General features: G+C 35.8%; 55 protein-coding genes, 1 tRNA gene, 2 pseudogenes and 1 CRISPR repeat array. Of the genes and pseudogenes, 38 read left to right on the top strand and 20 right to left on the bottom strand.

Translation table 11 applies throughout. From position 1 onward, the window contains the following. Positions 1–4,633: direct repeats of the CRISPR family, unit length 24 nt; unit sequence TTAAAGATTAGAAAACACGATATT. A 169-nt stretch (positions 4,634–4,802) separates the two neighbouring features. Continuing rightward, a complete protein-coding gene (gene cas2, locus BOW55_RS07570) occupies positions 4,803–5,132 on the bottom strand; it encodes a CRISPR-associated endonuclease Cas2 (RefSeq protein WP_129023618.1) in 330 nt (109 codons plus the stop codon). Continuing rightward, positions 5,108–6,022, bottom strand: a complete 915-nt coding sequence (cas1, locus tag BOW55_RS07575) for a type II CRISPR-associated endonuclease Cas1 (RefSeq protein ID WP_129023619.1) — start codon at positions 6,020–6,022, stop codon at positions 5,108–5,110. The genes cas2 and cas1 overlap by 25 nt, the downstream gene beginning before the upstream one ends. Before the next feature lie 423 nt (positions 6,023–6,445). On the opposite strand from cas1, the gene BOW55_RS07580 reads away from it, so the two are divergent. The 4 genes from BOW55_RS07580 (at position 6,446) to BOW55_RS07595 (ending at position 10,204) form a co-directional block, all read left to right on the top strand. Further along, a complete protein-coding gene (locus BOW55_RS07580; RefSeq protein WP_129023620.1) occupies positions 6,446–6,868 on the top strand; it encodes a single-stranded DNA-binding protein in 423 nt (140 codons plus the stop codon). Positions 6,869–6,898: 30 nt separating this feature from the next. After that, entirely contained in the window at positions 6,899–7,960 is a 1,062-nt protein-coding gene (locus BOW55_RS07585; protein WP_129023621.1) for a DUF932 domain-containing protein, read from the top strand. A 351-nt stretch (positions 7,961–8,311) separates the two neighbouring features. Next, complete coding sequence (locus BOW55_RS07590) at positions 8,312–9,823, top strand: MauE/DoxX family redox-associated membrane protein (protein ID WP_129023622.1); 1,512 nt, start codon at positions 8,312–8,314, stop codon at positions 9,821–9,823. Positions 9,824–9,931: 108 nt separating this feature from the next. After that, a complete protein-coding gene (locus tag BOW55_RS07595; protein ID WP_129023623.1) occupies positions 9,932–10,204 on the top strand; it encodes a DUF6520 family protein in 273 nt (90 codons plus the stop codon). A 62-nt stretch (positions 10,205–10,266) separates the two neighbouring features. Here the strand turns inward: BOW55_RS07595 and BOW55_RS07600 are convergent, their stop codons facing one another. The 3 genes from BOW55_RS07600 to BOW55_RS07610 are packed head-to-tail and all read right to left on the bottom strand — an operon-like array spanning position 10,267 to position 17,362. Further along, positions 10,267–12,903 carry a S9 family peptidase gene (locus BOW55_RS07600; protein WP_129023624.1) on the bottom strand — a complete coding sequence of 879 codons (2,637 nt, stop codon included), beginning with the start codon at positions 12,901–12,903 and terminating at the stop codon, positions 10,267–10,269. Positions 12,904–12,924: 21 nt separating this feature from the next. Continuing rightward, positions 12,925–14,328, bottom strand: a complete 1,404-nt coding sequence (locus BOW55_RS07605) for a RagB/SusD family nutrient uptake outer membrane protein (protein ID WP_129023625.1) — start codon at positions 14,326–14,328, stop codon at positions 12,925–12,927. A gap of 10 nt (positions 14,329–14,338) precedes the next feature. Beyond that, positions 14,339–17,362 carry a SusC/RagA family TonB-linked outer membrane protein gene (locus BOW55_RS07610; protein WP_129023626.1) on the bottom strand — a complete coding sequence of 1,008 codons (3,024 nt, stop codon included), beginning with the start codon at positions 17,360–17,362 and terminating at the stop codon, positions 14,339–14,341. A 500-nt stretch (positions 17,363–17,862) separates the two neighbouring features. On the opposite strand from BOW55_RS07610, the gene BOW55_RS07615 reads away from it, so the two are divergent. Further along, a complete protein-coding gene (locus BOW55_RS07615) occupies positions 17,863–18,255 on the top strand; it encodes a helix-turn-helix domain-containing protein (protein WP_206733594.1) in 393 nt (130 codons plus the stop codon). A gap of 62 nt (positions 18,256–18,317) precedes the next feature. On the opposite strand, the gene BOW55_RS07620 is transcribed toward BOW55_RS07615, so the two are convergent. Both BOW55_RS07620 and BOW55_RS07625 read right to left on the bottom strand, forming a co-directional pair. Beyond that, positions 18,318–18,494, bottom strand: coding sequence for a histone H1 (locus tag BOW55_RS07620; protein WP_129023627.1), 177 nt, complete (start codon positions 18,492–18,494; stop codon positions 18,318–18,320). A gap of 72 nt (positions 18,495–18,566) precedes the next feature. Then, positions 18,567–20,264: a helix-turn-helix domain-containing protein gene (locus tag BOW55_RS07625; protein WP_129023628.1), complete on the bottom strand. Its 1,698-nt coding sequence runs from the start codon at positions 20,262–20,264 to the stop codon at positions 18,567–18,569. A gap of 327 nt (positions 20,265–20,591) precedes the next feature. Here BOW55_RS07625 and BOW55_RS07630 point away from each other — a divergent pair, with 327 nt between their 5' ends. The 22 genes from BOW55_RS07630 to BOW55_RS07730 all read left to right on the top strand — a co-directional run bounded on the left by BOW55_RS07630 (position 20,592) and on the right by BOW55_RS07730 (position 36,476). Then, a complete protein-coding gene (locus tag BOW55_RS07630; protein WP_129023629.1) occupies positions 20,592–21,284 on the top strand; it encodes a hypothetical protein in 693 nt (230 codons plus the stop codon). Between the two features lie 22 nt (positions 21,285–21,306). Then, positions 21,307–22,173 (top strand): AraC family transcriptional regulator, encoded by an 867-nt coding sequence (locus BOW55_RS07635; RefSeq protein WP_129023630.1) that lies wholly within the window; start codon positions 21,307–21,309, stop codon positions 22,171–22,173. Between the two features lie 58 nt (positions 22,174–22,231). After that, positions 22,232–23,416 (top strand): hypothetical protein, encoded by a 1,185-nt coding sequence (locus BOW55_RS07640; RefSeq protein WP_129023631.1) that lies wholly within the window; start codon positions 22,232–22,234, stop codon positions 23,414–23,416. Positions 23,417–23,536: 120 nt separating this feature from the next. Next, the gene (locus BOW55_RS07645) at positions 23,537–23,734 is read left to right on the top strand and encodes a YqaE/Pmp3 family membrane protein (RefSeq protein WP_129023677.1); all 198 of its coding nucleotides are present in this window, start codon (positions 23,537–23,539) and stop codon (positions 23,732–23,734) included. Between the two features lie 222 nt (positions 23,735–23,956). Further along, a complete protein-coding gene (locus BOW55_RS07650) occupies positions 23,957–24,400 on the top strand; it encodes a hypothetical protein (RefSeq protein ID WP_129023632.1) in 444 nt (147 codons plus the stop codon). 130 nt (positions 24,401–24,530) lie between these two features. Then, the gene (locus BOW55_RS07655; RefSeq protein ID WP_129023633.1) at positions 24,531–24,869 is read left to right on the top strand and encodes a DUF4134 domain-containing protein; all 339 of its coding nucleotides are present in this window, start codon (positions 24,531–24,533) and stop codon (positions 24,867–24,869) included. Beyond that, positions 24,869–25,183, top strand: a complete 315-nt coding sequence (locus BOW55_RS07660; protein ID WP_129023634.1) for a DUF4133 domain-containing protein — start codon at positions 24,869–24,871, stop codon at positions 25,181–25,183. Before BOW55_RS07655 ends, BOW55_RS07660 begins: the two co-directional genes overlap by 1 nt. A 33-nt stretch (positions 25,184–25,216) precedes the next feature. Then, complete coding sequence (locus BOW55_RS07665) at positions 25,217–27,685, top strand: TraG family conjugative transposon ATPase (protein WP_129023635.1); 2,469 nt, start codon at positions 25,217–25,219, stop codon at positions 27,683–27,685. A gap of 13 nt (positions 27,686–27,698) precedes the next feature. Further along, positions 27,699–28,382: a conjugal transfer protein TraI gene (locus tag BOW55_RS07670; RefSeq protein WP_129023636.1), complete on the top strand. Its 684-nt coding sequence runs from the start codon at positions 27,699–27,701 to the stop codon at positions 28,380–28,382. 15 nt (positions 28,383–28,397) lie between these two features. Then, on the top strand, positions 28,398–29,012 hold the full coding sequence (locus BOW55_RS07675) for a hypothetical protein (protein ID WP_129023637.1): 615 nt from the start codon (positions 28,398–28,400) through the stop codon (positions 29,010–29,012). 11 nt (positions 29,013–29,023) lie between these two features. Then, entirely contained in the window at positions 29,024–29,659 is a 636-nt protein-coding gene (locus tag BOW55_RS07680; RefSeq protein WP_129023638.1) for a TerB family tellurite resistance protein, read from the top strand. 10 nt (positions 29,660–29,669) lie between these two features. Next, on the top strand, positions 29,670–30,866 hold the full coding sequence (gene traJ, locus BOW55_RS07685; RefSeq protein ID WP_371414512.1) for a conjugative transposon protein TraJ: 1,197 nt from the start codon (positions 29,670–29,672) through the stop codon (positions 30,864–30,866). Positions 30,867–30,894: 28 nt separating this feature from the next. Beyond that, positions 30,895–31,503: a conjugative transposon protein TraK gene (gene traK, locus BOW55_RS07690; protein WP_241686507.1), complete on the top strand. Its 609-nt coding sequence runs from the start codon at positions 30,895–30,897 to the stop codon at positions 31,501–31,503. Between the two features lie 6 nt (positions 31,504–31,509). Then, positions 31,510–31,767, top strand: a complete 258-nt coding sequence (locus BOW55_RS07695) for a hypothetical protein (RefSeq protein ID WP_129023641.1) — start codon at positions 31,510–31,512, stop codon at positions 31,765–31,767. A 4-nt stretch (positions 31,768–31,771) separates the two neighbouring features. Beyond that, positions 31,772–32,539 carry a hypothetical protein gene (locus BOW55_RS21285; protein ID WP_241686508.1) on the top strand — a complete coding sequence of 256 codons (768 nt, stop codon included), beginning with the start codon at positions 31,772–31,774 and terminating at the stop codon, positions 32,537–32,539. Then, complete coding sequence (gene traM / locus BOW55_RS21290; protein ID WP_241686513.1) at positions 32,506–33,060, top strand: conjugative transposon protein TraM; 555 nt, start codon at positions 32,506–32,508, stop codon at positions 33,058–33,060. The genes BOW55_RS21285 and traM overlap by 34 nt, the downstream gene beginning before the upstream one ends. 15 nt (positions 33,061–33,075) lie before the next feature. Next, entirely contained in the window at positions 33,076–33,924 is an 849-nt protein-coding gene (gene traN / locus BOW55_RS07705) for a conjugative transposon protein TraN (RefSeq protein WP_129023642.1), read from the top strand. 28 nt (positions 33,925–33,952) lie between these two features. Beyond that, positions 33,953–34,747: a hypothetical protein gene (locus tag BOW55_RS07710; RefSeq protein ID WP_129023643.1), complete on the top strand. Its 795-nt coding sequence runs from the start codon at positions 33,953–33,955 to the stop codon at positions 34,745–34,747. A gap of 13 nt (positions 34,748–34,760) precedes the next feature. Continuing rightward, positions 34,761–35,072 carry a hypothetical protein gene (locus tag BOW55_RS07715; protein WP_129023644.1) on the top strand — a complete coding sequence of 104 codons (312 nt, stop codon included), beginning with the start codon at positions 34,761–34,763 and terminating at the stop codon, positions 35,070–35,072. Between the two features lie 302 nt (positions 35,073–35,374). Next, positions 35,375–35,761: a hypothetical protein gene (locus BOW55_RS07720; protein WP_129023645.1), complete on the top strand. Its 387-nt coding sequence runs from the start codon at positions 35,375–35,377 to the stop codon at positions 35,759–35,761. 135 nt (positions 35,762–35,896) lie between these two features. Continuing rightward, on the top strand, positions 35,897–36,172 hold the full coding sequence (locus BOW55_RS07725; RefSeq protein ID WP_129023646.1) for a DNA-binding protein: 276 nt from the start codon (positions 35,897–35,899) through the stop codon (positions 36,170–36,172). After that, positions 36,159–36,476, top strand: coding sequence for a hypothetical protein (locus BOW55_RS07730; RefSeq protein WP_241686509.1), 318 nt, complete (start codon positions 36,159–36,161; stop codon positions 36,474–36,476). Before BOW55_RS07725 ends, BOW55_RS07730 begins: the two co-directional genes overlap by 14 nt. A gap of 42 nt (positions 36,477–36,518) precedes the next feature. Here the strand turns inward: BOW55_RS07730 and BOW55_RS07735 are convergent, their stop codons facing one another. The 6 genes and pseudogenes from BOW55_RS07735 to BOW55_RS07760 form a co-directional block, all read right to left on the bottom strand. Further along, positions 36,519–37,826, bottom strand: a complete 1,308-nt coding sequence (locus BOW55_RS07735) for a site-specific integrase (protein ID WP_129023647.1) — start codon at positions 37,824–37,826, stop codon at positions 36,519–36,521. 291 nt (positions 37,827–38,117) lie between these two features. Further along, positions 38,118–38,198: transfer RNA gene (locus tag BOW55_RS07740), tRNA-Tyr, on the bottom strand. 486 nt (positions 38,199–38,684) lie between these two features. Next, positions 38,685–39,071 (bottom strand): annotated as a pseudogene (locus BOW55_RS07745) (peroxiredoxin family protein); the annotation flags it as partial. 18 nt (positions 39,072–39,089) lie between these two features. After that, the gene (locus BOW55_RS07750) at positions 39,090–39,851 is read right to left on the bottom strand and encodes a DUF4369 domain-containing protein (protein ID WP_089059890.1); all 762 of its coding nucleotides are present in this window, start codon (positions 39,849–39,851) and stop codon (positions 39,090–39,092) included. 258 nt (positions 39,852–40,109) lie between these two features. After that, positions 40,110–40,550, bottom strand: a complete 441-nt coding sequence (locus BOW55_RS07755; RefSeq protein ID WP_089054020.1) for a KTSC domain-containing protein — start codon at positions 40,548–40,550, stop codon at positions 40,110–40,112. 323 nt (positions 40,551–40,873) lie between these two features. After that, complete coding sequence (locus BOW55_RS07760; protein WP_089054021.1) at positions 40,874–41,125, bottom strand: hypothetical protein; 252 nt, start codon at positions 41,123–41,125, stop codon at positions 40,874–40,876. 86 nt (positions 41,126–41,211) lie between these two features. Between BOW55_RS07760 and BOW55_RS07765 the strand changes: the two genes are divergently transcribed. The 11 genes from BOW55_RS07765 to BOW55_RS07810 all read left to right on the top strand — a co-directional run bounded on the left by BOW55_RS07765 (position 41,212) and on the right by BOW55_RS07810 (position 51,352). After that, the gene (locus tag BOW55_RS07765; protein WP_129023648.1) at positions 41,212–41,754 is read left to right on the top strand and encodes a hypothetical protein; all 543 of its coding nucleotides are present in this window, start codon (positions 41,212–41,214) and stop codon (positions 41,752–41,754) included. Next, entirely contained in the window at positions 41,754–41,903 is a 150-nt protein-coding gene (locus BOW55_RS20790; RefSeq protein WP_164975013.1) for a hypothetical protein, read from the top strand. Before BOW55_RS07765 ends, BOW55_RS20790 begins: the two co-directional genes overlap by 1 nt. A 79-nt stretch (positions 41,904–41,982) precedes the next feature. Beyond that, positions 41,983–42,219: a hypothetical protein gene (locus tag BOW55_RS07770; RefSeq protein ID WP_089054024.1), complete on the top strand. Its 237-nt coding sequence runs from the start codon at positions 41,983–41,985 to the stop codon at positions 42,217–42,219. Continuing rightward, entirely contained in the window at positions 42,212–42,586 is a 375-nt protein-coding gene (locus tag BOW55_RS07775) for a YchJ family protein (RefSeq protein ID WP_129023649.1), read from the top strand. The genes BOW55_RS07770 and BOW55_RS07775 overlap by 8 nt, the downstream gene beginning before the upstream one ends. Before the next feature lie 106 nt (positions 42,587–42,692). Next, positions 42,693–43,811, top strand: coding sequence for a VWA domain-containing protein (locus BOW55_RS07780; RefSeq protein WP_129023650.1), 1,119 nt, complete (start codon positions 42,693–42,695; stop codon positions 43,809–43,811). A gap of 257 nt (positions 43,812–44,068) precedes the next feature. Continuing rightward, on the top strand, positions 44,069–45,532 hold the full coding sequence (locus tag BOW55_RS07785) for an AAA family ATPase (RefSeq protein WP_129023651.1): 1,464 nt from the start codon (positions 44,069–44,071) through the stop codon (positions 45,530–45,532). Positions 45,533–45,639: 107 nt separating this feature from the next. Continuing rightward, positions 45,640–46,077: a MarR family winged helix-turn-helix transcriptional regulator gene (locus tag BOW55_RS07790; RefSeq protein WP_129023652.1), complete on the top strand. Its 438-nt coding sequence runs from the start codon at positions 45,640–45,642 to the stop codon at positions 46,075–46,077. 5 nt (positions 46,078–46,082) lie between these two features. Beyond that, positions 46,083–47,402, top strand: coding sequence for a serine hydrolase (locus BOW55_RS07795; protein ID WP_129023653.1), 1,320 nt, complete (start codon positions 46,083–46,085; stop codon positions 47,400–47,402). Positions 47,403–47,432: 30 nt separating this feature from the next. Continuing rightward, the gene (locus BOW55_RS07800; RefSeq protein WP_129023654.1) at positions 47,433–48,284 is read left to right on the top strand and encodes a DMT family transporter; all 852 of its coding nucleotides are present in this window, start codon (positions 47,433–47,435) and stop codon (positions 48,282–48,284) included. Between the two features lie 446 nt (positions 48,285–48,730). After that, entirely contained in the window at positions 48,731–50,017 is a 1,287-nt protein-coding gene (locus tag BOW55_RS07805) for a Glu/Leu/Phe/Val dehydrogenase (RefSeq protein WP_241686510.1), read from the top strand. Between the two features lie 111 nt (positions 50,018–50,128). Then, positions 50,129–51,352: a sterol desaturase family protein gene (locus tag BOW55_RS07810; protein WP_129023655.1), complete on the top strand. Its 1,224-nt coding sequence runs from the start codon at positions 50,129–50,131 to the stop codon at positions 51,350–51,352. Between the two features lie 254 nt (positions 51,353–51,606). Here BOW55_RS07810 and BOW55_RS07815 read toward each other — a convergent pair whose 3' ends face one another. The 7 genes and pseudogenes from BOW55_RS07815 to BOW55_RS07845 all read right to left on the bottom strand — a co-directional run bounded on the left by BOW55_RS07815 (position 51,607) and on the right by BOW55_RS07845 (position 57,614). Continuing rightward, on the bottom strand, positions 51,607–52,518 hold the full coding sequence (locus BOW55_RS07815) for a hypothetical protein (protein ID WP_129023656.1): 912 nt from the start codon (positions 52,516–52,518) through the stop codon (positions 51,607–51,609). 278 nt (positions 52,519–52,796) lie between these two features. Next, a pseudogene (locus tag BOW55_RS07820) lies at positions 52,797–53,230 on the bottom strand (DUF6526 family protein). Between the two features lie 269 nt (positions 53,231–53,499). Beyond that, on the bottom strand, positions 53,500–53,982 hold the full coding sequence (locus BOW55_RS07825) for a DNA-deoxyinosine glycosylase (protein ID WP_129023657.1): 483 nt from the start codon (positions 53,980–53,982) through the stop codon (positions 53,500–53,502). Positions 53,983–54,050: 68 nt separating this feature from the next. Then, positions 54,051–55,250 (bottom strand): FAD-binding oxidoreductase, encoded by a 1,200-nt coding sequence (locus BOW55_RS07830; protein WP_129023658.1) that lies wholly within the window; start codon positions 55,248–55,250, stop codon positions 54,051–54,053. Positions 55,251–55,290: 40 nt separating this feature from the next. Beyond that, positions 55,291–56,058, bottom strand: a complete 768-nt coding sequence (locus tag BOW55_RS07835) for an MlaD family protein (RefSeq protein WP_129023659.1) — start codon at positions 56,056–56,058, stop codon at positions 55,291–55,293. 16 nt (positions 56,059–56,074) lie between these two features. Continuing rightward, the gene (locus tag BOW55_RS07840) at positions 56,075–56,854 is read right to left on the bottom strand and encodes an ABC transporter ATP-binding protein (protein WP_129023660.1); all 780 of its coding nucleotides are present in this window, start codon (positions 56,852–56,854) and stop codon (positions 56,075–56,077) included. A gap of 1 nt (position 56,855) precedes the next feature. Then, positions 56,856–57,614, bottom strand: a complete 759-nt coding sequence (locus BOW55_RS07845) for an ABC transporter permease (protein WP_129023661.1) — start codon at positions 57,612–57,614, stop codon at positions 56,856–56,858. Between the last annotated feature and the right edge of the window lie 57 nt (positions 57,615–57,671).

A 57,671-nucleotide genomic window follows, 5' to 3' on the forward strand; every position in this document is an offset into this window, starting at 1 on the left:
TTAAAGATTAGAAAACACGATATTACAATGGAGAAGTAAACTTTTTGGTTTTAGGTTGTGGTTTGATTAAAAGATTAGAAAAACACGATATTAATACTGATAGTGCAGTAGTGCCAGTATAAGTTGTGGTTTGATTAAAGATTAGAAAACACGATATTAGAAAAGATAAGAAGACTGGAAGCGGTTAGGTTGTGGTTTGATTAAAGATTAGAAAACACGATATTAATGGCGTTGTTTTGGGTTCCAGTCAAACAGTTGTGGTTTGATTAAAGATTAGAAAACACGATATTCAGAAACCCACGAAATAGGAGGGACTGACGGTTGTGGTTTGATTAAAGATTAGAAAACACGATATTAGGTTTTAACAGACGAAAGAATAAAAACAGTTGTGGTTTGATTAAAGATTAGAAAACACGATATTCTTTGGATTAAAATAACGATTTGACAGTTGTGGTTTGATTAAAGATTAGAAAACACGATATTGTAGGCGCAGACATTCCGAAATCCAGACCAGTTGTGGTTTGATTAAAGATTAGAAAACACGATATTCAGCCTACGTAAATTCCACAAAGCCAGTAGGTTGTGGTTTGATTAAAGATTAGAAAACACGATATTTGACAATTATCAGGATTGAACATTAAACCTGTTGTGGTTTGATTAAAGATTAGAAAACACGATATTAGATAAATCAGAATTTGAAGGACTTGATGTGTTGTGGTTTGATTAAAGATTAGAAAACACGATATTAATTTGGTTTATCATAATCAAGAACAATAGTTGTGGTTTGATTAAAGATTAGAAAACACGATATTGCTTTTTAATATATTCCGAGCCGTTAAACTGTTGTGGTTTGATTAAAGATTAGAAAACACGATATTCTTGGATTCTGAACACCGTCCTTTACGCCTGTTGTGGTTTGATTAAAGATTAGAAAACACGATATTACAATGGAGAAGTAAACTTTTTGGTTCTAGGTTGTGGTTTGATTAAAGATTAGAAAACACGATATTGAGACTGCGAGACAGAATACAACGGGATAAGTTGTGGTTTGATTAAAGATTAGAAAACACGATATTCTATTCTAAATTCTTTTGCATCCATAATCTGTTGTGGTTTGATTAAAGATTAGAAAACACGATATTCAGGCGTATTTCCTATAGTATTCTCCAATAGTTGTGGTTTGATTAAAGATTAGAAAACACGATATTTAATCAATCCATTAGCTTTTACAATAGTTGTTGTGGTTTGATTAAAGATTAGAAAACACGATATTAAGAAATCAAAACCGAGTTAATTGATAATTGTTGTGGTTTGATTAAAGATTAGAAAACACGATATTAGTTCCGATATTAACACCTGAACGATTAGCGTTGTGGTTTGATTAAAGATTAGAAAACACGATATTGTTCTTCTCTATTCATGACATTTCAGGATTGTTGTGGTTTGATTAAAGATTAGAAAACACGATATTGTCACTAAAAGACATCGAAACTTCGCCCGGTTGTGGTTTGATTAAAGATTAGAAAACACGATATTACAATCCCGTAAAACCACGAGTGAGACCCAGTTGTGGTTTGATTAAAGATTAGAAAACACGATATTAATGAAATTGACATATTTCCAGAGCTTAGGTTGTGGTTTGATTAAAGATTAGAAAACACGATATTGGCTTTAGCTTAAATGTAAACGATGTAAACGTTGTGGTTTGATTAAAGATTAGAAAACACGATATTCGGTACTGCTCAGACATACACGCATAATTAGTTGTGGTTTGATTAAAGATTAGAAAACACGATATTATCGCCCCGCCAAAACCTTCAAAATGTTCTGTTGTGGTTTGATTAAAGATTAGAAAACACGATATTCAACCGCCGAAGTTTCATAACTTACATTCAGTTGTGGTTTGATTAAAGATTAGAAAACACGATATTACAATGGCATTTCATGGGCAATTGTACAGCGTTGTGGTTTGATTAAAGATTAGAAAACACGATATTTTGTTTGCAAGCGTGCTAACGTGGCAACAGGTTGTGGTTTGATTAAAGATTAGAAAACACGATATTTTTACACCCGCCATTTTCACCAAGTAGATAGTTGTGGTTTGATTAAAGATTAGAAAACACGATATTGGAAGCTGTAGGAGCGTTGAATATAACAGGGTTGTGGTTTGATTAAAGATTAGAAAACACGATATTATTCTACAAATGAAAAAGAAGTTACTCAGGGTTGTGGTTTGATTAAAGATTAGAAAACACGATATTTCGACTGTTCGTATTTTGAAATCATTTCTTGTTGTGGTTTGATTAAAGATTAGAAAACACGATATTATGAAAAGTAATTTAAAATAATTAAAATGAGTTGTGGTTTGATTAAAGATTAGAAAACACGATATTCAGCCTTTCTTTCTCCCACTTCAACGGTTAGTTGTGGTTTGATTAAAGATTAGAAAACACGATATTTGTTTTATTAAAGATGTTCTCTACATCATAGTTGTGGTTTGATTAAAGATTAGAAAACACGATATTTTACCGTACTGATTGGATATACCTTTTGCCGTTGTGGTTTGATTAAAGATTAGAAAACACGATATTCTTACGATGAAACAGACAGAGAGCTACCAAGTTGTGGTTTGATTAAAGATTAGAAAACACGATATTGTATTCACACAGCGTTGCTTTTACTGCATAGTTGTGGTTTGATTAAAGATTAGAAAACACGATATTTAAGGTTATTTAAATGCTCTGGACTTAAAGGTTGTGGTTTGATTAAAGATTAGAAAACACGATATTTTGATTTTACCAAATACCCTGCCTCAACTAGTTGTGGTTTGATTAAAGATTAGAAAACACGATATTATATAAGGAATAATAATACATCTAATAATAGTTGTGGTTTGATTAAAGATTAGAAAACACGATATTCTACCAAAACCATCAATTAATCCTGCGACTGTTGTGGTTTGATTAAAGATTAGAAAACACGATATTAATTTAGCAATCGCCAAAAAGCTTTGGGCTGTTGTGGTTTGATTAAAGATTAGAAAACACGATATTAACTGGGGCGTAAACAGCATTTAGAACTTAGTTGTGGTTTGATTAAAGATTAGAAAACACGATATTGTGTAGGCTTGTTGTTTTTCCTCTGCACTGTTGTGGTTTGATTAAAGATTAGAAAACACGATATTTTATTAATTTTACTTCATCATCAGTAGCTGGTTGTGGTTTGATTAAAGATTAGAAAACACGATATTCGATTACATAATGCCGTTAATTCCCCATAGTTGTGGTTTGATTAAAGATTAGAAAACACGATATTTTTAGTCGACAGCACTTTAAGCGCTGCCGTGTTGTGGTTTGATTAAAGATTAGAAAACACGATATTCGTGGTTTCCGTAACTGATATAAATACAGTGTTGTGGTTTGATTAAAGATTAGAAAACACGATATTCTTCTTGCGCTACTAAGTGCCCGCGGGCGTGTTGTGGTTTGATTAAAGATTAGAAAACACGATATTTGTAGGAAATGGCAGTACAACTAATTAACAGTTGTGGTTTGATTAAAGATTAGAAAACACGATATTATGGATCATCATTATCAATGTATCAGGGTGGTTGTGGTTTGATTAAAGATTAGAAAACACGATATTTTAAGCTTGGTGATTTTATCTTAAGCTCCTGTTGTGGTTTGATTAAAGATTAGAAAACACGATATTACTCTACCCCTAGAGTCAAACGAGTGAGGGGTTGTGGTTTGATTAAAGATTAGAAAACACGATATTCGTTTTTCCCAATTAGTTTACGAGAGAGCTGTTGTGGTTTGATTAAAGATTAGAAAACACGATATTATTTAATAGACAGTTAAACGACGACTTTGGGTTGTGGTTTGATTAAAGATTAGAAAACACGATATTAATTATAATTGTCGACATTCAAGAAGAAGTGTTGTGGTTTGATTAAAGATTAGAAAACACGATATTGGAGTTGCAATTATATATCCACAATCACGCGTTGTGGTTTGATTAAAGATTAGAAAACACGATATTTATTCAGTTGTCCCTTCATAAGGCTTATCAGTTGTGGTTTGATTAAAGATTAGAAAACACGATATTTTAAGCATGAAACAATTGCGGGGGTTCCTGGTTGTGGTTTGATTAAAGATTAGAAAACACGATATTTCTGTCCTACAAGCTCGTCACGGTGTACTAGTTGTGGTTTGATTAAAGATTAGAAAACACGATATTAAATCAATCCCTTTAAGGTTGTGTCAAATAGTTGTGGTTTGATTAAAGATTAGAAAACACGATATTGCTTTTTCCAGAAACCTCGACCGCAATCTGTTGTGGTTTGATTAAAGATTAGAAAACACGATATTAAGCAACTGAGTAATGAAAATCTAAATGAGTTGTGGTTTGATTAAAGATTAGAAAACACGATATTTGCAATTGCATCAACCCATTGCGCACCATTGTTGTGGTTTGATTAAAGATTAGAAAACACGATATTCTACATGGACGCGCACAACAGGCCAAACACGTTGTGGTTTGATTAAAGATTAGAAAACACGATATTAGATTAATCCAAAAAGCAACAACATGACCGGTTGTGGTTTGATTAAAGATTAGAAAACACGATATTAGTTGGCTTGTTTCCTTCTGATATATAGAGTTTTAGATGTAGATATCGTTCAGAAAAATGCCTCTTTTATAGTCTGATAACCCATAATTGAGGCATTTTTTCTATTGTAGGGTTTATTTGATAAGGTCTTGAACGTTGAAACTTTGCTAATAATTACAAAAGATCAGTTTTAGAATAATTCTAGTTGTGTAGGCTGAGGTGCTGATGGTAAGGCTGCTTTTCCCCAAAAATTTAAGATATTACCAAATTGCTTATCCGTTATTCGAAGTACACTTACTTTTCCTAATGGCGGAAGTAGTTTGTGGATTTTTTTTTCATGAACATCAGCGCTTTCGCTGCTTGCGCAGTGGCGTACATAAACAGAATATTGCATCATTGAAAAGCCATCTTTCAATAGATTGTTTCTAAATCCAGATGCATTCCGTCTGTCTTTTTTTGTTTCCGTCGGCAGATCAAAAAAAACAAACAGCCACATTATTCTGTATCCGTTAAGCTCCATAAGAGAGGATATTTTATTTTTTTTCTCTGTCCTGTAAAACACTGCTGAAGCGAGCTGGCGGTTTTCTGCAATGCAATCATCAAAGGACTTTTTTCATCTTTAAAGTAAACTGTCCTAGTTAGTATTTGTAATAATTCCGCCTTAATAGCTGTGTTTAGCTCTTGCTCTTTGAAATTTTGCATAATTTCAAAGACTTTTTCATCCACAATGGGACGAAATGGTTCCATGATATCATCAGCAAGTGCAAAAGCATTGTATTTACTTTTATGATGAATTCCCAATGTATTTAGTAAGCCACTTCCAGAAAGAGCTCTCGCGGTTGCAGCTCTTAAAATTGCATATCCATAATTCAGGAAATTATTAGGATAATTTCCATAACGTTCTCTTTTAATTCCATCAAATTCTAAATTAGGTTGTGGAAAATATTTCCAATATTGCTGTGCAGCTGCTCCCTCCATATTAGATGAATCTCCGCTTAATACCTTGCCAGCTAAAAAGGAAAAACTGTTTTTTGAACCAGTTATTCTTTCCAGTAGTATCCCTTGGTTTTTTATTTTTTCCACTATGGTCTGCTGCCATAATTGTTTTTTTAAGGGGACTGAAGCTTCTATCTGATTTTTGAATATTTCCTGCTGGATGTGATGACTGTTGAGGTTCAGAAACATTCCATTGGGAAGATGGTTTTGGGAACAGATAATAATTGAGGTATTATTTTCAACAAGTAAGTTCATAGCCGGCATGCTGAGATAAATTTCGTTGTGATCCAAAACCAGAAAGCCGATATCTTCAATAGGTATTGAGCTTTCTTTTAGTTCAGATTTCAATACCAGCTGATTGCTTTTTGTTGTTATGGAAATTTTATTTTCAATTAGTACAGTTCGTTTTATCATGATTACAATTTGATGTTAGTGATGAAGATTGGCATAGTCATGTAAATTTCGAACATAAAATACAGCAGCCGTTACGGTTTTCCATAAAATAGGAATTAGATAAGCTGTTTTCATTCGAAACGGCTAAAAAGGGCAGCTAAGATAGCGCCAGCTGTCTGCTGCATGCGCATAACAGACTCCGTTTCACTTCGTCTGCCCTTTGGGACTTATAGCACTCCGCATCCTTTAGCTTGCGCTTGGTTCTTGCTTTCTTTTTTCCGTTTTTCTTTTGAAAACATTTTTGTTAAAGGGCGGAGCGGGAGTTAAGGAAAGCAGTTAGATCAATAGTTACAGATTAAGTATCTCATTAGTAATTTAAGTGAGTATTCAGTACGGTTGATTATTGATTGATAAATCATTTATTCATTTTTTAATTTTAAAGTTATGGAAATTACAGGAAGAGTTACAGCAGATGCGGTAGTGCGCAGAGCAGGAGAAAAGGAAGTTTTGAGTTTCAGTATAGCGGTTAGTGACCGTTATAAGAGCGCAGGAAGTTCAGAGTATAAAGAGGTGATCACTTTTATTAATTGTTCCTATTGGATTGCTGTGAAAGCAGGACAGTGGATTAAAAAAGGGGCGGTGGTGCTTTTAAGCGGAAGACTGGGTATGCATGTGTATATCAACAGTGAAGGGAATCCGATAGGAAGCATTGATTTTCATGTTAATGCGATAAATATTTTGGCTTTCGCAAAAAGAAGCGGAGATAAGGCAGAGGAACGAGAAAGTGTCGAGATTACGAAGAAGGGAAACGGCAGAACTGCCGTTAAAAAGGATAATGACAAGGCGGGGGATGAAGTGCCTTTTTAGTTGAGTGTTTAATTTTAAAAATAAGAAATCATGGCACATCATATTTATTTTAATGAAGAGACTCAGCAGCACAGCTTTTTCAGTGTGAAAGAAAAACCATGGCATAATCTCGGGCAGATAGTAGAAGAATACCCGACAAGCGCTGAGGCAATTGCGCATGCTGGATTGGATTTTGAGGTGGAAAAAAGAAGGCTTTTTACGTCCTCTTCACCCATTGTAACACAGGATTTTATTACTGCAGACAGGCTTGATATTCCAGAGTACTGCAGTACTGTGCGAACCGATAATGATGCAGTATTGGGTGTGGTGGGTAAAGATTATCATATCGTACAGAATAGGGATGCTTTTTCTTTTTTCGACAGCATCGTTGGTGGAGATGGCATAATGTATGAGACGGCTGGTGCTTTGGGGAAGGGCGAGAAAATCTTTATCACGGCAAAACTCCCTGACTATATCCGAGTGGGAAAGGATGACCTCACGGAAAAATACCTTTTCCTTACCACTTCGCATGACGGAAGCGGGAGCATAACGGCAGCCTTTACGCCGATACGAATTGTATGCGCTAATACACTTAATGCAGCCATGCAGTCTAAAACCAATACAGTGCGAATTCGCCACACTTCAAATGCTAAAGACCGTCTTGCGCAAGCACATAAAGTGATGGGGATTTCAGATACCTTGTCCAGCAGTCTGGAAGCCGTTTTTAATTATTTGAGTAAAACCAGCATATCAGATAAAGAGGTTAAAAACCTAATCCAGCATGCTATGGCTCCAAGCTCAGAAGTGCTCAAAAAACTTCAGGAGGGAAGAAACGAGGAATTATCCGCCTGTTTTAATAATATGGTCGATAATGCTTTTGAATATGCCATGGCACATCCTACACAGCAGACAGCCACAACTAAAGGAACAGTCTTTGGCGCTTACAACGCTGTAACGGGATATTTTCAGAATGTGAGAAAGTACAAAAATGAGGAAGCAAAACTTTCTTCTATCCTGATGGGAGGAACGGCACAGCTTCGTGGTCAGGCAGCATTTAATTTATGTCTTGATTTTGCGGTTAAAGGCTTTAGTTCCTATAAAGTGCAGAATTGAGTTTGTTTAAATTGGAATACAGGCTGTAAAAGCGGCCTGTATTCTTATGCCGGCGGCGCTGCAAATCTCGCGATTTACAGCGCTTTTATTCTGAAGATATGCTAAGTTGAGGTCAGTTTGAAGCCGATTCTATATTCAATTTTATTTGAAGGGAATGAAAATCAGGACTTACAAAACAAAAATTCTTTTAAAAAATCTTTGCGAGGAAAAAGGAGGTGTTTTTAAAAATTTTGGCTCCGTTTTTATAATCCCTTGTTTATGGTCTGTTTATACTTTTGAAGTAATCATTTTATAGAAATTATTTTCTAATCTGAATGTTTGTGTAAAAGTTTTAACCAAAGAGAATAAGACATGAAATTAAACTCAAATACTAAGGCCGCCATTTTTGAAACCGCATGTTTGCTCTATATTTTTCTACTGGTTTATGCCGCTATGAATAAAGCGCTTGATTTTGAAAAATTCAAAGTAGAGATGGGGCAGTCACCGTTATTAAGTGCTTTTGCTGGCTGGATGTCTTGGCTGGTGCTGATAATAGAGTTTGCAATAGTCTTTTTTCTTTTATTTTCCAAGACGCGAGTTAAAGCGCTTTATGCAGGATTTTGCCTAATGTCCATGTTTACCGCGTATATTTTTATAATGCTGAATTTTAGTTCTTTTCTTCCCTGTTCCTGCGGTGGAATATTAGAAAATATGAGCTGGAAGCAGCATTTCTTATTCAATGTCTTCTTTGTACTGCTTGGAGCATGGACGCTCTGGCTGCATAAAGGCAATAATAATTCTATAAATAGAAAGGCTGGCTTTTCTTATGTCATCGGCTTATTTTTGAGTGTCCTTGTCAGCACAGTTCTAGTGGTGGTTTTATTTTTCAGCTCAGAGGAAATAATGCAGCATCAGAATCCTTTTATACGCCGTTATCCCCATCATCCGGCAACTCTTATCGATACACTGGATTTAAAATACAATTCATATTATTTTGCTGGTTCAGGCAATGGCAATGTTTATCTCGGTAATCTGACAGTCCCTCTATATCTATTATCTATTGACAGTCTCATGCATCAGCAGAAAATAAGAATAACGCTGGATAAAAGCAGTTTTTCTTTCAAAGAGATTAAAATAAATGTAAATCCTCCATTTTTTTACTTGGCTGATGGCAGAACGCCTGCTATTTTTAAAGGCAGGGTAGATAATTGGAGGGCTGAACTGCAGCAGACACGACCGCCTTACTTTACAAATGCGATTCCAATAGACAGTTCAGCTGTAACATTTAATGGAATAAGCAGTAAAACGGGTGACAATACGCTGGGGATATTCCGTTTCGGGAGCCATTCAAAGGTATATATGTCGCCTGAGCTTCTACAAAAACAGGTTGATGGAGTGTTTGATACTGAAGGCATGCTTCATTACAGCGAGGAAATGAAAAGGATAGTATATCTCTATGCCTACAGAAATCAGTACATTGTTGCAGATCAGAGCGGCAGGTTAGACTATAGAGGCAATACTATTGATACTATTTCAAAAGCGCAGATAAAAGTCGCATATCTTAAAGACCGGACTGAACGGACAATGTCAATACCGGCTCTTAATGTCAATAAAAGCAGCAGTGTCTGCGGGCATCTGCTATTTGTAAATTCTAATGTTCCAGGCCGATATGAGCAGAAAGAAGTATGGAAGCAGGCATCGGTTATTGATGTTTATGACCTTAGGAAAAAGACCTATCTTTTTAGCTTTCATATCTATGGAATCGGAGATAAAAAGCTTCGAAGTTTTATCGTAACTCCAACCCATGCCTATGCACTTATCGGCAGCCGATTGGCAGTTTACAGGCTCGGGATGCAAATAAAGAAAGAGATGGAGATTAACTAGAATATAAACTAACTAACATTGAACAATATACCAGCGCTGAGTGTCAGGAATCAGATCGAACACCTGTAGAAAAAAGTAGATCATGTTTTAATCTTAAATTATAGTATTATGAAAGCAATCGTTTTGAAAAAGATGATGCCAGCGGCCGTTTTTATGCTGGGCATCTCGGGAGCGTTTTTCACTATGTCAATGCAGAGCACTGCAGAAGATGTGGTTCCAATTATCGGCTTTGTGCCGAGTGAAGATGATCCTTGTGATATTCCTGTTTCGTGTGATACAGCTCAAGGCCAGCTTTGCCGTCTTTTTGGAGCAACAGGCCCGCAGGCTAAAGCAATGGACAGCCCCACAACCTGTAACAGGGTAGTGTTCCGTCCACAGTAAAAACTGTGAACAATCCTAAAAAGGCAAATGCAGTTCTTTTAGAACTGCATTTGCTGTTTAAATTATTGAAGGCCATTTTTTATCCAGTCGGCGGGCTGAACGTTTTTTAAATGATAATCAAACCACTGGTGGATTCGTTCTGAAAGATCCAGCTGATTCTCATAGGATGCCAGATCATGCCCTTCTTTTGGATATACCAGCATAATGTGAGGTTTTCCAAGACGGCGCAATGCCAGGTAGTATTCTCTGCTTTGGTTCCAGTTGACATTTTCGTCAGCATCTCCTGTCCAAGTGAGCAGCGGAGTGGTGCAGTTTTCGGCATATTCTATTGGGGAGTTTTTTCTGTAGCTCTCACGATTTTCAAATAATGAGTTTCCCATGCGGAACTGATGATTTTCAAACAGCCACATCAGAGGTTTGCCAAACAGCCCCACTGAAAGATAGTGGCTCGTGAGGTCCGAGATTCCTGAACCAGCAACAGCGGTCGCAAAAAGAGAAGTTTGGGTAATGATGAAATTTACCTCATATGCTCCGAAGGAGTGGCCGATTAATCCAATTTTGTTTTCCTGAACAAAACCACTTTTCAGTACTTCCTTTGTGGCAGCCATTACGCAGTCTGTTGCGGATAATCCAGGATTGCCTCTTTGATAGACGATATCGGGAAGAAGCACAAAGTATCCCTGTGTAGTATACGTTGAAATATTAAATCCTTCAGCGTCAGATTCTGAAGGACTGACATAGGTATAGATCCTGTCTGAAAACTTCTCGTAAATATGTACAATCATGGGGTATTTCTTCTGTGGATCAAAATCTGCGGGATAATACAGAATTCCTTTTAAAGAAGTTTCAGTGCTGTTTTTGTAATGTACAATTTTAGTCTTTCCCCAATAGAAATGCTCCTGCTGCAAGTTGCTTTGGAAAATGAGCTTAGGATTTTGTTTATTGCTCTTTTTTACCATTAGACGGGGAGGAAGCTCGTATTTCTGTTCCATGTACATATAAGCATCATCAGATGACGCCTTTGCCATAAGGCTCAGGTTTGAATTATTGGAGAACACCAGTTTTTCCAGTGATCCTTCAGACCATTTATAATAACCTGAACCACCATCTTTGTTTGTGGCTTCCAGCAATAATTCTTTATGGAGATGTATAGGGTCTAATATCCAGCCGTCATAATTCAATCTGCCGGCTATGATTCTGGAATAGCCTGCCAGACGAAATCTGGTTTTGGTTTCTCTGCCATGGGTTAGGCGTCTTGCAGAAATTCCATCTGGACTGACAGCCCAGAGATCATACTCATCGCATAGGACTATTTGATGATCAAAGGGTGTGAATCCTAAAAAAGGATAGGATTCTTCCGTATTAGGATGCTCACTTTTATTATGAGAAAAAGATTCTCCTATATTTTTTGTGATATTGGTGTGCGTTTTTTTTTGAATGTCATAAATCCACCAGTTTCTCTGCTGAAAATACGCAATGTATTTTCCCGTTGGTGAGGGGATGGTAAAGAGAAAAAAATCAGAATGTTTCTTTAACATTAGATCTTTTTTGCCGCTGGACAAATCAAGGACATAATAATCTCTCGGCCCTTCTCTCATGTATTGTGGTTCATACTGTTTGGTATTGGAGATTACGGCATGTTTTTGGTCTCCTGTGAGCATAGCCTGAGGCAATGAATCATTTGAAATAAGCCTGTAGCTGTCTTCCTGCGGATGCCATAATGCCAGATAGACTCCTTCAAACTTTTTTTGTTTTTCTTCCGTGGTATAAATCCATTTGGCATTTGCATTCCAAAGCTGTACATTTCTGCTTTTATTGGAAGCTTCTGGTTTATCTTTTCGCTGCAGGCCGAAAAATACGCTTTTCATGTCTTTTGAAATCTGCATTTTGTAGCTGGATTTTGGAATAGTCAGTGTATCTCCTAGAAAAATCTGCTGCGTCTGCTCATTGGAATGATGCAGTTTAGAATTGAGAGCATCGTACAGGAACATTCGACAGCCAGATTCAGCATCTGTTTTTTCTGTAAACGCCAAGGCATGTCCTTCTTTGTGCCAGGTTAAATTGGCAAATGTACCACCGCTGCTGTATAAAACTGTTTTTTGTTCCGTTGTTAGGTCCAGTAGTTTTATTGCGCATTGCCCTCCGTTTTTTACCGTATAGAGAAGCCGACGTTTTGCAGGATCAAGAATAAACTCTTCGACGCTTGAAATATGATGTTTTTCAGAGCCGTCAAGAGCCTGAATAAAGAGTGTTTTTTCTTTTGTGTCTTCGTCTTTTAGGATTGCTATTTTATGGATTGAAGGCAGGTATAAGTATTTTAAGACTCCGTCTATTTTTTTATGCGAGCCAGTCTTTAAATCTATAATATGAAGGCTTTTTTCTATTTTATAAGTAAACCAGTCGGAAGAAAAGAAATTTCCCCGTTCGCCCAAAGCAAAGGAATATTTTTTGGAAGATGCTGTATTTTTAATAAAAAGTGTGTCAGCTCTATTTTGTCGGTACACCTTATAGCTTATCCAGTTTCCGTCGGGGCTGATTTTTTCAGGATAGAGCTCTTCCCATTTTTTATAGTCATCTGGGGTTAGATGCTTTTTATGCAGTGCCTGCCCTGATAAAGGGCAGAGGACTAATTGCAAAATTAAAACTAAAAAAATGACTGCCTTGCGACAGGGGAACGGTATTATGATGTGTTTTTTCATTATGGATGGATCGTATTAAGGTTAATAGCCTGGATTTTGAGGCAGAAGATTTGGATTGAGATTAAGCTCGCTCTCAGGCAGAGGCAGCAGTATGTCGGTATCGTTCCAGCCTGTTTTGGACTGGAGCACAGTATTTATTGCACCAGTGCGTTTCAGGTCAAAGAAGCGGTGGCCATACTCGGTGAAGAGCTCTTTTCTTCTCTCGATTATGATAGCCTCGATAATCAACTCTCTGGATTCTGCCTGCAGGCTGCTGAGTCCCGCTCGGCTTCTTATTGTGTTCAGGTCTTCCAGCGCTCCAATTAGATTTCCAAGTCGTGCCCGTGCTTCTGCTCTTATGAGATATTGTTCCGCCAGACGTAGAACTATAGAATATTCTTTTGATGTTCCGCTAGATTGCGACTCTTTGTATTTAAAGGCATGATGCCATATTCCTGTTTCGTTTGAAACTTCAGCTATCCAATGCGTTTTTCGGAGATCCTGCTTCTCAAATGAACTAACCAAAGATTCATTCAGTGCGGCTAAAGGCGGAGCGCCGGAACTGAAAATAAAGACACTTGCCTCATCTGTGTTTTTTCCTGTGAGAGAAGGTATGAACTGCCATATAGTCTCATTTGAATTTTTTATAAACACCTGATCGATCTCTGTTTTCAAATGATAAAGGGATTTCTGCTGCAGCACTGCTGAGGCCATGGCTTCTGAATTTTCCCACTCGCCTTTATAAAGATATATCCGGGCCAAAAGAGCCAGTGCAGCAAATGAATTTGGACGTACTCTATCTGAAGTCAGGTAAGAAGGAGGCAGCATTTGAGCCGCGGTTTTTAAATCTGTGATAATACGCTCATAAGCTTCGTTTTTTGGAATTCTGGATACTCTGCTGTTCTGCATGTATTGGGTTGTCTGCAGATAGGGGATGCCGCCGAACAGCTGGAGCAGATAGAAATGTAGAAGCCCTCTTACGAATAGAGCTTCACCCTGAAGCTGTTTTTTATGCATCTCATCAAAATCAGAAGATTTGAGACCCTCAAGAATGGCATTGCAAGCATAAATTTGGTTGTAGGAGGTGTTCCAGAACGAACTGATATTGCTGTTGGAAGGTAAAACCGTATTGGTGTAAAAAGCAAAAGAAGCATCACTTGAGGTGTCATACCAGTCCAATTCATCGGTATAGCATCCCAATTGGACGGATAAGCCGAATTGTGTGCCTGTGAGTATGCCTGAGTCGCGCATTTTAGCGTAGATATCTGCCATGGCGGCACTGGCTGTTGTGTATTCTTCAAAGACAGCTGTGTTTGAGAGCTGTGATTTTGGAAAATCGACATCGACAAAAGAATCGCAGGCTGCGGCAGAAAAAAATAAGACCAAAAGAAGAATTTTTTTAGGAGAGAACCGAAGGTTCAGCTTACTGTTATAAACTATTTTCATGGTAGAGATTTTAAAAAGTTAACATAATTCCAGCCGTAAAGATTTTTAAGGGAGGCAGATAGCCTGACATGCTGAATTCAGGGTCTCCGTCCTTATATGGGGTAATGGTCAGAAGGTTCTGCCCCTGCAGCGATACAGTGCATTTGAGCTCTTTTGCGTTAAGCGGGACATCATATAATAGTGCTACCGTTTTTAACCTTATGTAGGAGGCATCAACAATTGACGCGTCACTCATTGCAAAACGGGACTGGGCTAAGACTGCTGATGGATTATATCCAGCAGAATAAACCTGATATGGGCCAGAATCTTCGGGACTGGTCCAGCTTCCAATCATTCTTTCAGGCTGATTGGACATATATCCCGCTAAGCCGTTATCAAAATTCTGATTGCGCTGTCTGACAAATTGAAAAAGAAAATCCAGTTTCCACTGTTTATATCTGAATTGATTCTGGAAGCCTCCAAAATAATCAGGATTAAGATTAACCACAGTCTGTCTGTCATCTGGAGAAGAGATTTTGCCATCGTGATTCTGGTCGTAGAACTGGTAGATGCCAGTTAAGGGATCCAGTCCTGAATATCTGTATCGTAATTGAATATTCAGCGGTTCTCCAAGACGATATTTATTCTGATAGGTGGAGCCGTTGAGGTTTGGGAATGCTAAGAGTTTGTTTCTGGAAAAGCTGATATTGATATTGCTGGTCCAATTGAAATTTTTCCTGCTGAAATTAACGGTGCGAAGCGTGAATTCTAATCCTCTGTTCTGCACTGTTGCCTCTAGATTTGCCTGAATCTGCGCAAACCCAGTGGTGCCGGGAAGAGGAATTCCCACCAGCTGGTTCGATGATCGGTTCTGATACCATGCCCCGGTCAGAAAAATGCGGTCGCTGAAAAATCCAAATTCTGCCGCGGCCTCTATTTTTTTGTTGACTTCCCATCCGAAGTTTGGATTGTACAGACGGCTGGGCTGCAGACCTATTATATTGTCATAAGCGGCACTTGAGGAGATATAGGTATTAAGATACTGATAATCGCCAATCTGATCGCTTCCGGTAGTGCCGAAGCTTGCTCTCAGCTTTCCGAAGCTGAGCCATGAATTTTCTGAAAAAAAACTTTCATTGGAAAATAGCCATGCAAGTCCCACAGCGCCAAAGTCTGCAAATTGATTGCCGGGACCGAACCGGCTTGATCCGTCACGGCGCGCGGTAAGATTCAAGATGTAACGTTCTTTCCAATTGTAGTTGGCTCTGCCAAAAAATGCCTGATAGCGGTACAGTAGTTCATCGCTTAAGAGTACCTGCTGGTAGGCGGCGGAAGCAAGATTGTAAATAAGGCTGTTGGAGCTGAAGCCTGTTCCAGACTGGAAAAGACGGGTGGTATTTTGCTCCTGGAAAGTCCCTCCTAACAGAATTTCCAGTTTGCTTCCGCCGATTTCTTTTTTCCAGCTGATCTGCGGTTCTATAATCCAAGAACTTCGATCTGTATTGTTGAGTATTATATTTGAAACAGCACTGGTATAACCATACGATGGATTGTATATGGTTGAGGGATTAATACGGCTTTCAATGTGTTGCAGGTTCGTATAGCCAAAACTGCTTCTTAGAACAAGATTGGGAATGACCTCATATGACAGTACGCTATTGGCAAGAAGATCGCTGGTCTTTGAAACATATTGAGATGCTAGAAGGCGCAACGGATTTTCCCAAGTGCCATTTTCCCAGTTTAGATTACCCCTAGAATCAAACAGGGCGGGAGCATTCGGGACCAGCGTGCGGGAATCGTAAGTAAAATCATTTGCCGGCTGATTATTGTTTTGTGCATTATAACCCGCTGAAATGACCAGACGGAATTTATTGTCGGCTGACTGATGGTTTAAATTGAATTGCGAGCCGCCCTTTTTATACATAAATTCTCCTGGAAAAACTGTAGTTTCTGTATGGTAGCTGCCGCTTAGAAGGAATTGGGTATTTTTGGAGCCTCCGCTCAAGGTTCCCTTTATGTCCGTAATAGCTGCAGTTCCGCCAATAAGTTCCCTCTGCCAGTCGGTATTTCTGCCCTGATCCCAAGTTCCATTAATATCATAGTCTCGTTTAGGGTATTTGGCTCTGCCGTCATTTATGAATGCTTGACGACGCATAGAGAGGTACTGTTCGGTATTCATGAGCTTCATGAAACGGGTGACTCTTCCTGCTCCTGAAGACGCACTGAAATTAAAGCTGGTTTTTCCCTCTTTCCCCTTTTTTGTGGTGATCAGGACAACGCCATTTGCGCCCCTTGAGCCATAGATAGCGGTTGCATCAGCATCTTTCAGTACCTCTATACTTTCAATTGCTGCCGGGTTGATACTGTTAAGAGGACTGGTATTAAAGGTAGGGAAGATGGTTGAGGTCTGTTCGTAGCCTATGGGGTCTGTGGCATAGGGAACCCCGTCTATAATGTACAGGGGATTGTTTGCATCGGGTCTTATGCTGTTCTGTCCCCGTATTTTAATATCGAATCCTCCGCCTGGAACTCCTGTTGTCTGCGTTATCTCGACACCTGCCATACGCCCTTGCATGGTGGCAAGCACGTTGGTGACAGGCTGCGTTTCAATATCTTTTGAAGTGATACGCGCAATGCTTCCTGTGCGCTCGCTCTGCTTAACTGAATAATAGCCTGCATTGACCTGGACTTCCTGAAGTTCAGTGGTGGAAGATTGTAGGACAATATCGATAACTGGTTTTCCTTTTACGGGAATTGTAGCCGTTTTGAATCCAATATAGGAAACTAATAAAGTATCTCTGGCTGAAACCAAAATGGCATACTGACCCGTAAAATCTGATATTGTATTGGTCTTGGACTGTCCCTTGACTGCTATGGTGACTCCGGGAAGAGGGCTGGCTCCGTCGGAGACCGTTCCTGTCAGCATATAAGGTTCTGATTTTTGGATGAAGTACCGGGGATTTTTGGCGGAAATGGTGGAAAATGAAAGGAGTACTGCCGTAAAAAATAGGCAATAAAGAGCCTTTCCATCCGTGGAAAATGAAAAATAATTCATAATATTGGGATTGGTTAGTTAAATGGATATTTGATTAGCTAAGGTCCTCTGCTCTAGTTTGGTCGCTGCAGCTGAGGGCCATTTTTTATTATTATGGTAATTTAATAGTGTTTCTATGCATTGATTAAAGTTTAAATTATTAAAAGCGAGAATTCTAAAATTTAAAGTAGCGCTAGAATCTAAAGAAGAGAAGTACAAAAAAAGGGCAGGTACTCACTTTAAACGTTATCGAGGTACTGGCGGTACCCTACCACGAATAAGTGAGCCCACGCCCGTATTTAAGGCGTGAGCATTAACACTTATCATCTCGTGGTTATTTTAAACGCCAGTTTTCGATAACGAGATTCAAAGCGAATGCTTCAAATATTTTATGTGAAGAATCGCAAAGTTAATATTCATAAATTGAATAAAGAGCAAATATACCTAAAAAATATTCACATACATATATGTATGTGTTAAACTTTTATTTAATCCCGTTATTTCTGAATTAATAAAATGATATGATAGTAGAACTTATTATTTCGGAATTAGATTTTTATTTAATTGAAAAAGTTAGAGAATTACGAAAAAAAGAGAATATCTCACAAGTGCAATTAGCTCAAAAGATTGGGGTATCAGAAGGTTTTATAGGTCATGTCGAAAACCCTAAACAAAATCATAAGTATAACATTAGGATGCTAAATAGAATTGCAAATGCATTAAAGATTAAGTCCTATTCTGATTTCTTTCCTGATAAAGTATTATCTACTGATATTGTTAAAATTAAAATAGAACTCTTTGATCCAAAAAATAAAGATCGAAATTCTAGATTTAAAAGTATAAAGATTACTCCTTGTACAGATACAGAAATCGAAGAATATAATAAAAGACAATCTAGAAGTGGATCCAATTAAAATCTTAAAAAAAAGCCTTTCAATTGAAAGGCTTTTTTAATAAAGTAAGATTGAAAAATAGATTATTTTTTAGATTCCTCAATAGAAACTTTTCTGAACTCTTTTAAAAGTTTTTCGATCTCTAAAGATGATTTTCGGGCTCTTGCTCCAGCAGCTTTTACTCCTTTTTCAGCTAATGATTCAGACTCTGTTTTGAAATTTTCAATCTCAGCATTGATTTTTGCTACTAGATCTTTCATGATATTTTTTTAAAATTACTGCAGCAAAAGTATGAAGTTAAAAATAATTTCCTAATAAGATGAAATAAAATTTTAGAGTTCTTCTTTTTTAAGCTGGCCAATAAAATAGGAGGGAGCTATACCAGTTTTTGCCAAAAAGGCTTTAGTAAAGCGCTCTGTGGTACTGAAGCCGGCTTCTTGTGCCAGTGCGGCATACGTGTAGTATTTTAATCTGCTTTCTGTCTGAAGTAGCGGTATAATGTAATCAATGCGGAGTCCGTTTATATATTCGTTGATCCCTTTTTGTCTATAATGCTCCAGTATATTTGCCAAGTATTTGGCATTGGTGTTAAAGTCGGCTGCTAGACTTCCGAGTTTCCAGTCTTTTTCCAGAAATCGTTTTTTGTTTTCGAAATTTTCGAGCTGTTTGAGCAGTAGAGAAGCTGTTTCACTGCTGATATTTTTTAAGGGAACGGCGTCTGTTTTTACTTTGGGGCTGTTTTTCTTTGCGTCAATCTTTCGTATGAGCAACTGATAATTCTTTTTATATATGCTTCTGATTCTGTAGTGACGGTAGATAAGTGCAATAATGCTGATGGACATTAAAATGATGGAGACTGTGAAAATGCGTTCATACTTTTTTTTCCAGACAAGCTTTTGCCTAATAATGCTGTTTTCCGCCGCTATTTTTTCTTTTTCCGATAGAAGTTCTGTGGTGTCATACTGCTTGTGGATCTTTCCCACGATGTATCTGCTGTTTTCAGTCAACAGGGTATCAGCTTTAAGCAGCTGGTCGATATAGTAGGCCTGTTTATCTAGATTTTTTGTGCTTTTGGAATAGCTTATCATCAGTTCGAAGGCCTGCCTTAAGTCTGGGCGGAGGTAATTCTTTTCAATGAAGATTCTATCTACAAGCGCAAAATAATCGAAAGCTTTTTCTTTTTGACCTAGAGACCAGTAGTTTTTTCCGATGTAAAAATATCCAACCGCTTCATTACCAAAATCATTATTCTCCTTAATTGCATCAAGAGAGTATTCGATATTTTTAATGGAGGCGCCATAGTTCTTTTTGAAATATTCATTGATTCCTTCAGAATGTCTGAAGTAGGGGATCATCTCTTCGATGCCGAGCCTTTGACTTTCTGAAATTCCAAACCTATTGATTTCTGAACACCTTCCGTAATCCCCCAGTTTATTATGGCAGAGGCCTAGCATGTGTAGTGAATTCAGGTATGGTCTGAACTGTTGGCCTTTGTAATAGTCAGCGCATTGTTTCATTAGTGAGGCTGCTTCCTCATAGAAGCCGATATAGAATTTAGTCAAAGCAATGCAGTACTTTACCTTATGAATAAGATACTGGTCTTTCGTTCTGGAGATATAATTATGGGCTGTCAGATAATTGTCAAGAGCTTCCTGTTGCTTTTTCATTCCGTAGTAGACAGTTCCCTTGCTTAGAAAAGCACCGCCAATCAGCTTATTGTCATTGGTTTTTTTGGCTGTGTAGATCATGCTGTCTGCATACATGATGCGTTGTTTTGGAGGGGAAATTAAAACCAGATTTTGGTAGCCGCTGATAATTTCTTTCCAGTTCTTCTCGTTTTGGGCTTTATGCAGATAGGTATAGGCATAAACTGCCGCACTTGTACTGTCTCTTTTAAGATCATAGAATCTGTTGTCGAGATATTCGTATTTTTTTTTCTTTAGAGAATCAGGAATCTTCCAATTGTTTTTCTGAGCAGAGGCAAGATAAAAGAAAAGCAGGAATAATAAAAGCAGGTTCTGTCTAATCATTAGTATGATGGTTTAGGGGATACTGATTAAGGGAAATAGGATGTGTTTTTATACTGTGGGAATAATTTCACTTTAATTAATATAAAAGTAAAATAAACAATTGGATAATAACGGAATATTTGTGAGAAATGCACTATGGATTTCTCGAAAATCCGCAATGGAAATCGGGAAAACCAGCAGACAAATGGTTGCAGGGGATTTTTAGACGGAATAGTTTTGCCTTGAATTCAAAAGCAAAATACTAGGTAGGGTACCTAGCAAAAGTTCTGCTTATCCGGATGAAAAGGGCTGGGAGAAATTCCCATTCACATTCAAACCATACTTACTATGAAATCCATTTTATTATGCACTATCGCTGTTACTTTTTTTATTTCATGTTCTGCCGATTCAGATTTTGAGGCTCAAGAGAAACAATTCAGCGCTGTCGGAAAGGGAGTTGCTAAGGTTCAGTATCCAGCTAACCCTAAGAACCCTTTTGATCTGCAGGGAAGCAAGATTTATCACTTGCTGGATCTCTATGATCAAAAGAATAAGTCTCCTAATTCAGTATCAGAGCTTGCTGGACAGATCAGGTTTCTTTTGCAAGAATTAGAAAGCAGTCCCATAAGAACAGGTAGATTGATCCCTTTTACCGATGAATTGGTGGAATCCATAATGGAAGATCCAGATAATAGTATGATCTCAATGGTTCAAAGCAGTACTCTTCAGTCCTATGCAAAGACAAGTCTTGTTATTTTTCTCCAAGAGCTTATTATTAAAAGGCAGGAAGCATTTAGTGTTACATATAGCTATATTACGGCATATGAGGCTGAAGTACTGAACGATGCCGCTTTTACTTCGGATGAGGTAGAGACTATTTTGACGATAGCCTCTATTTCCCGGTATTCGCTCTATTCTGAGGAGGAACGTAAGGATAAGGATTGGGATATTCTTATAGGAAATAAATCGGCCAGACCTTTTTTTGAGATTAATGAAGTACCGCTTATTCGAATAATCAGCCTTCTGGGCAGGCTTATTTAGTCTATCTCATAAGAAGTTTATTATGCTGAAAGCTTTGATTAACTGCGAAAAAGAACTGCTGTCTTTTTTAGGTGTTGCTATTGATGTCGTGAAAGAATATAAAGCTAAGCCTGCTTCAGATAAATTTTTTTCGCTTCATTCTCCCAGTGTGCTCTTAATGAAATGCGGTAGGTTTAAAATACAGACTGGAGAAAGCATTCAGGATTTAAGAAAGCATGATATGCTGATATTTCCGTCAAAAGTCATCAGCAGAGTAATTGAATCGACAGATAGTCCTCAGTTTTATCTAATTCGCTTCTCGTCTAAGAGAATGAATCGAGGTTCTAATTTTCATCACGCAGATTCTTTGTTTTATAGGGCTGGCAAGGAGACTGTAAAAATAAGCCTTGAGATTAGAGATTATCAGGTGCTGTCATTGATATGCAGACTCCTTTATAAAGAGAGGGGCATTTCTGAACCAGCTGATTTTGATATGGAACTGAGGCGCATGAGTGCTGATCTGCTTTTTTTTGAGATGAAACTCATCTATTCCAAGTACTTTAATTTGGCAGCATTGCATGCCTCGAGAGGAGAAAGACTGTCATGGCAGTTTTTAGCTGTACTTGCCATTCACTGCAGGAAACATCACAGCGTAAAATTTTATGCCGGTGCGCTGTATGTCACTTCAGGTTATCTGAATAGAGTAGTGAAGAAGACGACAGGAAAATCTGCCAAGAAAATAATAATTGAAGCGGTGCTTGTCCAAGGCATAAACCTGCTGGAAAATTCGAATTTTACCATTGCTGAAATAGCTGAGGAGCTGGAGTTCAGCTCGCTTTCCGCATTCGATATCTTTTTTAAAAAATTAATGTTTTGCACACCGTCAGAATACCGTTCGAAATGCCCCTAGAGATTTAAGAGTCGTTAGTTTTTATTATTTATTATTAACTACAATTAAAACATGAAAAATGATGAACAGTAAATATCCTTTAGAATGGCTGGATAGGCTGATATTGGAATATTTGAATCCTAATGTAGCCGATCTAAGCCTATTGGCTGAAGCTGAACTGAAAGCAATTTCAGAACATGTCGTAAAAGAATCAGTCCGGATTCAAGTTCGAATAAAAAATGAAATATTTGGACTCAGGAGAAAGAGGCAGATTCGACTTTTAGTCAGAAAGTACCATTCGACTTTAATCTTTCTATTGGACGCGATGACGGACAGTCAGAAAGCTGATGCATTTAAGGAAACAGCTTTATTAAAATGTGGTGAGATGATTATAAGATGCCTTGATGAGTTATTGTCATTTTTGGAGCAGCAATATTCCTGCTATTTAAACTTAGATGAAAGGATGCCGGTGACTTATTTTTTAGTCTCGAGAAAAGAGTTGCAGCTAAAATTAAAAAGTCTTTGGAAGATTCGATCTGAAAGTGAGGAAGTTCAGCAAGTACTAAAAATTGTTGTGGATGAATTAGCTGATTCTATCTCGCTGCAGGAAAGGCGCAGGGTAACTTTCCGTCAGGTGCTGTATGAACGAAAGCTGTTAAATGAACTTGTACTAATTGAATCTTTGGAAATGAAAGAAGGATTTTCTATGCTGGACCAGAAGCTGATCAGTTTGAATTTCAATAGTCCTGTTTATGTAAAGGTATTAGCAAGTCGCTTTATTTCCAGACTGGAGCTGGAGGAAAGCTTTTCTGAAAAACTCCGTTTTTTATCCTATTATCTAAAGGAACTCAACCAGATACATTCGAGTGAAAAGCTATTTTTTAATTCAGGTTTTGAGCCTGTAAAAATAGTTTTAGACAACTGGTTTAGGCGTGAGCTTGAATATCTGGAGAAGCAGATGAAGCTTTCAGGTGATTCTAATAGTAAGGTGTGGATAGCTGAGAAACAGGAAAATAAACTGGAATGTGATCTTTCGGCAGATCAAATAGGAATTATTCTTCGGGCAGCGGATGAAACGCGTGTGGTAAAGTCCAGATCTATGAGTCTGGTTTTTCAGAGAATAGTGCCACATTTATCTACGGCTTTTAAAAAGGATTTATCGTATCAGTCGGTACGAAGTAAATCGTACAATGCGGAAGAGAATGATAAAAACATTGCGATACTGGCTCTTGAGAAGATGATTAAAAAGATTAGAACGTATTGAATTGTAAATTAATAAGACTGTTTTTGAAACAAAATAGTTTTTATTGAAGACTAATGTTTTAAAGCAGATTCTGAATTCTTTTGCTGTTGATTGTAAATATTTTTAAAACTAAAAAACATGATGACCTTAATTGCCATATTCTTTCCTTCATTATCTTTTCTGCTGCGAGGAAAGCTTTTAACTGCTTTATTATGTCTTATTCTCCAGATCACGCTGATAGGGTGGATTCCTGCCACTATATGGGCTGTGGTGTCGCTTCAAAATGCAAGAAGTGACAAGCGCAATGCAAAACTTATAAAAGCGATAAGAACGAAATAAAATAAACTCAATTAACCAATGAAGCCTCTGGAGACACTTGTTTTTAGAGGCTTTTCTGTTTTTTATTAGTACTGTTTCTGCATTATTTAGATGAGGTACAGAAGGGTACAGCAGAAAGTTGTACTTGTAGCTGGTCATGTGTAATTGTTTCTTTGTCCTGTAATTAAATCGGAAGTGGATCTGATTTTCTGAAGTGATGTTTAATGTTTAAATAGAACAGTTATGTTAACAGGTATTTCATGGGGCAATTATGCAGCAGCAGTTATTGTTTTTCTTTTGATATGGTACGGAATTTTAATATTCAGGTATTATTGTAAAAATTTGAATTCGTTTTTTAAGAATGGTTGCAGCGGTAAACATGTTGTAAAGCAGCAGGAAAAAAAAGAAAGTTCTTTTTCAGAATATAATGAATCTTTCAGTACACTCGAAGATGCAGAAGAATTGTATAACAAATTATTATCTGTGTTTACCGAAAGTAATGATAGAAGTAGTTCTAAAACTGAATTTTTGCATTATGTGCAGTTTAATCTTTCTGAATATCCTTTTGTAAAGAAGTCTGCTTTACGCGAAAAAATAAATTCGCTTATGGCTTTAGAGAGCCGGAAGTATCCTGCATTTCTGATAACTTATGAAGAAATGGACCGTTTATGGGAAAGCGAAGATTAAATCTTAAGCAGAGTAAATATCCCTGTTCGCTCTAGTGCGGTATGGCAGTTTGTGATGAGAAGATAGTGTCTGTAATAGCGTTATTTCTCTGCTTTTATTTCAAGTACTAGTTTAATTTAAATGATAAGAGATGAAAAGATGGAAATGGAAATTAAAATGTTTTTGGAAAAAGAACAAAGCAGCTGTGATATGCATTTTGCTGCTGGTGATAATTAATGGTAACGGTTATGGTCAAGACGGAGTGGCCGGAATTAATGAAGCCAACCAGAAGGTGCGCAGTTATTTTGATGCTGGAACAGAACTCATGTATGCCGTTGGGGCAATCCTTGGTCTTATTGGAGCTGTTAAAGTTTACCAGAAATGGAATGCTGGAGATCCCGATACAGGTAAAGTGGCTGCAGCCTGGTTTGGCAGCTGTGTATTTCTTGTCGTAGTGGCAACAGTCATTAAATCCTTTTTTGGAGTCTGATGACAAACAGTGTCTATCAGATTAATAAAGGTATTAATCAAAGCATTGAGTTTAAAGGTTTGAAAGCACAGTATATCTGGTATTTAGGAGGAGGTGTTGTAGTGCTTATGATTGTGTTTGCAGTGTTGTATATCATCGGACTTCCTTCGCTTATGTGTGTGTGCTTTGTGGGGAGTGCCGGCGCCTTTCTGGTTTTCAAAATATACAGGTTGAGCAGTCGGTATGGTGAGTACGGAATGATGAAAGCAATCGCAGGAAAGCAGATTCCAAATTGTGTTAAAGTGTTCAGCAGGGGAATTTTTATAAAGATATAGCTTTAAAACGTTAGTTGTCAAAATGAAGGAGAGATGGAGAAGAGGATGGAAGACCTGCTGCCCGTTATGGCAGTGGAATACGATTGTATTATATCAAAGCAAGGAGATATAACAGTAGTTTTTAAGGCAGAGCTGCCGGAGATTTTTACGCTTTCTGATCACGAGTATGAGGCCTTTCACCAGTCATGGATTAAAGCCGTTAAGGTTCTGCCGAAATTCTGTGTGTTTCACAAGCAGGATTGGTTCTTAGAAAAAGGTTATCACGCTGATTTTTCAAGTTCTGACACAAGTTTTCTAACTAGGAGCAGCGAACGGTTTTTCAATGAAAGACCTTTTCTGGACCATTCCTGTTATATTATGCTGACCAAGAAACCCCAGGGAAGAAGAAATTCCAGTTCTCTTTTTTCTAATCTGCTGCGCAGTTCAATAGTTCCTGAGCAGACTATTAAAGAACAGCTGCTTGAGGACTTTATTGATGTCTGCGGTCAGTTTAAAAGAATTATGGAAGACAGCGGTTTTGTAAAACTCCTGCGTCTTAAAGATAATGCTCTGAAAAGTGAAAGCCGAAAAATTGGTCTTGTAGAGAAGTACTGCTTTTTATCAGATCAGGAAGATTCATTTATTTTTAATGATATTAGATTTGATGAAGGATTATCAGTGGGAGATAAACACTGCCAGCTTTTTACTCTTGGTGACGCGGCTGATCTTCCCGCTTTATGCGGATCAAGAATAAACTTTGACCGCTACAGTACCGATAAAACTAAATTCAGCGTCGGATTTGCATCCACTCTCGGACAGCTTCTGTCCTGCAATCACATTTATAATCAGTATTTGTTTATTGAGGATGCGCACAAGACGATCCAGAAATTGGAGAGCAAGAGATTAAGACTGCAGTCTTTATCGGCTTACAGCCGTGAGAATATGATTGCAAGGGATGCTGCAAATGATTTTTTGAATGAAGCCATATCCCAGCAAAGACTTCCTGTTAAGGCTCATTTTAATGTACTGGCATGGAGTACGGATAAGGAAGAATTGAAGGAGATTAAAAATAAAGTTTGCTCAGCTTTGGCACAGATGGATGCGGCTGCGAAGCAGGAAACTGTTGGGGCAGCTCAGATTTATTGGGCTGGGATGCCTGGAAACGCTGCTGATTTTCCAATGAATGACACCTTTGACACTTTTACAGAGCAGGCGGTCTGTTTTCTGAATATGGAAACAGGATATAAATCTTCGCTGAGCCCTGTAGGCATTCGTTTAGGAGACAGGCTTACGGGGAAGCCGGTTCATGTGGATATCAGCGATGAGCCTGTCAAGATGGGAATCTGCACCAACCGCAATAAGTTTATACTGGGTCCCTCGGGAAGCGGTAAATCTTTTTTTACCAATCATATGGTGAGAAGCTATTATGAACAGGGGGCACATGTGGTGCTGGTTGATGTCGGACACAGTTATAAAGGACTTTGTGATATGGTCGGCGGCTATTATTTTACCTATGATGAAAAGAATCCGATCCGCTTTAATCCATTTTATATTTCAGAAGGAGATAATCTGGATACGGAGAAAAAAGAAAGCATTAAAACACTGCTGCTGGCACTCTGGAAAAAAGACGATGAAACTTTTAATAGAAGTGAATATGTAGCCTTATCCAATGCGCTTCAGCTGTATTATGAAAAGATGGATGGTAATTCTCATATTTTCCCCTGTTTTAACAGCTTCTATGAGTTTTTAAAAGAGGAGTTTGTTTCCATTCTAGAGGGGGACAAAGTGAAAGAAAAGGATTTTGATGTCAATAATTTTCTATATGTACTGCGGCCGTATTACAAAGGAGGTGAGTTTGACTATCTGCTGAATGCGACTGAGAATCTGGAGCTGTTACAAGAGAGATTCATTGTATTTGAGTTGGATAATATCAAAGACCACCCGATACTTTTCCCCGTTGTCACTATCATCATTATGGAGGTTTTTATCAGCAAGATGAGAAAACTCAAAGGAATCCGTAAAATGATTCTCATTGAGGAAGCCTGGAAAGCACTTATGAAGGAAGGTTTTGCAGAGTATATAAAGTATCTTTTTAAGACCGTGAGGAAGTTCTATGGCGAAGCTGTAGTGGTTACCCAGGAAGTAGAAGATATTATTTCTTCTCCAGTGGTCAAGCAGGCTATTATTAACAACAGTGACTGCAAAATTCTGCTGGATCAGAGCAAATACCAGAATAAGTTTGACCAGATACAGGAACTGCTGGGACTGACGGAAAAAGAAAAAGCACTGGTGCTTTCGGTAAATAAAGCCAACGATCCGGATAAAAAATACAAGGAAGTTTTTATTTCTCTTGGAGGCATGCTTTCTAAAGTTTACAGAACTGAGGTTTCTTTAGAGGAATATCTGGCTTACACTACAGAGGAAAGCGAAAAAGTGAAAATGAATGCTTATGCCAAAAGGTTTGGCGGAGACATCAAAAAAGGGATTGCCGCAATGGCTCAGGACATGAGAAACGGAAATTAAAGAAAAAAGAAAAATGAAAAGTAAATTAATTGTGTGCATGGTCTGTCTGCTGCTTATCAGCACCCCGGCTAGACCTGTAGAAAGGGCGGCAGTACTGCCGATACTGGAGATTGTGAAAGCGGTTACAAAAAAAGTAATTAAAGCAATTGATCTGAGGATTCAAAAACTGCAGAATAAAACCATTTGGCTGCAGAATGCACAAAAACAGGTAGAGAACGTGCTCTCTAAATTAAAGCTGAATGAAATCTCAGATTGGACTAAAAAACAGAAAGATCTTTACAAAGACTATTACGAGGAACTCACCAAGGTAAAATCTATTATAACGTATTATCAGAGAATAAAAGAGATTACTAAAAAGCAGACCAGATTGGTGCAGGAATATGAAAAGGCATGGAATCTCTTTAAGAAAGATACTCGTTTTAAAGATAGTGAGATTCAGTATATGGAACGTGTTTACTCAGGCATTCTAGAAGAGAGTCTTAAGAACATTGACCAGATCTTTTTGATACTGGACTCTTTCAGCACACAGATGAGTGATCTGAAAAGACTGGAGATTATCAATAAGGCTGCAGATCAGATTGATGCCAATTATGATGATCTCAAGATGTTTAACCAGCAGAATGTAATGCTGAGTCTTCAGAGGGCAAAAACAGAGGCCGAAGTTAATCAAGTCAAACAATTTTACGGAATTCCATAATTCAAAGAAAATATTATGAAAAATCTAATTGCAATGATGCTGGTTTTATTATTAACAGGCCAGGGAATTCATGCTCAGGCCAAACAAAGAAAGGAGCTTCTGCTTCAGATTGCGGCGCTTCAGGTCTATATTAATTATGGTAAAAAGGGATACATGGCAGTATCTAAAGGTCTGAATTTTATTGGTGATGCCAAAAGAGGTGAAGTTACCCTGCATGGTGATTACTTTACTTCTCTGTCGGCCATTAATCCAAAAGTCAGGAATTACTATAAGGCAGCTGAAATTATTTCAATGCAGGTTAAAATAATGAAGATCTGTAAAAAGAGTTATGCTGATTTGAAGGCTGCTGACTTATTTCATGGAGATGAAATGGATTATCTCGAGCGTTCTTTTGAAAGACTTCTTAAGAATTGCAGCAGTACCCTGGATGAATTGCTGGTAATTACAACCGATTCTAAGCTGGAACTCAAAGATGATCAGAGGATCCAGCGTATTGATGCGCTCCATAAAAACATGCTCGAAGATTATAACTTCTGTCTTTCTTTCAGCAATGAAGCTAAACTGCTTGCTGTTTCAAAAGCAGGAGATAAAAAAGATTCTATTGATGCTGATGCTTTTTACGGACTATAAAATAAACAGAGATGAAAAAGATATTAATTACAGGTTTGTTGGTCTTTCTGAGTTTAGTTCCAAATCGGGCGGAAGCCCAGTCGGCAGAAATACAGCAGCTGATTTTAAACATTGAAAAACTATCTCAATTCAAAAAGATTCTCAGTGATATGAAAAAGGGATATGAACTGCTGTCCGGGGGGTATAAGAGTGTTAAAGACATGTCAGAGGGAAACTTCAGTCTTCATAAAACTTTTTTGGATGCCCTGATGCAGGTAAGTCCTGCAGTTAAGAATTATAAAAGAGTAGGGGATATTATCAATTTTCAGATTCTATTAGTAAAAGAAAGTAAAAAAGGACTTTCTAGATTTATAAAAAGTGAAAGTTTCAGTCCGCAGGAGATTGCCTATTTCGAAAAGATTTATGGGAATCTTTTAAACCAAAGTCTGAGAAATCTTGATGAGCTTACTACAGTTGTAACTGAAGATAAACTCAGGATGTCGGACGATGAAAGACTTCAGGCGGTTGATAATATTTATATGGAAATGCAGGACAAACTTCTATTTCTGCGAAGTTTTAATAAAGAATCCAGTGTTCTGGTGCTGCAGCGGTGTAAAGAAACTAAAGATGTATATGCGTCCAAAGAACTTCAGGAATTAAAAAACTAAAACAATGAATATTTATAAAGTTTTAAAGGAGGTTTTGTTTTTAAATGCAGCACTGCTGATACCTTCTGTGCTTCAGGCTCAAGGGCTGGGAGAGGATATGCAGAGTCTTCACTCTGTTTTAGAGCAGCTTTATGATGAGATGATGCCGCTGTGCAGTAATCTTCTGGCGGTCGGGCAGGGGATAGCAGGGTTTGGAACAATCTGGTATATTGCTTCGCGGGTCTGGCGTCATATTGCAAACGCGGAACCTATAGATTTTTATCCATTGTTCAGACCTTTTGTGATCGGATTCTGTATTATGATTTTTCCATCAGTGCTGGCTCTTATTAACGGGATAATGAAGCCGACTGTCACTGCTACTGCTGCTATGGTTAAAGGTTCTAATAATGCTGTTGCAGTGCTGTTGAAAGAGAAAGAAAAGGCAATAAAAGAAACGGATCCTTGGAAAATGTATGTTGGGATGTCAGGTAACGGCGATCGTGATAAATGGTATAAATATACCCATGATGAAGATCCATCTGATGAGAGTATGCTTGCCGGAATCGGCAACGATGTCAAATTCGCCATGGAAAAAGCTTCTTACAGCTTTAGAAATTCAGTTAAAGAATGGATGAGTGAGGTGCTGCGTATATTATTTGAAGCTGCGGCGCTGTGTATCGATACACTCAGAACATTTCAATTGGTTGTGCTTTCAATTTTAGGGCCTCTTGTATTTGGGATTGCTGTTTTTGACGGGTTTCAGCATACACTGACGATCTGGCTGGCCAGGTATATAAACATTTATTTATGGCTTCCAGTTGCCAATATTTTTGGAAGCATCATTGGTAAAATTCAAGAGCTTATGCTCAAACTGGATCTCTCTCAGGTACAGTCCACCGGTGATACTTTTTTCGGCAGGACCGATACTTCTTATCTAATCTTTATGATAATAGGAATCATCGGGTACTTTACTGTCCCATCGGTAGCGAACTACATAGTACATGCAGCTGGTGGAGGAGCTTTAGGACAGAAAGTAACAGGGCTGTTCAGTAGTTCTGCAAGCTCGGTTGTTTCTAAAACATCACAGGGAGCAGGAATGGTGCTGGATTCTATGGGCAATGCAGCAGGAAGGATGTCACAGAGTATGTCAGGGTCATCTTCGAGTTCACCTTACTTTGAAGAGAAAGGAAATTATATGAGCAATAAGCTGAAAGGAAACTCTAAATAATCAAAAAGACAGGAACATGTTTAGCAAAATGAAAAATATAGATACAGCATTCCGATACATAAGAGGATTTACTATGCTGGTTATTGCAGGATGTATAATCATCTGCTGTTATACGCTGTACAAGAGCTTTGAGTCCGTGACACTGATGCAGGATAAGGTTTATATACTGGCTAACGGCAAAGCGCTCGAAGCGTATGCCTCAGAGCGGAAAGATAATGTACTGGTTGAAGCAAGAGATCATGTAAAAACCTTTCATAAGTTTTTCTTTACCCTTGATCCCGATGATAAAGTAATTAAAACCAATATAACAAAAGCCCTTTATCTGGCAGATGAAAGTGCTAAAAGGATTTATGACGATCTGAAAGAGAACGGTTTTTATTCGGGAATAATCTCGGGCAATATAAGTCAGACGATTCAGATTGACAGCATCGCAATAGATGTAAAAGAGTATCCATATCGCTTTAAATGTTTTGCAAAGCAGAGTATTATACGAACGACCAGCATTTTGAAGAGAAATCTTATTACGGAAGGCTGTCTGCGCAATGTTTCGAGAAGTGATAACAACCCTCACGGGTTTTTGATTGAAAAGTTCAATACAATAGAAAACGAAGATCTGGGGGTAGAAAATAGGAAATAATAAGTTATGAAAGAGGGGAAAAAGAAACAAGACGCTCCATCAGTCTGCCATATGTACTGTCTGCTGCTGCAAGACAAATGGGCTAAGAAGATGACTGGTTTGACGAAGGAGCTTTCAAAGAAAAAACTCATCTGCTTTTTATTTGTGTTTGTTGTTCTTTCAGCAGGTTTCTTTCTGTATAACATTTACGCGGTGTTCTCAAAAAAAAATATTGAGATACTGAAAAATACATTTTCTATAACAGATAAAAACTACAATAAATAAAATCATGGAACAAAGAACTATATCTCCAAAAGAAGCTAAGAAGCGTAAATTGTTTTTGATGCTGCCAATTATAACGCTTCCTTTTTTAACGTTTTTATTTTACTCTTTAGGAGGCGGAAAAACAAATAATAATACTGCAGGAAATGAAGTAAAGAAAGGGTTTAATTTTAATCTGCCAATTCCAAAATTTAAGGAAGATTCAGCATTGGACAAAATGAGCTATTACGATCAGGCGGCAGTTGATTCTATAAAACTTAGTGAGCAGATTAAAAAAGATCCTAATTATTCGTCTTTTAGGGTTTCAGATGAAAAAACAGATGAGCTTTCAGCAGACTATTTTGAAAACCGCAGTTTTCATAAAAACAGATCAGCTTTAAATTCACAGCCTTTTCAAGGTCGCAGTGAACAGAAAGTTTATGAAAAGCTCAGGGCTCTTGAAAAAGTAATCAGCCAGCCGCCGGCAGTAAATAATTATGGGCATAATATGCGTGAGTTTGAGAATTACGGCTCATCTCACGGTGAGTCAGAGGAGGTGAAAAAATTAGAAGGACTTATGTCGGCAATGAGTACACCGCCGCAGGCTGATCCGGAGCTCCAGCAGCTTGGAGGCATGCTGGAGAACATTTTGGATATTCAGCATCCACAGCGCGTACAGGAAAGACTAAAACAATCATCTAATAGTAAAAAAGGGAAAGTTTACTCGGTCAAAAAAAGAAGCAAGAGAGTAATATCAGTTCACTGCAGCAGAATGTTGATACGCAGCGTTTTTTAAAAACTAATGCATTCTATTCTCTGGATGAAGATTTACCTGCTGAAGAAGTACAGAATTCTATCGAAGCAGTAATCCATCAGACACAGACCATAGTAAACGGATCAGTAGTTAAACTAAGGCTTACACATGATATTTTTATTCAGGGAACCATAATACTGAAAAATACTTTTCTATACGGCACGGCGGCTTTGAAAGGGGAAAGGCTTGAAGTAAAAATCACCGCTGTCCAATTTAAGAGCTCCATTTTACCTGTTGAGCTGACTGTTTATGATATTGACGGCATAGAAGGGATTTATATTCCTGGAGCAATAAACAGGGATGCTGCAAAAGCTTCGGCTGATCGTTCAATTCAAACTATGGGGCTTACTGGTATTTCAGATTCATGGGGAGCACAGGCTGCAGGTATGGGTATTGAAGCGGCTAAAAGTCTTATGAGTAAAAAAGTAAAACTTATTAAGGTGATGGTGAAAGCAGGATATCAGGTGCTTTTGTATGATGAAAAACAAAAGAATACAGATTAATTAAAAATGAAAAAGATGAAAAATATAAACAAGTTTTATTTTATGTGCTTTTTTCTGATCATGCTTTCAGGACATGCGCAGTTTAATTCCAGAGATTCCGCATCGGGTCAAGAAGATTTTAAAAATCTTCATATTGGATATTCAAAGACAACCAGTATTGTCTTTCCTTATGCCATCAGAAGCATTGATAAAGGCAGTGGTGATATTCTGATGCAGAAAGCTAAAGGAGTGGAAAATATTCTGCTTTTAAAAGCGGCAAAAGAGAATTTTACCCAGACCAATATTACAGTGGTGACCGCTGACAACAGGCTTTACGTATTTCTATTGAACTATGACGATGTCTGTCCGGATTTAAATATCAAGGCAGATAAAACAGCAGTAGTTAATGATGGTATTCTGTTTTCCCTTGAGAATGAAAACCAGAAGGAAATTGAGCAGTATGCGCAACGTGCTTTGTTTAAAAAGAAGAAAGTAAGCGGATTGCAGTACTCTGAATTTGGGATCCAGTTAAGTGTGAATGGTATTTTTATTCATCAGGATCTGCTGTTTTTCAGAGTGGTGCTGAGCAACAATTCAAAAATTAATTATGACATAGATCAGTTTCGTTTTTTTATACGGGATCAGAAAAAGTCAAAACGCACTGCTTCCCAGGAAATAGAGATACTGCCCTTATACTGTACTTCCTTGGTATCCAGTATACCGGATAAGTCTGAATTGACTTTGGTTTATGCGGTATCTAAGTTTACTATTCCAGAGAAAAAATATCTGACTCTGCAGCTTATGGAAAAAAATGGAGGAAGGAATCTCGAAATAAATATTAAGAATAAGGATCTCGTTAATCTTGAAATCCTTAACAGTTTTTAAATGATTATTAATGTTAAAATATTATATCATGATACAGACAAATTTAGAATTTTTAGAAAATCAGATTAAATACACCGGTTTTGGAGAAGCCCTGAACCCTGTATTGAAAGAACAGATGGAAAAAGGAGAAAAGGAATTTATGATTTCCCATCAAGCGGATTTTGGGAAAAGTGTTCTTAAGTCGGAGCTTAGTTTTAAAAAATCAGATCAGAGTGATTTGTATTTTTTTAATTCCTATAAAGCTATGCTGTCCAAGGAAGGGACTTCTAATGCTCTCGAGCAGATTTTTTATATCGGAAAGGATAACAACTTTACGATGAAAGAAGCTTTTAATCTGCTGCAGGGAAGATCAGTTAATAAAGATCTGGTCAATAAGGAAGGACAGATTTACAATGCTTGGACGAATTTAAATTTTAAAGATGCAGAATCCTCTGGAAACTTTAAAATGACCCATTACCACCAGAATTACGGCTATAATCTGGAGGCGGCATTGGAGAAACATTCCATCAAAGAACTCCAAAGCCCGGAGTCCAAAGAGAGTTTAATGAATTCGCTTAAAAAAGGGAATATTCAGTCTGTGACTTTTGTTGTAAATGGAGAGGAAAGAAAACAGTTTGTGGAGGCTAATCCTCAGTTTAAGACCATTAGAGTTTATGATGCTTCGATGCAGAGAATCAATGACCGCCAGAGCAAAGAGGAAAAACAGAAAGATACCCAAGAGCATACGGCTTCTAAATCACAGAAAAAGAACGCGGACAATGATAGTGAAGATTCTTCGCCGCAGAAAGAGAAGAAGCAGAAAAGAAAGTCGCAGTCGATTTAAATAGTATTTAGCTATGGAAAGCCTGAAACCTTTAACAGACTTCTTTTCTGCCATTGAAAAGGATTACCGGATCAGCAGCACGCATATTGCCATTTATGCTGCTCTTTTGCAGTTCAGATCTGTTAAGGGTTTTATTAATCCTATTGAAATTTTTAGAAGTGAACTGGTGCCAATTGCTAAGATATCCTCGAAGTCCACTTACCATAAATGCCTGCAGGAACTTCATCAGTACGGCTATCTTAGATATGAGCCATCCTTTAAGAAAACCAGGGGAAGCAGAATCTACTTTTTTGATTTTGAAATACGTAAAACTTTAGGGGTATGAAGCCTTTTACTTTTAGAGGCCTTTGCAGTATACTGGAGACTATTCCGTTACGCACGGGAAACTCTTTTTATGACGGCTGTTTATTCCAAAGTTTGCAGAAATGAGATCCCAGTAAACAAGCAGGATATCAAGGTCTATTTTTTATGGTATTGTTTTTTTTATCTGGAGGGATTTCAGCTGTATGTTGATCTTCTGTGGTAGTATAATTCTTTATTTTATGTTAATGTTAGAATTTAGAACAATAGAATTATATTTAGTGTTCTGTGTGGTAACTAATTTTGTTCTTTTAAATTTTAGAAAACATGACAGCAGAACAAGAATTAGAAGTTGACGCCTATGTGCTGGCATCTTCGGGACTGCGTATAACATCACGTGGTTATAAGGCATTGAAAATATTATTTGAACACGGTAATCTGCTTTATTGGTGTATGGGAAAGAATGATACTTTAGAACTTGCAAAGATTCTTATTTATTTAAAATTCAGGTATAATCATGTTCCCGGCGGTTTGGAAGTGCTGGCAGAACATAAACGGGATTTTTATTATTTGGTGATGCATCGTAAGGTGCCAGTTCACAGAAAATCAAAGTACCCTAATACTTATTTAAGTGTGGGCAAGGCAGACCGATACGGTGATGGCAGAACTGGATGGGCAGAGCAGATATTGGCTAATAAGGAAACCGAGAAATAACGTTTTTGTTTCATTTTCATTTTTTTTTTGATATTATCAGGAAATGAATTTTAATGGTTACACTTCGCTTGTTTATTTTCCTAATTAATGAAAGATTTTGAAATAGTTGAATGATAATGATTTAAAAAATAAATTATGAATGAGGCCTTAACAAAAGAAGATTTAAGACAGTTTAGTCTGCTTTTATTGAATGAAATTAAAATCATTCTTAAGGAATCAACTCCTGTAAAAAACGAAACTTATGATCCAGAATGGCTGAAAAGTAAAACAGTGCGAAAACTGCTTGATATTTCAGCAGGATCGGTTCAGAATCTGAGAACTACTCAAAAAGTTCGATTTAAAAAGGTTCTTGGATCGTATTATTATAATAAAGGAGATCTTCAAAAATTATTTGATGATGAAAACAAATAATAGATTCAAAGAAAGACAAATTATGGATTACCTGTCAATGTACATTGACGATCCTAAACTGAATGTCTGGCATTTGTCCATTTTAACTGCAATTTTAGGATTGGGATATCGGCAGGGGCAGGGCAGGAGAATCAACGTAAGCCGAAGCAAGATTATGGAATTATCACATGTAAATACGCTGCCGACTTATCATAAGTATTTTAAACAGCTTCAGGATTTAGGATATATAAAGTACAGCCCGTCTTATCATCCGGGTTATAAAAGTGAAGTTGAATTATGTAAAAAGAGGTTATCTCAATTTTGAGATTACCTCTTTCTGTGTTTAATTGGTATCAGAAATTAAATATCAGGAAGTAATATTGTATTTCTTTTTAATTGCTTGGATTTCTTTTTCTAATCTGCTGAGAACTGCTAAGTCCGGCTTAGACATTTTTGATGCGGTTTTGTTCAGTTTTTTGTTAAGTAGAGACATTTCACGTCCAATGGTTGCCTGCTCAGTTATGGCATATGCTTCAGTCTGTTTTACTGACGCATGACCCAGTAGTTCTTTAACGACATTTATAGGAACATTGTTGTTTAGTGTCACTGTGCTTCCAAAGGTTCGGCGCGCTATATGTGTATTTAATGTAAAAGGAAATCCGCAGAGGATTGCAATCTCTTTAAGATACTCATTCATTTTCTGATTAGAAGAAACAGGCAGTACAGTTCCGCGTTGAATACAAAGTGGATGCTCTTTATATTTCTCAATAATTTTAAGTGCCTGAGGAAGCAGCGGGATATTCGTGGTAGAATTGGTTTTTTGTCTCTCTGACATAATCCATAGGTTGTCATCTATGCCTTTTTTAATATCAGTTCTCTTCAGTTGATAAGCATCAATGTAAGCAAGTCCCGTGTAACATTGAAATACAAATACATCTCTGACTACATTAAGCCTGTCAGTGGTAAAATAATGCTTTTCCAGTTCGTACAATTCTTGAGAGGTAAGAGGTTTCTTTACCATTTTAGTTTTTCGGCCTTTAAAATTCTTAAAAGGATCTTTATTGATAATTTCATTGTCGATTGCACGAATCACGATTTTTTTGAAATTGGCAATGTATTTAAGAGTAGTGTTATTGCTGCAGTCGCGGACCGTTCTGAGATAAAACTCAAAGTCTTTTATAAATTCGAGATTTAGATCCGTAAATTCTAAGTCCTCTTTTTTGAACTTAAATTTGATAAAAGCCGTTAAGTGATTTTTAGTAATGGTAAATCGGTCAAGAGTTCCTTTTGCATATCCTTTTCCAAGAAGTGCTTTCATTTCGTCATTGTGCTTTTGAAATTCTTCCAGCACTTTAATTCTTGGTGTTACTCTTCCAAGAATGTGATCCATAACTTTTTCAGTAGTTAGTGGTTTACCACTGTAAAGAATTTCTGTTTTGATTTCATGGATTTTTAAAGTCAATGAATCCAAAAAGAAATTTAAGGATTTAGCATCTTCTTTAGAGCCGACTGCGCGTTCGGTTTTTTGATCCCATCGATCGATGTCCCATTTTCGCTTAGTAGATGTTTCCTTGCTAATGCCGTCTACTGTCACTCTTAAGTGTACTGCTCTAATTTTACTTCCTTTGTGGGCGGTTTTTAAAAAAAATGCCATCCCAAAACTGTTCTCTAACATAATTCAGTCTTTTAGATTAATAAATGTAGAATTACAGCACCAAAAAAACAAGTCGTTAACCTCGTTAACCCCTGTGTTTATAAGGGATTGTTTTAAATTCTGTGGCAAAACTTTCATTATGGATTTTTGCCACGATTTTGCCACAGAGATTTTGAGCAGTTTTAAAAAATTTGAAAAGCAGTATAAAAGAAAAAAACCTGCGAATCCTAGGATTTGCAGGTTTTACCACTGTTTTTTCGGGTTTTTGAAAAGATTGAAAAAGTGACCTTTTTACTTCTTTTCCCCTTTCAGTGGGGAGAGCAGGATTCGAACCTGCGAAGTTCACACAGCAGATTTACAGTCTGCCCTCGTTGGCCGCTTGAGTATCTCCCCGAAGCTTTGTATTGTTGTGATTTGTTGTTCTAAGCGGTTGCAAATATAGGAACGTTTTCTACATCTACAAACAAAAATCGAAGTTAATTTTAAGTTATTTTTAAATTATTTTTTAATTGATTGGAATTGAATAAAATAAAAAATTTATAAAATGTATTTTTTTTGAAATATTTTTAAAAGTAAGAATAATTGTACGGCTGTTTTGTGATTTTTGCTTTCAGTTTGATCTTTAATAAAGCTGTCAGCCCTTGCTTTTGTGGATGTATTAATTAGAATTAAGGAAAGAATATTTGTTTAGTATTGTACTTTATAGTTGGCTTAATCTAAATTTTTATTGATTGTTAAAATTTAAGTCATCAGTATATCACTCTTTCTTTGACTGAATTTTAATCTCAGCTTGATGAAATTCCAATTTTAAATTGGCTATGGTATAAAACAAAAAAATCTCCACTAGGGAGATTTTTTTATTCTATTTTAAGAATGGTATTATTTAGCTAAAAGCTCTAATACTTTTGCTCTCAATTCTGGACCTCTTAAGTCTTGAGCAACTACTTTTCCTGAAGCATCAAGAATAAAAGTAGCTGGAATTGATTCAACATTATATTGTTTTGCAATTGGTTCATCCCAAAATTTTAGGTTTGAAACGTGTGTCCAAGTTAAACCATCTTTTGCGATAGCCTCTGTCCACTTGCTTTTGTCTTTGTCTAATGAAACTCCAACAATGTTTAATCCTTTTGAATGTAGCTCTTTGTAAATTGCTACAACATTAGGGTTTTCTTGTCGGCAAGGCCCGCACCATGAAGCCCAAAAATCAACGATAGTTACTTTGCCTAAACTTTCTTTAAGCGAAACTACTTTTCCTTCTGGATTTGGTGCAGAAAAGTCTGCTCTTCATTTAGCGTTACCAACTGCTGGAGCTGTAGCACCAACCGCAGGCATTTTCGCTTGACCTAATTTTGTTTTAACTTCTTTACCAGGAGTAGTATTTTTTAATGACTCATCTAAAGCATTAAATAAACTTTCTGTTTTTTTAATGTCAGCACTTGGGTCAGCAGCCATACCTTGAACAATTAGAACAGAGATAAAAGATTTTGGATGACCTTCAGCATAAGCTAAATATTTCTTTTTGCTGTTTTCTTGTACTTCTGTTTGAATAGTCATGTATTGTTTCATCAAGCCATTGATCGTTGCTGTATCTTGAGCTTGTTGAGCTTGCTGCATTTTTTGAGTATTCTTTTTCTGAAAATCAATTAAGCTTTTTTGAGTTTTGTTTAAATCTTCTTGAAATTTCACATACTCGTCATTACTGTAAGTTCCAGAAATTTTTGATTTGTGGATACTGTCTTTATCAATTGCAATGTTGATTTCTCCTGTTTCTAAGATAAATGGGATTGGTCCGTTTGCACCTTGAAGAATTAATGTATGGAAAGCTGGTTCAGTAACTTTTCCTTTTATTTCAAATTTTCCATTTTCAACTTTTACTGTATCAAGTGCCAAAGGCATTCTTGTAGCTGGGTCTAGACCTTGAAGGATAATGGTTTTTCCGTTTTCAATTCCAGTTGCGGTACCAGTAATTAAGTATTCTCCGTCTTTAACTTTACTGCATGAAATGATAGCCGCAGAAGCTGTAAGTAAAAAAAGTATTTTTTTCATTATAAAAAATTAATTAGTTAATTGATTTGTGCAACAAAAGTATCTAAAATTATAAAACATACAGAATTTTGTAACCTAAAATTTTGTTATAGTTTTTTAGGGGTTAATTTGCCTGTAATCAATGTGTTTGGTGCTTTGGTTTGATTTAAAACTCTAGTTTTGGTTTTATTCTGAGGCGCGATTTTGATTTTTTCTAATTTTTAAGCATAAAAAAAGCACCCTGTAAAAGAGTGCTTTTTAGAATATTTTTTAAGAAATCTATTCTTGATTTGTTTTCTTTCTCCAAGTAAAAGAGTTCAAAATGTGTCTTTTTGCAAATCTTCCAGGAGAATCTGCGTTTACCATTTTAACGTAAGTTGCTTTAGGAACACTGATGTATTCGTAAACACTTCCGTTAGAAAAATCGATAATTAAACGACCTTCAACAAATTTATAATCAGTAATTGATGAAGTTGCGATAGTTTCAGTATATTCTGGTAAATTTAGTTTAATCGTTTCAGGATTAATACTTACCAAGAAATGGTACGCTTCAATGATAGCTTTACTTTTTTCTTCTGCCGCTTTCAAACCAGCATCATCGCCTTGAAATTTATCAGGATGAGCTTCTTTCATCGCATTACGATAAATGGTTTTTAAATCTTTTAATTCAGCAGTTTTGTCTACGTTTAGTAACTTGCGGTATTCAACTATTTTTTTCATAAATAAAAGGTAACTTCTTGTCTATTAGTTCGAAATGAGTGTTTTTACTTCAAAACGACAAATTTTTTGCAAAGGTACACTTTTTTTTAACTTTTCAGTTTTCATCTAAAAAATATTCCAGAAAGTTATCTGTAAAATGTAAAGAATCATAGAAAGTAATACTGATTTTAACCGCAAAGCACGCTAAGTTTTTTTAGGTGTTGATAAAAAAACGCAAAGTTCGCAAAGCTTTTTGTAAAATATAGCTTTGCGAACTTTGCGTAATTCTTAGAGTGCTTTGCGGTAAAATTTTCCTCACTTCAAGTTGAAACTCGAAATAAAACTTACTTGTTTTCTGGTTTATGATTTGCTTTATCAAAATTCCTAGATTTCTTCGGGTATTTATCATAGCTGATATCACTTGGATTTTCGATTATAGATTTTATTGTAATCCAATCACCAACATTGAAATTTGAATGTGCTATTTTATAATCTAAAAGATACTCACCACAGAAATAATTATTGTTTTCATCTTTTTCGATAATACCTGTATAAACTCCTTTTTGAGGCATTCTTTCTTGCGAATCTTTAGACATGATTTTTTTGTTTTAAATTTATGAGGCAAAGTTAATCAATTTATGTTTGTTTTAGGGAGTTCGAGACAATCTGAGTATATTTGCACATGCAGAGAAACTTTAAACCACATCCAAATTCTTTTAAAAATACCTTTTGTGTTTTTCATGAAGTACTTCCAAATGAAATTGAAGGTTTAAAAAAACAGTTCGAAAGCAAAGCAGGAAGTTCTTATTATTATACAGAAGAAGGGATGTACCGCGTTTCGAACCATTGGGGAAGACTAGCAAACAGCAAGTGGCGTTTAGTAGCTCGTGAACCTGAGACGGAATCAAAAACAAAAATTGGATTTGCGGCATGGAACGAGTTTTATCCCGATAATGCTGAGGAAAAACTATATTATTTAGAAGCAGATTTTGATAAAAACCTTGCCAATTATCAGCATAAGAATAATCCAAAATATGATAAAAAAGCAATTTTAAGAACAAGTTTTGAAACTGCTAAAAGATTAAAACAAATTAGAAACTTACAGCAATTAACTTCGTGGGCAAAGTATTTTGATTATGACGATCTAGCCGATTTACGAAAGCAGATTATTGATGAATTGATCTATACGGAGAAAACATTAGAAGAAATTAAAAGAGAAATATAATGGGACGGAATAACGAAAAGAATATTAAAACTCATAATGACAAGTTGCATAAAGCTCAAGCAAAGAAAAAGCAGGCAGAAATCGCCCGTAAAGAAAAGCTGAAAGAAATTGTGAAAAAATTCAACGAAGATAAAAAAGAAGAAAAGTAAATATAGTTTCAAGTTTCATGTTGCACGTTTCAAGTTGTTGGAGCGAAAACCTGGAACTTGAAACCTGAAACAAAAAGATATGAATTCAAAATTTGAAACCCTAAAAGCAAACGTTCAAGAAATTATTGATTTGATTGCTGCAAAAAACGACAGAGAAGCTAATAATAAATTGCTTGAAGTAAGTGATGAATTAGACGAAATGTTAGATCATGCCGAAGAAGATGAAGAACTTAGAGAAATAAGCAGATATCAAGTTTTATTGAATCAGCTTCATGTGAAAATTAACGGTGAAGAACAAGTTGACGGCGATGCATAAATGTTATTGCGATACAGGCTTACAGTTCGAAAACTGCTGTGGTTTGTATCTTGAGAAAAAACAAAAAGCGCCAACAGCTTTGGCATTAATGCGTTCTAGATATTCAGCGTATGCAACTCATAATGCCGATTATCTTTTACAAACCACTTATGTTTCTGAAAGAGGATATTATTCTAAATCAGAAATTTTAAAATGGGCAACAGCAAATAAATGGCAGAAATTGGAGATTTTAAGTTTTACAGAAAACACTGTAGAATTTAAAGCCTATTTTCTCGATTCGAACAATAAACCGCAAATACATTATGAATTTTCGACTTTTAAGTTTGAAGAAAATGAATGGTTTTATGTCGATGGAAAATTTGAATAATTGATATAATTTGGATGACTTTTGAGTTGTTGTGCGATAATACTTTAACTAAAAATTAATAAACGTTTCGTTTTTCATAATTCTAAAAAACCTTAATTTTAGAATTATGAAAAACGAGTTTAAAAAAGGGTTTTATTTTAAAGCATACGAAGCTCCATTTCAGTCTCCGTTTGAGAAACTTTTTGGCATTTTCAAAGAGTTAATTACCCATACTTCGGGTGATTTTGATGAAGCTATAGATTGGCTTCGGGAATTGGATAAGGAATATAAGCTTACCGATGAAAACTACACTATCGATGATTTTATCGAAGATTTAAAAAAGAAAGGTTACATAAAAGACGAAATAAAAGGAGATGGTACAAATGGTTTTGGTATCACTGCTAAAACAGAACGTGCAATTCGTCAGCAGGCTTTAGATCAGATTTTCGGAAATTTAAAACGTTCAGGAAACGGAAATCATAAAACGAAATATGCAGGAAATGGTGATGAACATACGGGAGAATTTCGTGAGTTTAATTTTGGCGACAGTTTAGAACGTATTTCATTGACAGAAAGCCTTAGAAACGCTCAAATTAATAATGGAGTTGAGAGTTTCATGCTCACCGAGAATGATTTGGTTGTTGAGGAAGCTCAGTACAAAGCGCAAATGAGTACCGTTTTGATGATTGATATCAGTCACAGTATGATTTTGTACGGTGAAGATCGAATTACTCCAGCGAAGAAAGTTGCAATGGCTTTGGCCGAATTAATAACGACACGCTACCCTAAAGACACACTTGATATTTTAGTTTTTGGAAATGATGCTTGGACAATTCCAATTAAAGATTTACCGTATTTGCAAGTTGGACCTTATCATACCAATACCGTTGCCGGATTGCAATTGGCGATGGATATTTTGCGTCGAAAACGAAATACCAACAAGCAGATTTTTATGATTACAGATGGGAAACCAAGCTGTGTGCGTGAGCGCGACGGTTCGTATTATATGAACAGTAACGGACTTGATGAATATATTGTCGATAAATGTTATACACAAGCTCAGCAAGCCAGAAAATTACATATTCCGATAACCACTTTTATGATTGCAAATGACCCTTATTTGCAGCGATTTGTAAATCATTTTACCGAAGCCAATCAAGGAAAAGCATTTTATACTGGATTGAAAGGTTTAGGAGAAATGATTTTTGAAGATTATGAAACGAATAGGAAGAAAAGGATTAAATAAAGTTGCTAAGGTTCTAAGATGCTAAGATACGGAGGTTTCTTTGCGCCTGAATATACGTTGCGTTTATATTGTAGAGACACACCGCAGTGCGTCTAATACAACAATTGTCACGCTGCGCGAAGTCGAAGCGCCGCTTCAATTGGGTTTGAGAAAAATTAAAGACAACGTAATCGTAGAAACGCACTGCAGTGCATCTACACACAGTAATGACGCAATATTTGTCATTAAAAATAAATAACAATTTATATTTCAATAAAATGGAAATAACAACTATAAAAACATTAGGTCAATTAAAAGCCTCAGGATATAAAAGCATTAGTATTAAGGATGAATTAAGAAATAATCTACGAGAGAAGATTAAATCAGGAAAACCTGTTTTTGAAGGCGTTCATGGCTTTGAAAATACGGTAATTCCAGAATTAGAACGTGCCATTCTTTCTCGACATAATATTAATTTGTTGGGACTTCGCGGACAGGCAAAAACTCGCTTGGCGCGTAAAATGGTCGAATTATTAGACGAATATATTCCGTATGTTTCGGGTTCAGAAATCAATGATGATCCATTAAATCCGATTTCACGTTTTGCTAAAGATTTAATTTTAGAGAAAGGCGATGAAACTCCAATTTCGTGGATGCATAGAAATGATCGTTTCTTTGAAAAATTAGCAACGCCAGATGTTACCGTTGCAGATTTAATTGGAGATGTTGATCCAATAAAAGCGGCAAATTTAAAATTGTCTTACGCAGATGATCGTGTAATTCATTTCGGAATGATTCCAAGAGCAAATCGCTGTATTTTTGTAATTAATGAACTTCCAGACTTGCAAGCCCGAATTCAGGTTGCTTTGTTTAATATTCTGCAAGAAGGCGATATTCAAATCCGCGGATTTAAATTAAGAATGGCGCTTGATATGCAGTTTATATTTACTGCAAATCCAGAAGATTATACCAACAGAGGAAGTATTGTAACACCTCTTAAAGATAGGATAGGTTCGCAGATTTTAACACATTATCCTGAAAGTGTCGCTATTGCAAGAACCATTACAGAACAAGAGGCAAAGCTGGACGAAAATCAAAGCGACATCGTTTATGTGCCAAGTTTGGCCAGAGATATTTTAGAACAAATTAGTTTTGAAGCTCGAGAAAGCGAATACATTGATAATAAAAGCGGTGTAAGTGCCAGAATGAGTATAACGGCTTTTGAGAATTTAATTAGTACTGCAGAACGTCGTGCTTTAAAATCTGGAACAGATCAAACTATTTTGCGTTTATCTGATTTTATGGGAGTAATTCCGTCGATTACAGGAAAAGTCGAATTAGTTTATGAAGGAGAGCAGGAGGGAGCTGCTGTCGTTGCACAGTATTTGATCGGTTCAGCAATTAGAACATTGTTTTCAGAGTATTTTCCAAAAATTGAAAAATTAGAAAAACCAGGCGAAAAAACACCTTATTCAGATTTGATCGAGTGGTTTTTTACCGAAAGCGGTTTCGAATTATTAGACGATGCCTCAGATGCTGAATATAAAGGTATTTTGGATGAAATTACGCCATTAGATATTTTATTAAAAAAATATCAGCCTCAATTAAACAAACAAGATATGCATTTTATGAAAGAGTTTGTTTTATGGGCATTGGTAGAATATAAAAAATTGAGTAAAGATCGTTTTGCGCAAGGTCATCAATTTAAAGATATGTATGGAAGTTATATTAGCAAATTATAGCTTGTAACTCATTTTACAATCTGACCCGATAGTTATTTTTAATTGTCGGGTTTTATTTTGTGTATTATATTGATATATCAATTATATTTGTATCAAATAAATGAATCATGAAAATTGAAAATCCAACAGGAACAGCTCTTTATTCTATAGAAAAGGCAATTAAAGAATATCGAAAACTGGCACAAAAAAACATTGCCAAAGTGGTAAAAGATATTACAGTCGATCAATGCTTGGTACTTATAATACTCCAGCAAAACGAGAGTATTTCTCAAAACGAATTGGCAAATCTTGTTTTTAAGGACAGTGCTTCTATCACAAGAATGATCGAATTAATGGTAAAAAATGACTATCTAACCCGAACAATTCACGCAGAAGACAGAAGAAAGTTCAATCTGGTAATTACTGAAAAAGGTTTGAAAACCATCGAATTAATAGAACCTGTTATTCAATCCAACAGAGAAACAGCTTTGCATGGTTTATCAGTAAAAGAAATAACATTGCTGGATCAAACGCTGCATAAAATAATAAGTAATTGTAAAAAATGATTGGAATGAAATCAAAATTAATCTTAGTAATGTTCTCGGTATTTGCTATTGGGTATTCGCAAAACGAATTGAGCAGCAAACTAGAAAAGTATATGGATGCGCAATTTGCTGTTAATGATTTTAGCGGTACCGTTTTAGTTTCTAAAAATGATACAATACTATTAAAAAAAGCCTATGGTTTTGCTGATTACGAATGGAAGGTAAAAAACACAGTAGATTCAAAGTTTAGTTTAGCATCCGTTTCAAAACAGTTTACGGCAGCAGCAATTTTACAATTAGCGGAAAGCAAAAAACTTTCATTAGAAGATCCTATAAAACAATATTTTGCTGATTTTCCAAAAGGAGAAAAAATAACGATAAAAATGCTGCTGGCTCATAATTCAGGTTTGCAAATGGATTTTGACGAATTGTATTTATCGAAAACAGATTTAGAGAAAGATTCCGTTTATCAGTACATCATCAAAAAGCCATTTCTGTTTGAACCTGGTACAAGTACAGCTTACAGCAATATAGGATATTATTTACTAGCAAGAATTATAGAGAAAGCATCAGGGCAGACTTATGCGGCTTTTTTAAAACAGCAATTGTTTGACAAAGCCAAAATGTACAATTCGGGTATTACAACAAATAGTACAATAGTTGAGAAAATGGCTAAATCATATTATCTCGAAAATGATAAACTAGTAAAAAATCCTTATATCAATTGGAGTTTTAATATAGGTCACGATGGTGTTTATTCGACTGTTGAAGATTTGTATTTGTGGAATAAATCCTTGTTTGACAGCGAGATTATTTTGTTGAAAGAATCAAAGAAAAAAATGTTTACTTCATACAACGATCAAGATTTTGGTTTTGGGTTTTTGGTTAACCCATTCTACAATCAAAATCATCAGTTAATTGCGCATGACGGCGGTTTTTTTGGAGCCATGACATCATTCAATAAATTTACAAACGATAATATATTAATTACGGTTTTATCTAATAACCAGTCAAAATCTTATTATATCGCATATGGTCTTGCCGGAATCTGTTTTGGAAAAGAAGTTGAACTTCCGTACAAACATATTCAAACCACAGTAGATGCAAAAATCTATGATCAGTACGTGGGAGAGTATGAAAATATTAAAATTTTAAAGAAAGATAATAAGCTGTATTATATAGATCAAGATATTGAGTTACTGCCAGAATCTCAAACCAAATTTTTTCGCTCAGATAATAGCAATACTACAGTTGAATTTATAAAAGACAAAAAAGGAAAAGTTACGCAGCTGGAAATTAAAAAGGCAGGAATAAAAGAAGTAAAAGTTAAAAGTAAGAAAGTATAAGTACTATTTTTGCATTCAAAATTTAATTCTATGCTGTTTTTAATTCTAAGTATACTTTGCAGTGTTACCGTTGGTGTGATCTTTAAAATTACCCGTAAATACAATGCTAATCCCATTCAAATTATTGCGTTCAATTATATAGCGGCATTAGTACTTTGTTATTTTACTTTTAGTCCAGATCTTACTATAGTTCATGAAGATGCTCCGTGGAATATTTATGCAGCAATTGGTATTTTGCTGCCTATTGTTTTTCTTTTTCTGATATTTTCAATAAAACATATGGGAATTGTAAAAACTGATGCTGCACAACGATTGTCATTATTTATTCCCATACTTGCGGCATGGTTAATTTTTAAAGAAGAATTTAATTCTTATAAAGTAATTGGGCTTATCATTGGATTCATTGCGCTTTTGTTCATTTTAAGAAAGCAAATGCAGAACGAGCAAAACAAGTGGATTTTTCCTGTTGCTGTTTTTGTTGGTTTTGGAGTAATTGATATACTTTTTAAACAAATAGCACTTTATACCACTTTGCCATATACCACATCTCTATTCGTTGTTTTTAGTATTGCATTAGCAGTTTCTTTGTTAATAGTGCTTTACGATGTTATTTTTAAAAAGAACGGGTTTAGTATTAAAAATGTCCTTTTTGGCGCTTTAGTAGGGATTTTTAACTTCGGAAATATTCTATTTTATTTAAAAGCACATAAGGCATTTGTCGAAAATCCATCAACGGTTTTTGCAGGAATGAATATGGGCGTAATTGTATTAGGAAGTCTTGTTGGGCTTTTCTTCTTCAAAGAAAAACTATCCAAGATTAATATAATTGGGCTTCTTTTAGCGTTAATTTCTATTGTTTTCATTGTTAGATCACAATTTTAGTACATTTTTTTATCCTTTTAAATCTTTAGTTTTCAGTTGGTTTTGAGCCAAATTAAAAGTTTTTTAAAATAAACTCTACTAATTCTATAGAATTTATAAAATATATTTTATAGATTTGCATTAACAATGAAAAACTCTAGTCTAAATATCATTCCGTTTATGTGCAGCTTGACGATGTGCTGCATGATGAACAATGCAATGAAATGGCGTTAATAGAAAGTACTTGTTAGTTATTTTTTTTTTTAGCCTTTCATGCACCATGAAAGGCTTTTTTTAGAATTAGTAAAAAGCAAACAAAATGAGATCAAATAGAAATATCAATATTATGATGCCATATTGCTCGACAAAAATTCCGTGTTGTACGTGCATCAACTGCTGATTTTACTCAGAAAAAACAATTTAGTAAACCCAAATTAAGTAAATCATAAAAATTAAAAGTAAATATTATGAGTACAGAAATTATAAAACAGAATCCCTTTCAATCTATGATTGATCGTTTTAATATAGCTGCAGATATTCTAAAGTTAGAGGAGTCAATCAGGCAAAAGCTGCAGCGTCCTGAAAAACAAATTGTAGTAAATTTTTCGATAACATTAGACAACGGAACCGAGCAGAATTTTGAAGGTTACCGCGTAATACACAATACAGCTTTGGGACCGTCTAAAGGTGGTATTCGCTATGATAATGCGGTAAATCTTGATGAAGTAAAAGCTTTAGCCGCTTGGATGACTTGGAAATCTGCTGTAACCGGAATTCCTTTTGGAGGAGCAAAAGGAGGCATTATTTGCGATCCAAGAACGCTTTCTAAAACAGAGTTAGAACGTATTACGAGAGCTTATACAAAAGCATTATCGGATATTTTTGGCCCGCAAAAAGATGTTCCTGCACCAGATATGGGAACAGGTCCAGACGAAATGGGCTGGCTAATGGATGAATTTTCATTAGTTCACGGCAAAACAATTCATGCCGTTGTAACAGGAAAACATCTGCATTCTGGAGGTTCATTAGGCAGAGTAGAAGCAACCGGAAGAGGAGTGAGTATTATTAGTTTATTGGCACTTCAAAAACTAAAAATTAGACCAGTGAGAGCAACTGTTGCAATTCAAGGTTTTGGAAATGTAGGATTACATTCTGCTTTATTTTTATATGAAAAAGGACTAAAAATTGTTGCAGTAAGTGATGTGTCAGAAGCATTTTATAATCCGCAGGGAATTAATATTCCAGAGCTTATTTTGTATTATAATTTAAATAATAAAACAATAAAAGGTTATCCAAATTCCGTTGCCATTAAACACGAGGATTTGCTGCTTTTAGATGTTGATGTATTGATTCCTGCTGCCAAAGAAGATGTAATCACTCAGAAAAACGCACATGACATTCGTGCAAAAATTATCATTGAAGCCGCAAATGGACCAGTTTCTTCAGATGCTGATAAGATTTTGCATGAAAATAATGTTTTGGTAGTTCCAGATATTTTGGCGAATGCTGGCGGTGTAACCGTTTCTTATTTTGAGTGGCTTCAAAATTCCTTGTTAGAATCGTGGAGAATTCACCAAATAAACAAACGTTTAGAAGATATTTTAGAAAAAGGATTTGAAACGGTGTTTAGAATTGCTGCAAAGCATAATGTAACCCCTAGAATTGCGGCTTATATTATTGCTTTGAAAAAAGTAGCCGAAACACAATCTGTAAAAGAAGTGGCAGCCGACGCGCCAAAATTCAAACAGAACTAATTTTATTTTAAACAATATTAAGATTATTTTCATCGATAGAAAACCAGTGAGGGTTTTTTATTGGTGAAAATATCTTTTTTAATTTCATATCAATTCATATAATCTTTAAAAATGAAAAACATTAATTTTCTAGCATTTGCAATGCCGGCTTTTTTTCTTTTTTTATTTCTAGAATACAAGCTGGCACAACGAAAAAAAAGACCTGAAATTTTTAATTATGAAAGTTCTGTTTCTAATATAAGCATTGGTATTGCAGAGCGATTGATTAATTTGTTTATTGCCGGCAGTTTTTATCAACTGTATTATTTGATTTATGATGAGTACCGCATATTTGATATTCCGAGTGGTGCATTAGTTTGGATTGCCTTAATTTTCGCCACAGATTTTGTTTGGTATTGGTATCATAGATTAGGTCATGAAGTCAATTTTTTCTGGGCGGCACATATTGTACATCATCATAGCGAAGAGTTTAATTTTACGGCAGCAGCCAGAATTACGACATTTCAGGCAATAGTTAGAACAGGATTTTGGTGTATACTGCCTTTTATTGGTTTTCATCCCTCTATGGTAATCACAATGCTTATCGTGCACGGAGCTTATTCGTTTTTCACGCATACACAGCTTATAGGAAAAATTAAATGGCTCGAATATGTTTTTGTTACGCCATCTGTTCATGGGGTTCATCATGCTTCTGACGAGAAATATTTAGATAAAAATTACGGTGATATGTTTACGTTTTGGGATCGTCTTTTTGGTACTTTTCAGGAAGAAGAAGAAAAACCAAAATACGGTTTAACACATCCTTTGAAAAGTTATAGTTTTCTGTGGCAGCACTTTCATTATTACTTTGAAATTTTTGAATTATGGAAGCGTTCAAAAGGTTTTAAAGCAAAATGGAATGCCGTTTTTGGAAGTCCTGCACATATGGATCAAGATATTCGTCCAACATTAGAAAAGCGTTTTTTACAAGATAAAAGTAATCCAAATCAAAGGCTTCGTTTTCGGAATTACCTTTATATTCAATTAGGAATCTGCACTTTATTACTAACGGTTTTTACCTATTATTTTGATCGTTTAAATGCACTCGATAAAGGTTTTGTTCTGGCGTTAATACTTATAACATTAATTAACTGCGGTGCACTTTTAGAACAGCGAAAATGGATTTATTATCTGGAATACGTTCGTATTTTAATGATAACAACTTACTTCTTATACGAAGAAAATCTAACGATATTTTTCTTTGTTCCCTTGGCAATTATGATTTTTGCAGAGCAATTGTTTTCACTTAGTAAATTGTATCAAAATATTATTTTACAATTAGAAACTGCTGAGTAAAAAGAACAAATAGTCAACGAGAATTCATTATAACTGTGATGTGTTTTTTTATCGAGATTAACGGACTTGATATTTTTAAAACCTGTGCGGCATTATTTAATTAAGTTAATTTTTAGATCATTAGTATTTATTCCAATCAATAAATAATTTAGTTGCATCTATCTTGAATTTAGTTTGAGCAATGAACCCGATACCTTCTAAAAGATATCGGGTTTGTTATTTTGTTTTAATTCTAAAATTTGGAATTAAATAATCTAATGTTTGTACAGTTTAACGTGATTACCGAAAGAGTATGTTGCAGCAATAGTTGGACCGTTATAACCCCATTTAAAGAAGCCGTTTAGTCTTTCTTTTTCAGCATCAATTCTAATATTTAAGCCTGTATATCCAGCAGTTAAGCTAAAATTTTTATAAACGTTATACAATACGGAAAGATTGTAACTCAAAATACGGCCATCAATATCATTTATTTTTATAGCAAAGTAATTAAAGTTAGCATATAGACCTACTTTTTTGCCCAGTACAAATTCTCCCCAAAGTCCAATATCTGGCAGTGGCGCAGTCACTCCAAAATCATCATTATAGGAAAGCTGCTGTGTTTGTCCGTTCAAACTCAGACCTACATCTACTAACATAACATGCGCACCTATTAAGGCACCTATTTCATATTTTGGTTTTGATATAAAAGCGTAACCGTAATATACTCTAATAATCTGATTGTCTAGAAATGCAGAAACTCTTGCATCTACAGGATAGGTATGATCACCAAATTCTATCTCTTTTTGAAGGACTTTTGTTGATTTTCTATTCAAATAAAAATATTCAGAACCTAGTCTTGATCTTCTTGAAATGCGCCATTCAAAAGCCGCAGTAAATGATTCACTGCTTTTATTAAAACCGAGATCCTTTTCAAAATCAATCATATTTCCAAAATTACCATTATTAGTTCCCACTTCGACTTGTGTATTGTTTACAGGGAAAAACGCACCAGCTGTAAATTTAAATCGTCTTGCATGCCAAGGCAAATCGTCAGCGTAATCTTGCAGGTCGTCGAAGTTGTTTTGTACGGAGGTTAAAGTGTCTTTTGTTGATGCATCTGCTACAATTTGTGCATTAGATGAAAGATACGAGAACGGAATTATCAAAAAATAAAATAATCTTTTCATGAGGTTTATCTTTAAATTTATTGATGAATTTTTAACAATTAAAGTTAACAAAAAAAATCATTCATTTTAATTTTAAGGGCTTATTATTTGATTATCAGTAGTATAATTTGAGAGTTTTGTTAAAAGCAGTCAGCGTGAGGGATAGCAGCAGTCCTGCCGAAGCAGCGCGAATAGCCCGACGTCATATAGAAAAAGCCCCAATGAACGCAATGTAAATTGAGGCTTTTTTTATATGGGGTCACGCCCATAACTTCGAAATTTTGAAACTGTTTTTACTCTTAGACTCTATGATAATCTGCCCGCCAATGCACGATGGCTTTTTTGATAGAATCGCCTGAGAGGTTATTTTTAAGAGCATCATCGATTAAAGTGAGAACTTCGCGTTTGGAGCAAAACGAAGTGCAAATATTTGATCATCGGTAAACTTATGCTCGATTTCTTCAAACCTTTTTCCAGTGAGTGTAAAATAGCGATAGCGAAGTTCTAAACGTATAATTCGGTTTTGCAAAGTAAGTGCGTAATGCTGGCGCAGCATATAAGCAAGAAAAATAAGGAGCCCAAAAAGAATACTTATAAAGGACCAAATAAGCGTATCTGCTGAGGTAAAAGCAAAGTACAAACTGCTTAGAAAAAACAGAACTGCAAGCGGATAAAATACAAAATGATGTGCGGTATAAAATCGTATATGATTGTAGTAGGTTTGAATTTTCATAATGTAGAATGTTTATATGAAAGTAAAAAAAATAAAGCTACTCTAAAAGAATAGAATAGCTTTTTTTCTCAAAAATAAACTAACATAACCAATGTTTCCTTTATCGTAAAAACTTTTTACAGTTTTACTTAGTAATATATTTATAAGTCTTATTAAGTGTCAAATTGTCAATATATTGACTTTGATTTATACTAGTAAAATTAGGTTATGTGCAGCCATTGTTTGTTATATCTTGAGTATCAAATGTTATATGATTTCAATATAAAAAATTACAACGTGCCTATAATTTGCCATTCTTCAAGTTTTGACTGTAATGATTTACTTGCATTTGCAGGACTTGTTGAAGGCAGTGTTATAAGTTGATAAGTATTGTGAAGCGTAACATATTTCTTGAAAAACTGTGCCGCTTTTTGACCGTTAAACAGTATGGTTTTTATATTAGGATGTTGTTTTAGAAAGGTTTCAAAATCATTCGCGATTTCATTCTTTATAGCGTTGTCTAGACTTCCAACTCGGTCGCAATACTGCAATACATCCCACAAAGCAATTTTATTCTGAAGTAAAAAAGCCTTTTTTGTTTCGTAATCATTGCTGAAATCTTCATTGAAAATGGTAAACAAAAATTTCCAGAAATTATTCTGATTATGTCCGTAGTACTGATTGAGTTCTAAAGATTTTGTTCCAGGCATTGTACCTAAAATTAGTATCGTCGAATTCACCGAGCTGATGGGAGCGAAGGAAAAGCTTTTCATTTTATAAAATTAGTAAAATAAGGTTCTAAGGAGCTAAGATTCTAAGAAAAAAAAGCTAAGAACCTTCCTCAACGTCCAAATCGATAATACTCTAAATCAGTATTTTTTTTGTTATTGATTGAGTCTAAAATAGAATTCATTCCCATCACGCTGAAAGTAATTCCGTTTCCTCCGAAACCTAAAACATAATGTTCATTTTTTTTCGAATTTGGTTTTCCAAAATACGGCAGACCATCTTTCGTTTCTCCAAAAGTTCCTGCCCAGGAATAATCTAATTTAAAGTCAGAATTCGGGAATCTTTTTTGAAATTGTTTTAGCAAAAACAGCTCTTTTTTAGAAAGTAGATTATCTCTTCTTTTAGGATCTTTAAATTCTTCGTCGCCTCCGCCCATAATAATTCGGTTGTCTGAAGTAGCGCGATAATAAAAGTACGGATTTGCTGTATCCCACAGTATGGCATTTTTTAAGCAAAGCGGAATCTCCTCGATAGATTCAGACGCAATCGCATAAGTACTTTTTAAGTCGACTATTTTCTCATTTAAAGTTTCGGTACTTTCGTAACCTGTACAATGTATAACGTGATCTGCTGTAATGGTATATTTATTTTCTGTTTGAGCAATACATCTTCCTTTTTGATTGCTAATACTGACGATATTGGTTCGATCAAAAATCTGCATGCCATTCTGCTCACAGTAATAAAGTAAGTCGCCAGCCAATTTAAAAGGATCAATAACTGCAGCCGTTTTCGATTCTAATGCAGCAAGAGCATTTAGTCCTATTTTTTCTAGATCCTGCTTGTTGAGCCAGCTCACATCAAAACCAAATTGCTTGCGAACTTTAAATTCGTTTTTTAAAAACGGAATATCTTTTTTGAATGAGGTAAAATAAATACTCTTTTTAAACTCAAAACCACAGTCACTTTTAATAGTATCAATTATTGTTCGAAGATCAAAAATCGCTTTTTTTCCATTGTTGTAACTGTCTACAGCACATTTTTCGCCTCTAAGTTTTATTAATTCATGCAAAGGCACATCAACTTCATATTGAAGTAAAGCGGTACTTGCAGCCGTACTTCCGTTGCAAACATCACGACGATCTGCAAGGACTATTTTTTTTCCCTCAGAAATTAATTTATATGCCATTAAAGCTCCAGTTATTCCGCTTCCAATAATAAGAATCTCAGTGTTGATATCAGAATTGATAGAAGGATAACTATTATTCATGGCATTTTTTAAAGGCCAGAAAGTTTCTGTAGAGCGTAATTTCATTTTTTAGATTTATTGTTTTACCGTTTGAATCGAGTTTTTTTTAAGACTCTTTCTTAGCATTTTCTTCTTTTTGTTTTTCCTGTTTTTCTTCTTTAGCTTTCGCTGCTTTCTCTTGTTTTTGTTCTTGCTTTTTCTCCTTTTCCTTCTCTTTTTTCTTGAAGTAACCTCTAAACAAGAAATTGCTTTTTGCCGCCTCCATATTGTCACTAAAACCTTTTGTTCCCGTTTCTAGATTAGAGAGCGTATTCGAAACACTGTTTGCCATTTTATCATCACGTACTAATCTTGCCAAAGCACCATTTCCGTTATTCATGCTGTGACTAAAAATGGCTAGCTCTTCAGATATAACGCCCACATTATCAACACTTTTTTTAACGCTTTTCATAATGTCGTTCATTTCGATACCGTCAATAGAAGCTATTGCACCATTGTCTTCAATAATTTTTTGTGATTTGGTGCCGGGAGAAATAGTCAGTACTTTGTCGCCCATTAATCCATCAGAACCAATACCGGCACGAGCATCTGTTTTTATAAATTCTCGTACTTCATCTTTTATAACCATTGACACCACAACCGAGGAATCATTAATTAGTCTGATTTCTTCAACAGTACCAATGTTAATACCCGAAAAGCGTACGTTGTTTCCAACTTCTAAACCGCTGACCGTTTTAAACTTTGAGGTAAGGTGAAATGTTGAACCAAATAGGTTTTTTTGTTTTCCAATAAAATAGATTGCGGTTATAAAAAGTAACAAACCAATTGTTACAAACATTCCTAATTTCCAAGTATATCCAGATTGTTTCTCCATGATTTCTAAAGTTTTTTTATTTAAAAAACGAACGAACCCATTTGTCTTCGTCTTTTTCTAATTCGTCATACGTTCCTTCGGCATGAATTACTCCATCTTTCAGCACTATAATTCGATCTGCCGTCATTTTTGCACAAGCCATATCGTGCGTAATTATTATAGCCGATGTTTTTTGTTTCTTTTTAATTTCAAGAATCAGTTCGCTGATTTCTCTCGAAGTAATTGTATCTAATCCAGTTGTAGGTTCGTCGTACAATATGATTTCAGGTTTTAAAATCAATGTTCTTGCTAAACCAATTCTTTTTCTCATTCCGCCAGAAAGTTCAGATGGCATTTTATCTACAGCATCACTTAAGCCTACATTTTCCAGAGCTTCCATAACTTCATTTTCAATCTCTTCTGAAGATAAATCTCTTCTATGTTTGCTCAACGTAAAAACGAGATTTTCCCGTACCGACATTGAATCATACAATGCACCGCTTTGAAAAAGAAAACCAATTCGCGCTCTTATTTTGTTAAGTTCATTTTTTTTGAGTTCCAGTATATTTTCATCAAAAACAGTTATTTCGCCTTTGTCCGGAGCGATCAATCCAACGATACATTTTATAGTTACCGATTTTCCTGAACCAGAACGCCCTAAAATCACCAAATCTTCACCTTTATGTAAGTTCAAATTGATGCCTTTTAAGACTTCGTTATCTTCGCCAAAAGTTTTATGTAAATCCCTTATAGTGATTATTACATCTTGCTTTTTAGTTTTTGATCGTGGTTCTATATTTTCTTTTGTTTTAATCATCTTAAAAAAATAAATCAGTTATCTGTACGGCGAGCATATCGATAATAAATATGGTTAACGAGGCTGTTACAACTGCAGAGTTTGCAGCTTTTTCCACGCTTTCGGTTCCATTTGCGGCATTAAATCCTTTAAAACATCCAATCATTCCAATAAAAAAACCAAAGAAGAAAGTTTTAATTGTGGCAGGAATCAGATCTAAAAATTCAAGAGACTGTATAATCTGTGTTAAGTATCTATAAAAATTGACATCGCCATGAATGTTTATTCCAACATAACCGCCAATTATTCCAACAGCATCAGCAAAAAACACTAATACAGGCACCATTAAAGTACAAGCTAAAATTCTAGTTACGACCAAATAGTTGTACGGATTTATTGCCGAAACTTCCATAGCGTCAATTTGTTCTGTAACTTTCATAGAGCCTAATTCAGCGCCAATTCCAGACGAAATTTTTCCTGCGCAAATCAAAGCAGTAATAACAGGTGCAATTTCTCTAATTAAGGAAAGTGCGACCATTCCTGGGAGCCAGCTTTCGGCTCCAAATTTTACTAACGTAGGACGAGATTGCAAAGTGAGTACTAAACCCATAATAAAACCTGTAATCGCTACCAAAGGCAATGATTTATAGCCAATAACATAACATTGTTTCAAGAACTCTTTTGTCTCATAAGGAGGAATTAAAACCTCTTTAAAAAACTTCTTTGCAAACAAAGCTGCCTCTCCAATTTCTGTAAATGTATTTTTTAAGCTCAGAATCAAAATGTCTTATTTTAAAGTTGCTTTTGTATTTGAAATCAATATTTTAACAGTTTTTTC

The organism is Flavobacterium sp. YO12 (genome assembly GCF_004119495.1).
Classification (GTDB): domain Bacteria; phylum Bacteroidota; class Bacteroidia; order Flavobacteriales; family Flavobacteriaceae; genus Flavobacterium.

Coding starts and splice junctions, on each gene's coding strand:
- cas2 (WP_129023618.1), bottom strand. CDS start 5,132: ATGGAGCTTAACGGATACAGAATAATGTGGCTGTTTGTTTTTTTTGAT.
- BOW55_RS07665 (WP_129023635.1), top strand. CDS start 25,217: ATGGAGAAGAGGATGGAAGACCTGCTGCCCGTTATGGCAGTGGAATAC.
- BOW55_RS07605 (WP_129023625.1), bottom strand. CDS start 14,328: ATGAAAATAGTTTATAACAGTAAGCTGAACCTTCGGTTCTCTCCTAAA.
- BOW55_RS07735 (WP_129023647.1), bottom strand. CDS start 37,826: ATGTTAGAGAACAGTTTTGGGATGGCATTTTTTTTAAAAACCGCCCAC.
- BOW55_RS07660 (WP_129023634.1), top strand. CDS start 24,869: ATGACAAACAGTGTCTATCAGATTAATAAAGGTATTAATCAAAGCATT.
- BOW55_RS07590 (WP_129023622.1), top strand. CDS start 8,312: ATGAAATTAAACTCAAATACTAAGGCCGCCATTTTTGAAACCGCATGT.
- BOW55_RS07750 (WP_089059890.1), bottom strand. CDS start 39,851: ATGAAAAAAATACTTTTTTTACTTACAGCTTCTGCGGCTATCATTTCA.
- BOW55_RS07610 (WP_129023626.1), bottom strand. CDS start 17,362: ATGAATTATTTTTCATTTTCCACGGATGGAAAGGCTCTTTATTGCCTA.
- BOW55_RS07730 (WP_241686509.1), top strand. CDS start 36,159: ATGAAAACAAATAATAGATTCAAAGAAAGACAAATTATGGATTACCTG.
- BOW55_RS07715 (WP_129023644.1), top strand. CDS start 34,761: ATGGAAAGCCTGAAACCTTTAACAGACTTCTTTTCTGCCATTGAAAAG.
- BOW55_RS07825 (WP_129023657.1), bottom strand. CDS start 53,982: ATGAAAAGCTTTTCCTTCGCTCCCATCAGCTCGGTGAATTCGACGATA.
- cas1 (WP_129023619.1), bottom strand. CDS start 6,022: ATGATAAAACGAACTGTACTAATTGAAAATAAAATTTCCATAACAACA.
- BOW55_RS07800 (WP_129023654.1), top strand. CDS start 47,433: ATGCTGTTTTTAATTCTAAGTATACTTTGCAGTGTTACCGTTGGTGTG.
- BOW55_RS07670 (WP_129023636.1), top strand. CDS start 27,699: ATGAAAAGTAAATTAATTGTGTGCATGGTCTGTCTGCTGCTTATCAGC.
- BOW55_RS07785 (WP_129023651.1), top strand. CDS start 44,069: ATGGAAATAACAACTATAAAAACATTAGGTCAATTAAAAGCCTCAGGA.
- BOW55_RS07635 (WP_129023630.1), top strand. CDS start 21,307: ATGCTGAAAGCTTTGATTAACTGCGAAAAAGAACTGCTGTCTTTTTTA.
- traN (WP_129023642.1), top strand. CDS start 33,076: ATGAAAAATATAAACAAGTTTTATTTTATGTGCTTTTTTCTGATCATG.
- BOW55_RS07720 (WP_129023645.1), top strand. CDS start 35,375: ATGACAGCAGAACAAGAATTAGAAGTTGACGCCTATGTGCTGGCATCT.
- BOW55_RS07640 (WP_129023631.1), top strand. CDS start 22,232: ATGATGAACAGTAAATATCCTTTAGAATGGCTGGATAGGCTGATATTG.
- BOW55_RS21285 (WP_241686508.1), top strand. CDS start 31,772: ATGGAACAAAGAACTATATCTCCAAAAGAAGCTAAGAAGCGTAAATTG.
- BOW55_RS07680 (WP_129023638.1), top strand. CDS start 29,024: ATGAAAAAGATATTAATTACAGGTTTGTTGGTCTTTCTGAGTTTAGTT.
- BOW55_RS07755 (WP_089054020.1), bottom strand. CDS start 40,550: ATGAAAAAAATAGTTGAATACCGCAAGTTACTAAACGTAGACAAAACT.
- traK (WP_241686507.1), top strand. CDS start 30,895: ATGAAAAATATAGATACAGCATTCCGATACATAAGAGGATTTACTATG.
- BOW55_RS07840 (WP_129023660.1), bottom strand. CDS start 56,854: ATGATTAAAACAAAAGAAAATATAGAACCACGATCAAAAACTAAAAAG.
- BOW55_RS07595 (WP_129023623.1), top strand. CDS start 9,932: ATGAAAGCAATCGTTTTGAAAAAGATGATGCCAGCGGCCGTTTTTATG.
- BOW55_RS07600 (WP_129023624.1), bottom strand. CDS start 12,903: ATGAAAAAACACATCATAATACCGTTCCCCTGTCGCAAGGCAGTCATT.
- BOW55_RS07710 (WP_129023643.1), top strand. CDS start 33,953: ATGATACAGACAAATTTAGAATTTTTAGAAAATCAGATTAAATACACC.
- BOW55_RS07780 (WP_129023650.1), top strand. CDS start 42,693: ATGAAAAACGAGTTTAAAAAAGGGTTTTATTTTAAAGCATACGAAGCT.
- BOW55_RS20790 (WP_164975013.1), top strand. CDS start 41,754: ATGGGACGGAATAACGAAAAGAATATTAAAACTCATAATGACAAGTTG.
- BOW55_RS07675 (WP_129023637.1), top strand. CDS start 28,398: ATGAAAAATCTAATTGCAATGATGCTGGTTTTATTATTAACAGGCCAG.
- BOW55_RS07815 (WP_129023656.1), bottom strand. CDS start 52,518: ATGAAAAGATTATTTTATTTTTTGATAATTCCGTTCTCGTATCTTTCA.
- BOW55_RS07725 (WP_129023646.1), top strand. CDS start 35,897: ATGAATGAGGCCTTAACAAAAGAAGATTTAAGACAGTTTAGTCTGCTT.
- BOW55_RS07770 (WP_089054024.1), top strand. CDS start 41,983: ATGAATTCAAAATTTGAAACCCTAAAAGCAAACGTTCAAGAAATTATT.
- BOW55_RS07830 (WP_129023658.1), bottom strand. CDS start 55,250: ATGAAATTACGCTCTACAGAAACTTTCTGGCCTTTAAAAAATGCCATG.
- BOW55_RS07580 (WP_129023620.1), top strand. CDS start 6,446: ATGGAAATTACAGGAAGAGTTACAGCAGATGCGGTAGTGCGCAGAGCA.
- BOW55_RS07835 (WP_129023659.1), bottom strand. CDS start 56,058: ATGGAGAAACAATCTGGATATACTTGGAAATTAGGAATGTTTGTAACA.
- BOW55_RS07765 (WP_129023648.1), top strand. CDS start 41,212: ATGCAGAGAAACTTTAAACCACATCCAAATTCTTTTAAAAATACCTTT.
- BOW55_RS07585 (WP_129023621.1), top strand. CDS start 6,899: ATGGCACATCATATTTATTTTAATGAAGAGACTCAGCAGCACAGCTTT.
- BOW55_RS07760 (WP_089054021.1), bottom strand. CDS start 41,125: ATGTCTAAAGATTCGCAAGAAAGAATGCCTCAAAAAGGAGTTTATACA.
- BOW55_RS07790 (WP_129023652.1), top strand. CDS start 45,640: ATGAAAATTGAAAATCCAACAGGAACAGCTCTTTATTCTATAGAAAAG.
- BOW55_RS07620 (WP_129023627.1), bottom strand. CDS start 18,494: ATGAAAGATCTAGTAGCAAAAATCAATGCTGAGATTGAAAATTTCAAA.
- BOW55_RS07805 (WP_241686510.1), top strand. CDS start 48,731: ATGAGTACAGAAATTATAAAACAGAATCCCTTTCAATCTATGATTGAT.
- BOW55_RS07615 (WP_206733594.1), top strand. CDS start 17,863: ATGATAGTAGAACTTATTATTTCGGAATTAGATTTTTATTTAATTGAA.
- BOW55_RS07775 (WP_129023649.1), top strand. CDS start 42,212: ATGCATAAATGTTATTGCGATACAGGCTTACAGTTCGAAAACTGCTGT.
- BOW55_RS07795 (WP_129023653.1), top strand. CDS start 46,083: ATGAAATCAAAATTAATCTTAGTAATGTTCTCGGTATTTGCTATTGGG.
- BOW55_RS07625 (WP_129023628.1), bottom strand. CDS start 20,264: ATGATTAGACAGAACCTGCTTTTATTATTCCTGCTTTTCTTTTATCTT.
- BOW55_RS07810 (WP_129023655.1), top strand. CDS start 50,129: ATGAAAAACATTAATTTTCTAGCATTTGCAATGCCGGCTTTTTTTCTT.
- BOW55_RS07655 (WP_129023633.1), top strand. CDS start 24,531: ATGAAAAGATGGAAATGGAAATTAAAATGTTTTTGGAAAAAGAACAAA.
- BOW55_RS07695 (WP_129023641.1), top strand. CDS start 31,510: ATGAAAGAGGGGAAAAAGAAACAAGACGCTCCATCAGTCTGCCATATG.
- BOW55_RS07630 (WP_129023629.1), top strand. CDS start 20,592: ATGAAATCCATTTTATTATGCACTATCGCTGTTACTTTTTTTATTTCA.
- BOW55_RS07645 (WP_129023677.1), top strand. CDS start 23,537: ATGACCTTAATTGCCATATTCTTTCCTTCATTATCTTTTCTGCTGCGA.
- BOW55_RS07650 (WP_129023632.1), top strand. CDS start 23,957: ATGTTAACAGGTATTTCATGGGGCAATTATGCAGCAGCAGTTATTGTT.